This window comes from Gluconobacter sp. DsW_056 (assembly GCF_002153595.1).
GTDB classification, from domain to species: Bacteria; Pseudomonadota; Alphaproteobacteria; order Acetobacterales; family Acetobacteraceae; genus Gluconobacter; species Gluconobacter albidus.
Window position 1 is genome coordinate 1 of sequence record NZ_JOPF01000026.1, and the last position, 54,809, is coordinate 54,809.

Here is a 54,809-nt window from a genome sequence, read left to right on the forward strand (position 1 = left end):
ATCGCCAACGCCGTCCTCAAAACAGGCCTGCCATGGCGCATTAGCTCCGCCGCTTAAACACAGTTGCTTACGTGATGGCCATCGCCGCCTGTCCGGAAGCCGCAGCAGCACTGGCACACTGGAAAGCAGAATGTCTTGCCGGACGCCCTCTGACGACCCCCCAAATTTCCAGCCTTCTCGAGACCTTCTGCAGACCATGACTGATTCCGTAATTTTCGCTCTCATGCCCGATTTTATCCGCGCCCGCATTGCGGCTTACACGCTGCGGGACTGGGTGGCAGAGCACTATGCCGTGCCAGCCCTTCAGCTCGATCGGGCGATGACCCTGACGCTTGTTCAGCTCGACCATGTGGCGTCTTGCAAAACCTATTACGGGTATGACGTAAGCCGCGCGCCGTCTTCTCTTTTAGAGCCGATCTCGGGGTACATGGAGGCACTGCATCAGAAGCACGGTCCGCAAGAGCAAAGCGACAACTTCCCAAAGACTCTCGTAAGGACCCATCAACAGGTCATCCACGAATTCGAGACACTGAATCGTCTGGGAAACAAAGCACGGTGAGCATGTTCTGGCCGCATGACGGAGAAGCTTTGCGGGGCAATACGCTGGATCAGTTCCTGATCTGGTGTTCCGAAGCCGAGTGCTCCCGTGTCGAAATCCAGTCTGACATGCCCGTCATGGTGCGTCTGCATGGTGAAAACCATCAGGTAACGCGAGATGTCAGTCTGCCGGGTGAAGTCGAGGATGCGGTTAACTACATCTTTCGCTCGGCGACAGGTGTTACGAACCTCAAGAACGGTGATCCAATCGATGTCGGCCATACAATCTGGCCAGACCGCAAAAGGAGACGATACCCGTTCCGGCTGAATGCCGTCAGCTCGCAGGTTGGTGCCAACGCAGGCATTTCGATGACGTTTCGGCCACTCGTTGATATCCCCCGGCCGTTAGAGGACCAGCAGGTCGAGCCTCAACTGCTGGAGGCACTCCATGGAGAAAAGGGCATTTTCATGATCTGCGGCGCCACGGGCTCGGGGAAATCAACGCTGATTGGCGGCATCAACCGGGCCCGGCTTGAAGATCCGGATATTCACTGCAACCTGATCGAGGCGTCAGCCCCCCTTGAGATCCTTTACGATCGCGTAGACCGGAGCAACTCAGCAGTCACGCAACTTGAAATTCCCAGAAATCTCAAGAGTTTTGCCGAGTTTGTCCGGGCGTCGATGCGTCGAGAGCCAACCGACATCGTCGTAGGAGAGTGCCGCGATCCCGAAACCATGGAAGCGTCGATCCAGGCGGGCATCTCCGGCCATCGCCTCCTAAGCTCTCTGCATACGAACAGTTGCTCTTCAACGGTCCGACGTGTTCAGGCCCTCTGCCCCGCAGATCAGCGAGACAGCCTGACAATATCGTTCGTCGAAAACCTTCGTCTTCTGGTGAACCAGAGGCTTCTCAAGTCGACCGATGGCAAAAGGACGCCCGTTCGGGAGTTCCTGCCTGTGACCCGTGCCATCCGAACTCAACTGCTGGACGCGCCGCGTGATCGCTGGCCGAATATCACGCAGGCCGCCGTTGAAGAACACGGGCAGACTTTCGCTCAATCCATCGCGGCGGCTGTAAAACAAGGCAGAATTACAGAAGCCGTCGCGGCCGCTGCCATGAAGGAAGAGAACTGATGTGGCGCTTTACCGCGGACCCTGTCCGCCTTCTCATTATCGACGCCCGTGCGCTTGCACCATTCGCCCTGTGGATCGCCCACATGCGGGAATGGACATTCATCTTTGCCGTTATCGGAGTGCTTTTCTTCAGTGTGCTGGCATGGCTCGGCCTCACGCTTCCTGTAGCCGTGCGTATGTTCCGGGTCATTCTGTGTGGCCCCGTTCGCCCTCGTCTTCCCTCCTGGAAAAAGCGTGATTACGCATGAGCGATCTTGATGACCTGGTGCGATGCTGCACCGCTCTTATTGAAACACAGGGATACCGTTTCGAGACTGGCATTCCAGGCGTTGGCGCTCTACCGGCATGGCGTGTGAGCCAGACAAACGTGTTTCTTCCGGTACTGCTCAGGCTCGCAGAAGAGTTCTGGCGATCAGAGACAAAAGGGGCGGGCTTCGGGCTCAAGCTCGAGCCCGATACTCTGAGTGTGACGGGCTACACGCTGACAGGGCTTTACCATGTCCCGCTGTCGATCGCTCTGCTCGCGCTCAATGCGGTGCTCAGAAGAACCGCCGATCCTGAAGGCTGCATCACCATAGAAGCTCTGACGACCTACGCCCAGACGGCCACGACCTGATCTGCACTCACAAACGCCTGTCGGATACTGCACAGGCGTCTAATTGTTGAGGTCCGCAATGATCATATCTGTTCCACCTGACACACAGTCCGTTTCTATTCGTCGTGAAGGGGAACGGACCATTATCGTTCTTGACCAGGACATTCTCTCAGAGTTATCCGCCAGTGCCTGCCCTGTAGAGGCGGCCCCCATCACCAGCGCAAGACAACCGCGCAGAGCCAGACGCTTCCGCCTTCCTGTCCTCGTCGGCGTCTGTGTGATTGTCATAGGGGCAGCCGCAGGCCACCGGCTATGGGCTTCGGCCAAAAATAGCCAAGCGCATCCTGTCGCTGCACTGCAAGTCCCTCAACTGGTGGGCCCTGCTCCCGCGACCCGACGTTCCATTCCGGCCGCGTCGCAAGCCGCGCCCGTGCCAAACAACGCGTTCGGGTTGGAATAATCATGGCGATGATCAGACGCCGTATTGACGGGCCTCAGGACTTTCACGAGCAAAAGGGGGGGCTGGCATTCCGCGATACCCGCGGCGTGCCACATCAGGTCGCAGAAATCCTGCGAACCGGGTTCTCGTCCATCGGGCTCGTTGCAATGGCTGGCGTATCCGTCGCTGTCCCAGCACTGACAACCGCCATTGTACCGCTGGCCATTGCCTATGCAGGCTATGTTCTGACACGGCCAGTGACATTGCCTCTGCGCTTGCCGGCAAACGCGAAGGGGAAGGACTACGGTAATCCGCAGCCAGACCCAAAACGACCTGGCGTCGAAATCCCGGGCAAGCCTTCGGGAGACTGGCTGCTCGGCTGGGATGAAGTCACCGCCCAACAGGTGTGGCTATCGGGCAATGATATGACGATGCACGCCATCCTGCCTGGATCCACAGGATCCGGCAAAACGCAGTTTATCTACAGTCTTCTGTGCAATGCGCTGGCACAGGGGGGCGGGTTCACGATTGTCGACGGCAAAGCCTCGAACAACCTTGCCTTCTCCGTCGCGGCCATGGCGAGACGGTGGGGTCGGGAAGCCGATCTGCGCTTTATCAACATGATGGTCTCGGCTGGTGACAGAAAGACCAACACCTGGAATCCCTTTTCCTCCGTCAACGCTGAAGGCATGACGGAGCTTCTGCTCACGCTTTTTCTTCCGGAGGACAAGAAAGGCGGCGGCGGTAACTCCGCGCATTTCCGGGACAGGGCCGAGGCGCTTATTCGTGGCATGTCCTATGTCTTTGTCTGGGTCCGGGACAACCTTGGCATTCCTATCATGTCCGAGACGATCCGGACGATGTTCTCTGATATCGTCAAACTGCGCGATCTCTACCAGGATAAGATCTTCACCTACTATGATGCGGACTCAGGCGAGGCGCGCAAAGTCGAACTGCCTGCAGAGTTTGACGGTACTCTACTGAACCCTGTCCGCGACTACGTGACGGAAACAGGCGGCTTCTCGAACACCAAGAGCGTGGGAGACCAGGACAAAGTTCGCGAACAGCATTCCTATGTTGTGGGTGGTTTCGGCAAAACGTTCACCCAGATGAGCTCCACACTGGGACATATCTTCCGGTGCAACATCGGCGACGTGGACTTCCGGGACGTCATTTTCAATCGACGCATCCTCGTCGTGCTTCTCCCCTCGCTCGAAAATCATCCGGACACGAACGCCGCACTCGGCAAGGCGGTCATCACGGCGCTGCGTTACGCACTGGCGGCAGCACTCGGAACCTCCATCGAGGGTGACTATGAGGATCGCGTCGTAAATCGTGCGTCGTCCTCTGCTGTGCCCTATCCTTTAGTCTTGGACGAGGTCGGTCAATTCGCGACACGCGGGATCGACGCAATGATGGCGTTGGGGCGTGAACTGAATATTTCCCTGCTTCTGGCTTTTCAGGAAGTAGGCACCCTCGAAGCAACGCTCGGGAAAGACCTAACCGTTCCGCTTCTCGGCAACCCAAAGCTCAAAATCTTTGAAAATGTAGAGGACGCTGGTCCTACCCGGGAGTGGATCGAAAAATCAGGCGGAACGATGCCTGTCAGCGTCCTTCCCGGCTTCGACAGTTCCAACCCTCTCGGCGTCTATGCAGACCAGCAACGCGCAGACATTCGGGACGTCAAGCGGATCTCCTGGAGCGACGTACAGAACCTCCGCCCCGGGCAAGCCATCATTCTCTTCCGAGGCAAGCGAATTTACACACGATTATTCCACGCAGGAATCAAACCAGAAGGCGTGAACAGGGTGTTCCCCACAGTTTCAGCGGCTCCAGCCCTTCCGGCACCCGTATCACAGGAGCCGACTACAGAAGGTGTCGAGGTGGCTCACCGGCTTCAGGAAGGGCGCGACCGGATCGAAAAGGCTGATCTCCGGCCATTAACCGGAGTTCTGGGAGATCTGTATCAGCGCCTCGGCGTCGTTCTCAAGACGGAAGGTACGCCCTTGCAGGACGCACAGGAGCTCCTGACCCTGCTTTTCCCTGATGAGACCCCGGCAGACGACAAGCCTTTCGCAAAGCTGTTTGAGACCCTCGTCCCTCCGTCCGCTCAGTTGCCCCGAACAACGGAACCGCTTCATCCGCACCTGGACAAAGCATTGCTGGCAGAACTGGTTGCGTTCGAGACAACTCTCGGACAGGACGAGCGTGCGGCTGTTGAGACCGTCACGCACGCCCTGAATCTTTACGCGCGTGGTCAGGAACTCGCCTGATATCTGAGGCGGCATGTCCCCAGCCGCCTCTGTTTTCCAAACTACATACCGCGTCCTGCACCACGAACCCGCGTGCGATCGCGCTCCCGCTCTTGTTCCTGTGCAGCAGCGCGAGCCTGCCGCAGCCGGTCTTCGGCCTGCTGCGCTCTCCGACGCTCCTGCAGATCTTCAACCCGCCGCGCTGCATTCAGGGCGTCCTGCGCGGCATAGCCGGCCTTACGCAGCTTGCGACTGACATCATCCCATTGCGCGCGCGGCACATCCCGGATCGGGGCTTCCTCAACCTGACGACGCACCTGACCGCCCGGTGACTGCCCCTTCTGGCGCGCGCGCTCATTGACGTGGTTCTGTCGGATCCAGCGCGTATTGGCTTCCTCATGCACGAGACGGGCTTTCGCAAGATCGACGGCCAGGGATTTGTAGGGATGACGGCCCATGTCAGACGCCAAGCGGTCATACAGATCGGTGACCGTCACCGGCCGGATGTCGCCAAGAGCCCGCGAGAACGTCTCGGCCTCCCGGAGAGAGCCCTCCGATACGGCCGTCCAGCAGCGATGAACATGCCGGCTTTCGGCAACATAGGACGTAAAGCCTGTCATGGCCGAGGATCCACGCGGCATGGCGTTGATATGCTCGTCGGACGTCACACCCTGCGCCGCATCAACTGTCATAGCGTGACCAAAGCCCAGACGGATGCGTCCGGTCTTCGGGTCGGCCAGCCGGGTCCAGGGCACGAGCCCTTCCCGTCCCTTTGCGTTCTGTAGAACCAGTCCCTCATCAGACCAGCCCCTGACGGTCGTGAAGTCACCATTCGAGCCAAGATCACGCCAGCGGCGCCCATGGGGGGTGTCCACCCGGACGCTGGTTTTTGCAAACAGCCGAACCCTGTCACCGACTGCGAGAGGCAGCTCATAGGTGACGCCACGCTGATCGATGGCGGCCTTGACGATCTCCGCCTGACCGATCTCGCCACGCTTGCGCAGCCGGTCGCGGATGGCACGGCTAAGATCCATAACGTCTTCGTTCGTCGGCGCAGACATGGTGATGCCCCGTTGCGATCCGGCCTGGGCCAGCATGTCGCGGCGTCGAAGATACAGGTCAGCGATCTGCTCGACGACCTGATCATGATCGCCGCCCACAAGTCGGATGGTGCCGTCCTTGCGCTTCATGTCGATTGCTTCACGCGCCCGCGCAATATCGGCTTTCTTCTGCTCGTCCTCAGTCTGGCTCAGATCGCGGCCGGGACTACGGAACATGCTGGCGATCTGCCGACCGCGCGCGGACTTCTGGCGGATTGTGCTCAACAGCTCCGGACGCGCTTCTTTGGGCATGACACGCAAAAGCAGTTCAACAGCATCACCGGCCTCGATCGCCTGGGCCTGTTCGCGGTCGCCCACCACCCGGAGGGCAAAGCCCTTCTCCTGCTGAAGCTGGAGGATCTCGAGCAGCTGACGCGGGGAGACCTGACTGACTTCATCAAGAACCAGAACGGACTGCCGATCGAGGACGATCTTTCCCTGCGCAAGGCCGTCCAACAGAGGTGTCATCGCGTAGGTCTGGGAAATGCCCGCATCCTTCAGCGCATCGGCCTGACGCCAGGCAATGGCCGCGCCAATGACGGTGCGGCCATCCTCCTGCCAGGCATCGACCAGAGGCTTGAGAAGCGTCGTTTTGCCGGAGCCGGCGACACCAATCAGGAAGCCCAGTCCGCCCGCCTGACCAAGCGCATTGATGGCTGAAAGCTGCGCAGCGCCGTGTGCCGGTTCGCGTGTGAAGTCGAGACCCGACCGGGCAACGGCAGCGGAAATCTGCTCGTCACTGAGCGCGCCGTCCCGCGTCCGCGCAGACAGGCCGGCAAGACGGGCCATGTCCTTTTCAAGGGCGATCTGGGCACTTGTCGCGACCCGGAGGCGGCCATCCTGCTCGCGCTCAAGGAAGCGGACCTGTTGGCCGTCGATCTCAATGCCGCGCTCCTGGATCAGATCGGCAATCCGCTCGATGTCCCGCATGTCTTCAATGCCAGCCGCAATGAGACCCCGTGCGGCATGGGTCCGGAACGTGTCCCGGTCGAGAACAGCAGCTGTCCGAAACTCCTCAGCCAATTTCTTAGCCGCAATCGCATAGGCCTGCTCGTAGCGCTCAGCGCGCCCTAATGGCTGGACCTTCTCATTGGTCAGGACAGTATCGTGATACCACCCGATTTCGTGAGCCTGCTCAAGCCAGAACTCCCTGTCGTTGCTGCCATTGTACTTCTTTGAGCGGTAAGCGAGATTTGCGTTGTGAAGGATTGAAAACTTCCGCTCGGCCGACAAATCGTTCCAGTCCAGGCCCTGCCGTTTGGCATAGGCTTTTCCCATTTTCTCCGCCTGGGAATGCCGCTTTGAAAAAAGCTCACAGGCTTCTCGCGGCACACTATCAATCGCGATTGCGCGGCCACTCTCGTCGACGTGTACCGCGATACCGAGCTTGCGAAGTTCGCTTGCAAGTTCCGCCTGAAAATACGCCCCGAACATGAAAGACGTCGCACTGGTAATGCGAGCACTGTCCAGCGAACCCAAATGGCCGCTTTCGGTCGCTACGGCATTCAAAAGCAGATTGTGAATATGCGCCTGTGGGTCCCCCGGCACCGGAACTTCCACCGCCGCCGTGGGGCCTTTTGCGCCATCCTGAATCTTCATGACCGGTCGTGCCGTGTAGTGCCGGAACGATACCCACGCGACTTCCCCCCGTTCCAGCGTGGCTGTCTTTCCTGACCCTCTGCGCGCCACGCCAACCTCTTTGGCAATAAACGCCATAGCCTTGTCGTTGGCCTTGTGAATTGCGCTCCAGATGAGCGCCCGCTCGGCATCCGTCGACGCAAATTCAGCGGCAAGCGTCACTGATTTATCGGGTGACGCTGTGAAGTCGATGGCCGAGTGCTCACGCTTCCGGCCTGTGTTGGCCCATTTTTCACCTGTGTCAGCGCGCTTCGCTTCGAACAGATTGGCCAGCGCCTGGTCTGTCGGCACCTTCATGACGTCAATGCCTAGCGCATCAGCGATCCGGGGGGCCATATCTGGCGACCACATTCCCCGCCCATCACGTCCGGTATAGTAGGTTGTCAGCCGGTCACCGTTTTCACGGGTCGGATCACTCCGTTCCCGTTCAAAGCGGGCATCCTTCTCCGGCTCGGACTGATTCTCTCTCAGATAAGCGACGATCAGCTTACCGGCACCTGCCGCAGAAATCTTCCGGTAAGTGATCATCTTCCAGCCGGTGCAGAGAAGGTGGAAGCTTCAAGCCGGCCAAGCTGCGCCGAGATTGTCTCAAGGGCGGCACCCTGCTGTTCCATGGCCTGAGCCATGCGCGCGACGACCTCGACCAGGCCCTCGCCTTCTTCTGCTTTCTCTGGAGGGCTGACCATCTGATGGATTTGGGCGAGCGTCTCCCCGATCTGATCCAGCCGTTGCAAAACGAGGAGTTGAAACGGCGCTTCGCGATCTACCGGTTGCGGGAGGTCAAATACGTTTTCGTCTGGCATGCATCGTCTCCGTGGGCAAAGGAGACATTTTGCTCGAGGTGGTTGTGAGTGCTCGCCGACAAAAACTGTCGCTCCGAGCCCACATCGTCTCAGAGACTATCTGCCTAGCCGTCGCATCCCACCAGGAGCGCAATCTGACGTCTGATGGCAGCAAGCTGATCAGATCTCACTTTGCTGCCTGTCACGGTGACACGTTGCTTGGATGTGGTGGTGAGCAGAGCACTGACCGCCCAACAGGGTTTAGAACAACCGTTCTCGGATGTTGGGTCGATCCGTACTGCCAGATCCGGAATGACGAGGTTCTCATCGTCGGTCAGCGGCACAAGCATCACGTTCGGCCACTCAGGCGGAAAGAGGTCGTCTTCGACAACAACAGCCGGCCGACGCTTGTTGGGCTCCTTCGGCAGCGCATCTCCACGCCAGTCTGCCAGCACAATTTCTCCAGGCGAGAAGATCGCTGCCATGGCAACCGGCCGATCAGGAGCCATGGGTTCCGCCAGCCTCTTCAAAAAGCGCCTGGGCGGAAGGCGTCGCAGCGACGTAGCGGGCAACACGCGCACTGTCCCTGCGGATACGGTCTCGGCGCGCACTCTTTGCCCCTGTCTCCAGAAGATCACGGATGAGTTGGCTCAGAGGAATACCGCGTGCTGTTGCTTCCTGCTCCAGGTCGGTGCGCAACCGCTCGTCCAGACGGATCGAAAGGGGGGATGCCATGACACACTCCATACATTCAGAACGTCATTAATGTAGCGCACTGTCGTAGTGCAGAACAACATATTTGGCAGAGCAGAATGCGATGAGAGGTCTTCAGCCCGGGTCAAACCCTGCCCCGCCGGATGCAACACCCGCAGGGTGGCGCGAAGCGCAAACTGAAAGTTTGCATTTGTGTATGGAAAAAGAAAAACTCTGTAGCTTTCTTGTAGTCGTTAGTAGTCGACGCGTAGCTCTTACGTAGTCGATTGTAGTCGATTGGTAGTCGTGTTAGGGTGCCCCTTAGAGATGCGCAGCAGCCGCACAACGGCCACGGGAGGCACCACATGGCAGCGACAGGTATCGGGATCAGCGGGGCCATTGGCGCGCTTGAAAACGTGTCTGGAGCGATGTCGCTGCGCGTGTGGATGGAAGCGAACCGCGAAGAGCTACTGCGGGCATGGAACGGGCGTCGTTTGAACTGGCAGGCCTTGTGCGCATGGTTCAAAGACGTTGGATTAACCAATGCTGATGGGCAGGCACCGACTGTACGATGTGCCAAAATGACGTGGTATCGGGCAGGCAAGACATTGGCTGCCCGAAAGGACCGTGCAGTGGCAGAGGCGAACGGTCCTTCTCGTGATCAAGCGGCTCGCAGAACTGTCGCACCGACAGACAAAGCGCGGTCTGGCCCCTCTGATGAAGAGATCCTTGCCCTCATGGCTGAAGCCGATAATGAGGAGCGTCTCAACAGGGAGCGTCGTGAGCGGATCGCAGGCTATGAGGCACAGCGCAGAACCACGGCGGAGTCCAAAGGGAATGGCGTTCAGTCAGAGGTACCCGTCGAGGCCGCCCAGTCCGAACCTGCACCTCTAGAAACCGCCACCCGACCCCGGATCAAAATCGGGCAGATCGCCAACCATGTGACGATGCTCAAGCAGGCTCCCCGCTATGGTGCGGACAGGGACAAGCCACTCCCGCCGCCTTATGTCGGGCCTCGGCCTGATGGAATGCCGGAATATCTGCCGCTCGATGCCCTCATGCCTCTCGATGCGACGGGGCGTCAGCCCGATGGTCGCATCGATTATGAGGCGCTACCGGGACTGCCACGACGCTCGTTTTTTGAAAGTGAGCGCGAATGGGCCAAGGCGTGTATCCCGATGGTTGAGGCAGTCCCGCATGAAGATCGCTCTATCGTCCTGAAAGCCCTCCTTATGCGGTCCCGTGATCGCATGAAAAGCCTATACTGAGCGCTCTTGCTCGCACTCACATACGGTGTCCGCATACTGAAGGTCTCTCCTCACTGAGCTGGAGAAGGCATTGAAAGTAAGGACCTGTCATGAGTGAAAAGCCTATCCCCTCCAAGTCACCCCGTTCGCCTTCTGCTGCGGTCAAAGCGGGTCGCGGCAATCTCGGAGGATCTACGGCCGAGGCGGCGCTCGCGGAGCGCGCCATTATGCAGGGGCGCCCGCCTCTTCTTGCAGACGGTGACGCCCGCAATCCCGGGCTCTCGGCGTTTAAATCGGTCTATGAGCGCTTTGGTTTGAGCCGCCCCCTGAGCGAAGAAGCCTCCGTGCTGAAAGAGTGGTTTTCCGAGGCATTCGGAATGGCCGCCGAGCAGAAGAAATCGCTTCTGGTCGATGTCGGCGGTGGCGACCGCACTTTTGAACTCTGGGCAAAAGAAGAAGGCATCATTTCTCTTGCTGAGAGTATTGGCCTCGAAGTGACTGGGCTCTTCATGTGTGGCCCGCAAGTGGGCGATCTCGATTACATCAAGCGGCTCTGGGAGAGCGAGCTCTTCCGCCCGAAAAGAGCTCTTCTGGTGTTTAACGACTGGTCGGTTCCAGTCGGACATGACCCAGACCGCGCATTTGGGAATCTCACGGAGAATCCCTTTTTCGCCCAGATGTCTGACTGCAAGCTTGGCTTCCTTCGCATTCCTAAGTTGAGCATTCTCCCCGCTATCATCGAGAGTGGGCTCTCCTTCCAGCAGGTCATGGAGAGTGCGCCGCGCCCCTGCGGAACGCCATTCGACGTTCTGCGTCGTGCACAGGTCAAGCGCTGGTTTGACCTGATCGAAAGCAACATTGTCGCCGAAAAGGTTGAAAGCTGGCTCCCATGAGTGACACTGAGACGCCTCTTTCTACCCTGCACGCGTTAAAGGACGCGGGCCGTCTGATGGAGGAAGCGGCCCGACTGGAAGGGATGGACCAGTATTCTCCATTCGGGAAATGGGTTTCCGCAACCCGGGCCACCATGGATGCCTTTGCGCAACTTGCCCTGTCATGCGCCTCTGAAATGCAGGATTTCAGGGGAGAGGCCCGCGGCATTATCGAGATGGCCAAGCAGGAACAAAGCACTCTGCGGGACCAGTACATCGAAAGCCGTCGGCAGATTGAAAAGATGGGGGAAGTCGCGGAGCGGAATATCGAGAAACAGGAACTGTTTCGAGACCGCGAATTACAGGCCACTCTCGGGCGGATTGTCTCTGGTGTGACGTCGGAACTTCGCGACAAGGTTTTCGATCAGTTACGGACAGAGATTCCGACGCATGAGCGCCAGTTTTACAAGGAAGCGCGATGGCGCGCCTATGTACGGATGGCGCTGGCCGGTGCGGTCCTTATCGGTCTCGGCTTTGCCTCTGGTTACACGTATGACGGTTATGCAGCGCAGGTCGGACGTTATTGCGAGGAGCATCAGGCGTTCGACACGAAGGGCGCATCATGGTGTCAGATCGTCCCGCCGCCGATCCTGCCGAAGTCCTGAGCAGGCTCTTGCGTACCCGCTCCAGGGCGAAGCCCTGACGCAACATACGTCACAGCCGCGCCTGCGCGGTTGTGTCCATTTTGGCGCGGTCTGACCGGACAACAAAAAAGGCGGCTCCCCAGGGAGCCGCCTTTTGCGCGTGTGGATCTGGCCGAGGCCGATCAGGCGAGGCCGTTCGACGCGGCCCGGATCTCGTCAGGGGTGGCACCAGCGGCGCGCGCCTCTTCTGCGGCCTTCTCGATGCTGGAATCGAAGCGGGTATTTTCCAGAAACGTCATGAGGGCGTCCGCGATGGCGAAGCCCCGCGCAAGGTGCTCCAGCCGTCTCAGGGGGAGGCTCTTGGCGCTGGCGTCGGGAACATAGGGGGCGAGTGCGTGAGACATGGGACAGGCTCCACGACCGGGCAGGGCCGGTCGCTCTTCGATGTGCAAAAAAACAGGAAGAGGCCGCGCCCTTTGGGCGCGGCGGGCTTGCCTTAGAAGCCCATGGCGTCCGCCTGAACGGCGGCAACGTCACGGGAGAGGCTGCGGCCATTGTCGCGGGTGTAAGGCTTCCAAGCCTGACCCATGAGTTCTTCATAGGCAGCGCATGCGCCAGAAGCGACGCAGGCCAGCGCGTATGCCTTCGCGCCGTTCTCGGCGGCAATACGGCGCAGGCCGTCCACGCGGTTTTCTCCACCGTCCACGCCCAAGCGGTCTTCGTCGCGGTCGGCGTTCTTGAAACTGTCAGCCGCGTCAATGGCAATCATACGGCGGTTTTCGTAGAAGTTCGCGGCGCCATAGGCGGAACGGATGAGGCCATCCACCACGCGGTCAAGGTGCATCCGCAGACCGTTGAAATTCTGCTCGCCCCGAATGTGGGTCACGAGGATGGGAAACATCAGTTCGTATTGCTCGCGCACCATGTTGGACCCTGCCCCGGTCAGCTCGTCAACGTCACCCGCTTCGACACCGAACGCGGGCACGATTTTTGACATCTGGTCGTCAGAGGGAACAAGACGGAGAATGTCGGCCAGAGACGGCGCGGCAAGAGCCTTGGTGCGGCGTTGTGCTTCACTGAAGCGGCGAACAGCGGCGGGGGAATAGTTGCCCTGAGAAGCGTTCTGGGACATTGTGCGGGATGCGTCGGACATGAAAACAACCTTTCTAGTCTAGCGAAGTCCCGTTCGGTGGTGAGACACCGTTCGGGGCGCTTTGTCTTGAGGGCCAATCCCTCTCGACAAGTAAAAGATAGCCTTTCCGGCCGTTCATGACAAGAGAAAAAGCACAAAAAACCGCCATAAAACGCGCTTTATTTTTGCATGACAAGTAAAAAGATTACTTGATTACTTTATGACGACCTGTCGTTTTCCTAGACCCATCCTGCCCGTGCGGCGAGCACATTGACGGCGACGAGAGTGGAACGACAGTGGCGTTTTCCTGAGCCCATCCTGCCACCAGCCAAGACGGGCGACGGGACAGGCCGTCAAGCCAGGAGCGTCCTGAGCAAGGGTGGCTGGCCTGCGGCTGATGCGGGGTCGCGTGCGGCCCTGCAGCAGACGCGGGCCTGACACCTGAAGCCGAGGGTCGCGCAGAGGCTTTACGGACTGGCACGGCGACTGTCAGACTGAATGCTGGATGCGAGGACGCTGTCGTGGAACGGCCCTCCCGGGCGGTCCTTCAGGACCGTTCGGGAGGGACGAGGAGCCGTCTCACGGTCGAACGTGCCAGACCAGAACCGTCCGTTCATGGAAAAGGATGCGGGTGAACCGTTACCCGGACGGGCCGAGACGCGGGGTCCAGACGCCCGGTTGAGGGCGGCTGGACGCTGTGGCTCGGTCGAACTTGGCGACGCAGGAGCCTAGTGAGATAGGGTGAACGAACCCTTCAGGGCCGCCCCGACCCTTCCTTTGCTTTTTCTACCTACGGCCCTGATTTGCGCCGGAAGAGTCCCGCGTCAGGAAGAACACACCCCCACCCACGGCAAGTACCAGCAGGCCTCCCCGGATTGGATGCAGAAAGCCCTGCCAGATCAGGAGAAGAATGGCGACCTGAATGATCAGCGCACTGATGCGAATGACGGTTTGTCGAGACATGGAGCCAGTCTAGTCTTTTTTGCTGTCCTGGCGCAGCCCCCCTGTGGGGGGCGAGCACTGGGGGCATCAAAGCTCGCGCCGTCGAGGCGCGCCCGCCTGACTAAACCGGGCGAGCGGACAACAAAAAGCGGCCCGGAGGCCGCCTGTCGGTGTCACTGATGGGACGTTCGCAACTTTGCGAGCCGGGTGGCAATCGGTCCGATCGCAAGGCCCAGACCGATGGTGAAAACAGCGGCAGGAAGAAGAATAAACAGGATACTCTGGGTCACGTTATCCATTGGATTTCGCCTCCGTCTTGTCCTCAGGATAAGGGATATAGGCCAGAAAAGTCAAAGAAATTGCCTCAAGCGCGGCTCCCAGAAAAAAGCAGGTGACGGCACGCATGGGGGTCAACGGTCCTGTCCCGGAGATGAGTGGGGTCACGATGCCGAGCCCCCACGCGCTGAGGGCGAATGTCTGAAGGACGCTGGCAATCGCCTTGTAGCGGTCTTCCTTGTGTTTGGAGCGCTGCGGCGGGGGCAGCAGCGCCATGAGGCGGTCTTTGTTCATCTTACGCTATGCCCCTTCCCCCCGGCCCTCAAAATGGAATTTCGTCATCGAGGTCGTTCCCGCCCGGTGCGTCCCAGCCCGCATTGCGGTTTCCGTTGCCAGACGATCCCCCAGACCGGCCGCCACCGTTTCCACCACCAAAGCCGGCATCGCCCTCATCGCCATTGCCTCGGTTGCTGTCGATCAGCACCAGCTCACCCCGGAAACGGTCAATGACAACCTCTGTAGTGTAGTGCTCCTGACCGCCCTGATCTGTCCATTTACGGGTGCGGAGTTCGCCTTCGATATAGACCTTGCGGCCTTTGCGAAGGAACCGCTCCGCCACGTCACCAGACCGCTCATTGAAGATGACGACACGGTGCCATTCGGTGCGCTCACGGCGCTCGCCGCTCTGGCGATCGTTCCATGTGTCGGACGTAGCCAGAGGAAAACTCACGATCTTGGAACCGGACTGCGTATGACGGACTTCGGGGTCTTTACCAAGGTTGCCAACGAGAATGACTTTGTTAACGGAACCAGCCATAAGAGCCTCCAAGAAATAGGGAACGTATCAACTGGACTGTTTCGGCGTTATTGCCTCCGTCCATGAATAGATATTAGGTTTTTACTTGCTCACGGTCAACGAAAAACCGCAGGAAACCGCCGTTTTCGAGGAAATAAACTCTCCAAAATTGAGGGTTTACTTATTGAATACTTAATAGACATTTGATGTTTTCCTAGACCCATCCTGCCCGTGCGGCGAGCACGCCGACGACGACGAGAGTGAAAGGGAGGTGGCGTTTTCCTGAGCCCATCCTGCCACGGGCCAAGACGGGCGACGGGACAGGCCGTCAAGCCCGGAGCGTCCTGAGCAAGGGGGGCTGGTTTGCGTCTGATGCGGGACCGCGTGCGGCCCTGCAGCAGATGCGGGCCTGACACCTGAAGCCGAGGGTCGCGCAGTGGCTTTACGGACTGGCACGGCGACTGTCAGACTGAACGCTGGATGCGAGGCCACCTCCATGGAACATGCCTCCGCGGACGGTCCGAAGGACTGGCCGGGGAGGTTGAGGAGCCGTCTCACGAACAGATCCCTCAGACCAGGACCGCCCGTTCATGGAAAAGGATGCGGGTAAGCCGTACCCGAAAGGGCCAGACCCGAGGTTCAGACGCCCGACTGAGGGCGGCTGGACGTCGGGGCTACGCGGAGCTTGGCGACGAAGGAGCCTAGCGCAGTAGGGCGAACGAACCCGTCAGGGCCGCCCCGATCCTCTCTTCGCCTCCCCTCCCCTTCACATCACCCACGGGTCAGTCTCGAAGAAAGAAAACACTCTATCCCCTCTCTCCCGTAAGCGTCCGGAGATGACACGCTGCGATCCTGCGTGAGGTGTGCCTTAATCGTGCCTCCACTACGGGTATTGGAATGTCATGATTAATCGGAAAGAGGTTTGGCGAGACCGGCTTGTCCAGTTTGCTGAGAGCGGGCTGACGCAGACTGCTTTCTGCAGCCGCCATGGTCTCAGCGCCAAAGCTCTTCGGCTCTGGGCGCGTCGGCTCGGTTTTGTCTGGCCGCCACCGATCAAGGCGTCGATCCCGGACGGGACATCAGGAGAACGGGCTAAGGAATTCTCTGGCTCGTCCAGAACGGATCTTGCGATCCCCGTTGGGGATCTGAAAAGTCTTCTGGCCGTCCGGGTGCGTAAGACATGGACGCCCGAGGAGAGTTTGGCGCTTCTGGTCGACGCCCGGCAATCAGGCATGTCGCTGGATCGCTATGCCAAAATGAACGGTCTGACACCCAGTATGCTGTATCGTTGGCAGAAACAGTTTGCCGATCAACTTGCGGAATGTCCGGCTGATCCCCTGGCACGTCAGCCGAAATTTGCCGCAGTTAAAATCGACGACATGCCTTCCACGTCACAACAGATGGCCCAAACACAAGCCTCTCCACTTGCCTCCAAAGACAAACAAAACTTTGGAGCGTACATTGAAATCGTGCTGCGCAATGGGCGTATCCTGCGGATCACCACTCCGATCGACTTTGAAGCGATGACCCGACTGGCGGATGCGCTTGAGGCTGCGGCATGATCAGCCTCCCACCCCATATCCGGGTTCATGTGGCCCTGGGCTACACCGATTTGCGCAAGGGGATCGACGGGTTGTCGGTGCTGGTACAGGAGACGCTGCGGGCCGATCCGTTCAGCGGGCATGTATTTGTGTTTCGCGGCCGAAAGGCCGGACTGATCAAGCTGTTGTATCACGATGGTAACGGCATGTGCCTGTATGCCAAGCGCCTCGATCAGGGTATCTTTACATGGCCGGTTACGCAGGCCAGCCCCGGAGAACCGGCGACGGTTCTGCTCACCCCGGCCCGATTGTCGATGCTTCTGGAAGGATTGGACTGGCGGGCCCAGGCCCCCGCGCGACGTATGCTGATGGCAGGGTAAAACGCGCCGATTTTTCTTGTATCAACCCGCAGAAAACTGGCATTTTATAGACATGCGGATTGCCCTCGACAGCCTGCCGTTTGACCCGATCACCCTGCAAACCATGGTGCGGGATCTGGCCGGCGCTGTGGATGAGGGGCGGATCGAGATTGATCGCTTGCGGCAGATCATCCGGGAGTTCCAGCGCGCCCGGTTCGGTCGTCGCGCCGAGACACTCGAACCCGATCAGCTTCTGTTGACGCTGGAAGCCGACATACCCAAAACCCCTGTCATTGCACCTACCTCGACGCTTATTACGGAAATCAGCGGCGCTGCACCGATAGTTAAATCCCCGCATCGCAAAGCCTTGCCAGAGCATCTGCCGCGCACGGACGTGACGATCCTGCCCGACGTGACAGCCTGTCTGTCCTGCGGTGGCGCACTGCGCGACGCAGGCACGACCACCAGTGAAATGCTGGACTGGGTTCCGGCCTCGGTGCGGGTCGTGCGGATCAACCGGCCCAAATGCGCGTGCCGCGCCTGCGGGACGCTGCATCAGGCTCCGGCACCCGAGCGCATCGCCGAAGGGTGCCTCGCCACTCCGGGCCTGATCGCGCATGTGCTGACCAGCCGTTATTGCGATCACCTGCCGCTGTATCGCCAAAGCCAGATGTTGGCACGTCACGGTGTCGCTCCCGCGCGTTCCACGCTGACCGATTGGGTCAAGGCCGCCGCCTGGTGGCTGGCCCCGCTGCGTGACCAGCTGATGATCCATGTCTGTGCCGCAGAACGGGTTTTCGCGGATGACACCCCACTGCCCATCCTTGATCCGGGACGTGGCCGGACTAAAACCGGACGGCTCTGGGCCTACACGCGCGACGATCGCCCCTTTGGCGGTAAGGCCCCGCCAGCCGTGGTGTTTTATGCGACACCGGATCGCACGTCCGCTTGGCCGGCACGCCATCTGAAAAGCTATCGCGGCGTTCTGCAAGTCGACGGCTATGCCGGGTTTGAGCAGCTGAGACGGGACGGAAAAATCCATCTGGCGGCCTGCTGGGCGCACACGCGCCGCAAGTTTTATGAGCTGCACCAAACGGGATCACCGATTGCCACGGAGGCTTTGGTGCAGATCCGGGCACTCTACGATATTGAGGCCACACTCCAGGGTTTGCCGCCCGATCAGCGCAAGACCCTTCGGGAGAAGCGCAGTCGACCGCGCGTTGAGGCACTGGAACTCTGGCTCCGACAAAAGCTGGCTTTGCTCCCCTCCCGCGCAAGACTGGCAGAGGCGATCCGCTATGCGTTGAACCGCTGGGGCGATCTTGCGCGGTTTATTGAGGACGGACGCATAGATCTCGACACCAATCCGGTGGAACGGGCCATTCGACCTGTCACGCTCGGCCGTAAGAATGCTTTGTTCGCGGGTAGCGAGGGCGGCGCCAACCGGTGGGCCATCGTGGCGTCCCTGATTGAAACGGCCAAGCTCAATGGCATTGAGCCGTTCGTCTGGCTGCGTGACGTGTTGACGCGCATGATCGACGGATATCCAGCAGCCCGGATCAGCGAACTGCTTCCATTCCCCCAAAGCGCCAACGGCTGATTTGGGGGGAAGCAGAATGTCAGCTTCGGGTCTTTGGTAGGCAACAGCAGACGGAGTTTTTTTGCTGATCGTCAGGCGTCGCTCAATGATCATCCGTACAAAGCGTATGGTCTCCCAAAACTTCGATAACGCGACACGTACTGACTGTCTGGCAGGCGCACTGATCAAGCATTCGACGCATCTCAGTCTTTAGTGCCGTCAATCGGGTGATACGCTTTTCAATCTCGACGAGCTGCCGCTTGGCGATCTCGTCAACGGCTGCACAGCTTTGATCAGGTTCATCCGAAAGTGTCAGCAACTCTCTGATGTCATCAAGAGAGAAACCGAGTTCTCGGGCATGCCGGATGAAACTGAGTCTTTGACCAACGGCCATTTCATATATCCGCTGGCCGCCTTCGCTTCGCTCAGGACATGACAGGAGACCGATCTGTTCATAGTAGCGGATGGTCGGCACTTTCACGCCAGTAAGCCGCGATAATTTTCCGATGGTCAGCATAAAACCCTCTTGCACCTCTAGTGACTAGAGCAATTATATCTCCTGTTCCCTGCCGAGCGAACAGGAGAACCAGATGCCGGGCAAACATGAGTGGCGTATTACCGGGATGGACTGCCCGGCCTGCACCGCAAAAATCCAGAAAGTCCTGTCCCGCAAGACCGGTCTCGAGAACATCGAAATTTCTTTGGTCTCTGAGACATTGCGTCTCATCATAAACGAGAAACATGCGTCAAAAAGCGACGTCGAAGCCGCAGTCAGAGCTCTTGGCTACGGAATAGAGCCCATTGGTCCAGACCGGCCCGGTTCGACCACTGTCGTCACGTCATCAGTCTCACCGTTTCGCGAATGGTATCGGACAGCCAAGGGTCGTCTGGTGCTTATCACCGGTATCCTGCTCGTCCTTGCCTGGGGGGCAACATGGTTCCTTCCTGAAAATCTGCTATCATGGCCTTTCTTCGCCGCGTGTCTGACCGGATTGCTTCCGGTCGCCTATCGCGCTTTCAACGCGCTTAGGCTTGGTCAACCCTTCACGATCGAAGCGTTGATGACGCTCGCCGCAAGCGGGGCACTCTTCATTGGTGCAGCGCAGGAAGCGGCCCTCGTTGTATTTCTGTTCGCGGTCGGGGAGTTGCTGGAAGGTGTAGCGGTCAGCCATGCGCGAGATGGTATCAAGGCATTGGGCACGCTTGTCCCAAAAACGGCCTTAAAAGAAGAAGCGTCCGCTACGAGAGAAGTGCCGGCATCCGACCTGGTTCCCGGAGATATTGTTCAGGTGAGACCCGGGGACCGAATCCCCTCTGATGGAGATATTCTTTCAGGCACCAGCGGCATTGATGAAAGTCCCGTCACAGGGGAAAGCGTTCCCATCACCCGGGGGCCGGGCGAGGTAGTTTTTGCGGGATCAATCAATACCGAAGCCGCATTGCGTGTCCGTGTCACCAAAGCCGCATCTGACAACACCATCGCTAGAATCATCCGTCTTGTTGAAGAGGCAGAAGAAGCCCGTGCCCCAACTGAGCGTTTCATCGACCGTTTCAGTCAATGGTACATGCCTGCCATTGTCATACTGTCGGCGCTCGTTATCTGCCTCCCACCTCTAGCTTTTGGACAGATCTGGTCGATATGGATTTACCGCGGCCTTTCCCTGCTGCTGATTGGTTGCCCCTGCGCCCTGGTCATTTCGGTCCCTGCTGCCATAGCGTCTGCACTCTCGCTCGGTGCCCGTAACGGCCTGCTTCTTAAAGGCGGCGCGGTCATTGAGACCGCTGCCAAAGTGTCCATTGTTGCTCTGGACAAGACGGGCACGCTGACAAAGGGACAACCAGACGTCACAGATCTGATTGTCCTGAATGGGGAGTCCAAGGAGAAAGTCCTTGGTCTTGCTGCTGCCATCGAGGCAACGTCCAGCCACCCGCTGGCGCTCGCCATTCTGCGAAAGGCAGAAGGGTTAAACAGACCAGTTGTCCAAAGCAGCAAAGCTCTTGCTGGCAAGGGCGTGACCGCTGAGATTGATGGGCGCTCTTATACCCTTGCAAGCCCCCGGCACGCCGCACAGGCTGGCGCATTGTCGGAGAGCGCGCTGTCAGCAGCCACCTCATTGGAGGCCGCAGGCAAAACCGTCGCTGTCCTCTACGCAGCCCAGGCTCTGGCTTTGATTGGGTTGCGGGACGAGCCGCGCAACGACGCGTCAGAGGCGATGCGTCAGTTGCGCGCCCTTGGTATGACGCCCGTGATTCTGACCGGAGACAATGAGCGCACGGCGGCCGCTATCGCTGCAGATCTGGGAACTGATTTCAAGGCAGAACTGCTCCCCGAGCAGAAACTGATGGAAATTCAGGACCTCAATCAGCGGGGTAAGGTCATGATGGTTGGAGACGGCATCAACGACGCCCCGGCCCTGAAGCAGGCGGCTGTGGGTGTCGCGATCGGCTCTGGAACCGATGTCGCGCTGGAAACAGCAGATGCGGCGATCCTCCGAAATCGTGTCACGGATATTCCCGGCCTCATTCGTCTTTCCAGAATCACCATGCGGAATGTGCGGCAGAATGTCGCACTTGCCCTGGGGCTGAAAGGGGTCTTTCTGGTGACATCCATCGTCGGTGTGACAGGGCTCTGGGTCGCGATCATGGCAGATACAGGAGCAACCGTGCTGGTGACCCTGAACGCCGTGCGGCTCCTGCGGGTCAATGTTTTCCGAGATGCATCATGAGTTCGGGACAGCATTTCCCATTAACGCGGGTTCTGGCTGCATTGGGAGCCATGATCCTGCTGACGAACGCGGCTCCAGCGCTCGCCAGGACAGGATCGACTGACACCTTGCATGATATGATTGCCGACGCATGGGCCAATGATCCCGCTCAGAATGATCTGACCACACAGGAAAGCGGTGCGCAGAAGCGTCAGCGGGCCGCAAGGTCCTGGTTTGCGGGCGGACCATCGATCGACGTGCAATATTACGATGACCGTCCCAGTGGCCGGAATTATAATTACCGGACAGCACAGGGAGGTCTGTCGGTTCCTCTATGGCTTCCCGGGCAGGGGACGGCGACCGAGCATGTCGCTGCGGCCGACGCTCAGGCTGCACAGACACAGCGTGCTGTCGCACATATGGCCATGGCCATTCGCGTGGCGGACACGGTTGGCACATTGCTTTTGTCAGAGCGCCATAAAGCGACTGCTCAGTCGACATTGATCGCGCTCCGCCGGATCAATCAGGTTGTCAGTCTGTCAGTTCGGAAAAGTGAAAGTGTCTCAACCGAGGCGCAGGCGGTGAGTGCACAGATGGCGCTCGCGGAAAATGAACTCAACACGGTTGAGGAGGAAATCGAGGCAACGCATGCCTCTCTCGATATTCTGACGGGCCACCCCACACAACCAGATCTGACAGGGATCGATATGCGCTGGCCAGTGTTTCTTCAAGCCAGTGGACATCCGTGGACAGAGAGCAACGATCCTCGTGTGCAGGCCGCTCATCAGGCCGTTCGCGTGGCTTCCGAAAAAGATAATCTTGCAGCGCATAGCTATATGCCCAATCCCGAAATTGGGGTCGGCGTCATAAACCAGGGGCAGTATGGCTCGCCCTGGGATACCCAGGTTGGCGTCAGTCTGAAGATGCCGATACCAACTGACGTGACATCGGTTCCTATCCGGACACAGGCCCAGAGTGCGCTCTCAACAGCGATCAGAGAAGAAGCGGAAACCCGTCGAACCGTCAGAGCCGAAATGGCCCGTGTCCAAGCCCATCTGCGGAACACCTCTGCGTCAATCATCATGGCAGCACAGGCGGCGCATGCCACCGTTGGACGCGCTGATGCCATGGAGCATTCCTGGCGTGCTGGAGAAACTCCTCTCATCGAGGCGTTGCGGGCGCGGATGGATGCTTACAACAGCCTGACTGCATTCAATAAAGCCGAAATTGACCACCGTGTTGCGATCATTCGCACGGTTATTGCACTGGGATATATACCGTGAGATTTCCAATTGCGGCATGTACGATCATGCTGGCTCTTCCCACCCTTGCCTCGGCAGAAACTCCGACCTGGTTGCAACCGGTGACAATGGACGGCGATGCCGTTCAGGCTGAGGGCCTGCAAACTGCAATACTGCATCATGGCTCCGCAAAAGCAGAGGTCCAGGCCATGGCGACCGTGATGGAAGATGGTGCACATTCGGTGACCATTCGACCTGCCGGGGATGGAAAAGTCAGTGCTGTCTCAGTTCTACCGGGGCAGCATGTCAGGGCCGGCCAACCATTGGTCTCTTATATCGACCATACGTTGCATATCGTACAATTACAGCTCGCGCAGGCAAAAGCCGATCATGCCAGTGCGAAAGCGCGGCTGGCAGACGCTTCCCTCTCGTATCGGAGGGGTCAGGAACTGTCCGGAATGACAGTCTCGAGGGGAGAAGTGGCCCGACGTCTGGCTGCGTTACAGGAAAGCCAGAACGCTGTGCGTTATCAGGACGCTGCGATCGCAACCCTGACACATCGCCTGGAGGAAGAATTCACATCTCCGACGGAAAAGATCGTGGAAGACGAGAAATCCGTCCTGATTGCTCCATTTGATGGGGTCGTCACTCAGATCAATACGGCGGTCGACAATGATATCGGTCCAACTGACATCATTGCCCGACTGACCAGCCCGACATCAGTATGGATTGTTGCGCTCGTGCGTCCCGACGACGCTGCACGCGTAGAAGTCGGCGCCGACATACGCTTCTCACCCCTGGGATCAGCAGAAGCGAATGTCGCAAAAGTCCAAACCGTTGAAGGGACCGCCGATCCCGAAACTGGATTGATCCGCGTTGTCGCAACATTTTCGGACAGTCAAAAGACACTCCGACCGGGAACACAACTCACTGCATGGCTCCCCGTTGGCGAAACCGTCAAAGGTTTTGTCGTCCCCACGTCCGCACTTCAACGCGTGGACGGTCACATGGTCGTCTATCGTCGCATCGCATCTGACACATTTCAGCCCGTCCCGGTAAAACTGCTGCTGGAAGGCCCGGAACAAACCGTTGTTGCCGGGGAGATCAAAGAGGGTGACGATATTGTCACAAAAGGGAGTTTTACCCTGAAGGCTATGGCGCTGCTGTCTGGCCTTGGAGGAGACTGATCATGATTTTGTCTCTCATTCAGCGGCAGCGTTTCCTGATCTTTGGTCTGATTTTCGCCTTGCTGATAACCGGCCTTGCCTGTGTTGAAAAATTGCCTGTCGAACCCGTGCCTGACATTTCCCCCCGGCAGGTCATGGTTACAGTCACCGCCCCCGGTCTCGCAACCGAAGAGGTGGAAAAACTGATTACGTTTCCGGTCGAAACCGCACTAACCGCGATGCCAGGTCTTCAGGACCTGAGATCGGTTTCCCGAACGGGCGTCTGTGTTGTTTATCTGCAATTCGATGATGCGACAGATATTGATCTGGATCGCACGCGTGTGGCGGAGCGACTACAAGCTGCCCGTGAAAACGTCGCTGTACCCAATGTCAGTGTTCAGATGGGGCCACGGACGACGGGAATGGGGGAGATCATGCAGTTCCAGCTCAAGGGACCAGCATACTCTCTTATGGATCTGAACCGGATCATGCGATGGACGGTTGCACCGGCCATCAAACTTCTTCCGGGCATTGCTGAAGTCAACATCAATGGTGGCGCCGAACAGACATTCCAGGTCACTCTCGATCCTCTCCGTTTGAGAACTTATGGCGTTACGGTGGCCGACGTTGCTCAGGCCGTTGATCGCAACAACAGTTCCGCTGGTGGGGGCTGGATTGCTCATCAGGCCGAACAGCAGGTGATTGTCGGACGGGCGCTGGTTGGTACTCTGGATGATTTCGGTCTGATACCTGTCCGGATCGGTCAGAATGGACAGGTCATCCGGATCCGCGATGTCGGGAGCGTCGGTCTGGGACCGCGAACCCGCCTTGGCGCGGCAACACGGGATGGACAGGGAGAGATCGTTCTTGGGGCGGTCATGATGCAGGACGGCGCAAGTTCGAACGCCGTTCTGGGAGAGATTCACAACGCACTTCCCTCAATCCGCAAGGCTCTTCCGGCTGGTGTGGTCCTTGAACCTTACTACATGCGTTCAACCCTGACAGAAGAAACGATTTCTACCGTGAAGGAAAACCTCCTGATCGGCGCAGGTCTGGTACTCGTGGTCCTGATTGTCGTCCTGGGGGACTGGCGCGCCTCTCTGGTGATCGCCTCTGCCATTCCTGCTGCGCTGCTCTCTGCGTTTATCGGAATGCGGGTCTTCGGTGTCTCCGCCAACCTCCTGAGCCTGGGGGCTATTGATTTCGGCATGATTGTCGACAGCTCTCTTGTTGTTGTCGAACACTTCATGACATTGCGTGCAAATGGCAGTTCCGAGCGTTCAACCCGCGAGACTGCAATCGAGGCTGCCCGTGCCGTTATCAGGCCGGTGACGTTTTCCATCTTTGTTATCATCATGGTTTATCTGCCCATCCTCACGCTTGAGGATATTGAAGGCAAGATGTTCCGCCCTATGGCCCAAACGGTCGTGATGGCGTTGCTTGCATCGCTTGTCTATTGCTTCGTGTGTATTCCTGTCCTGGCCGCAATATTTCTGCGAACAGTTCCACTGGAGCAGGAAACATGGTTCGTGCGCCATGCGCGGCGTTATTACGAACCGATGCTGTCCTGGAGCGAGAGGCATTTTCGTCCGGTTCTCATCATAACCATCGGCATTTTTCTTTTTTCTGTCGGTCTTGCGACACGCCTGGGCGGAGAATTTGTTCCAACACTTGAGGAAGGATCTCTGACGACCACCGTCACGCGTTGGCCAAGCGCCTCCCTCCCGACCGTTATTGAGGAAATTGGCAAGCAGGAACGGATCATCAGGTCCTTCCCGGAAGTTCAGACCGTCGTCTCCAATATCGGAACACCCGCTGTTCCAACTGATCCGATGGGTCCTAATGAATCCGACAGTTTCATCATTCTCAAACCCCGTTCGCAATGGACAACGGGTCGAACACAGGCGGAATTGCTGCAGGCAATGTCTGATGAACTTCAGAAAAAATTGCCCAGTGCAAATTACGAATGGTCGCAGCCCATACAAATGAGAATGGATGAACTGCTGTCTGGAGTACGCACCCAGATTGCCATCTCGATTTATGGGAATGATCTCGAAGAACTCTCAAGGCTTGCCGACCACGTTACGCAGGTCGTCTCCAGTGTTCCTGGAGCGGCGGACGTCGCTCCTCAGGGCGACGGAACGGTTCCCTTCATGCACATTGATGTGGATCGGGACACAGCCGCACGGCGCGGTGTCCTTGTGTCAGATGTCCTTGACCAGATTACTGCAATAGGCGGCCTGATCGGGAAGCCCGTCGTTCTGGGAAATGCGATCATTCCGACTCAAATTCGTCTTGACCCTGCGTCAACGCTCTCTGTCGCCGCGATTGGTAATCTGCCCATACGGAGACTGGATGGTCGGGGATGGGTTCTTCTGTCGGATGTTGCTCGTCTTCAGGTTGTCGACGGCCCTTCGCGCATTGACCGGGATCGTCTGCAAAGACGCGTGATCATTCAGGCAAATGTGCGGGGACGCGATATCGGTTCTTTTGTCGCGGATGCCCAGAAGGCGGTCGCACGTGAGGTCAAACTACCGCCCGGATATGATCTGGCCTGGGCAGGTCAGTTCCAGAACATGAATTCAGCCATGAAGCGACTGGGGTTTGTTGTACCGGTTGCGCTCCTGATCATCCTGGCACTTCTGGTTGTCGCTCTGGGATCATTCAAGGCAGCGGCACTTGTTTTCGTGAATCTTCCCATCGCTGCGACCGGAGGCGTTATCGCACTGACCTTGAGAGGGTTGCCTTTCAGTATCGCAGCGAGCATCGGGTTCATTGCGCTTTTCGGTGTCGCCATCCTGAATGGCGTCGTACTGGTCAGTCAGATCAAGACCTTTGAGGAGGCTGGCCGCGATGCGGCTGCAGCAGCATTCGAAGCAGCCCGTTCGCGATTTCGGCCTGTTATTGCAACAGCGAGCGTTGCCAGTCTCGGTTTTTTCCCAATGGCGTTTTCAGGAAGTATGGGCGCTGAAGTCGAGCGACCGTTAGCTACTGTCGTCATTGGTGGGCTTGTAACATCGACGCTGTTGACCCTGCTGGTGCTGCCAACACTCTATGCTCGGCTGTTTCGGGCTTGAAAGTATGTTTGACCCGGAGGTTATAATGTCTGCTTTCGGGACGAAGAAATAGCGATCCACCGTCTGGAATGAGGCGTAAGCAGCCGTCAATCGTGCAATTCTCGGACGCTTACTCTCTCCCCCTCTGCTTTCTTCATCTTCCTTCTCAAAACTCTGCGCTCCTGGCGCGCTTTCCTCCTTTTCTTTTCGCTTGCCTTCCACCAGCCCCGCAGGACATCACGCAGTTCCGGGCACTGTGCGCTGATCTGCCCATAGGACTGACGCCGGAACCGGGCGACGCCACCGAAGCGGTCGATCCCGGTCAGCAGGGTGCTCCTGCCGATCTCCGGATAGAAGATCACGCCAACGCCATCCTGCGCATCTGGTGTTGAGGGCAATCGAAGGAAAAGGGTAGCGAAGGCGTCCGTTGTCTCAACCCATCGCGGCACCGGTCCTGCCAGTTGGCGCAAAGGCATCAGGTCAAAGTGGGGACAGTTCTCGGCTATGGCAGTCGCGAGAGGCGGAGACCTGTGCCAGAAGCTGGCGCTACATCCCGGCCAGTCTTTTGTGGCGTCAGTCGGAAAGAGGATTCCGAAGACTGTGATGAGATCCGCTTCATAGACAAGCTCGCCGCCCTGCCATTTGGCAAAGGCCGGATCATCGAAGCAGTCGAAATACTCCATTCCCCGGATGCTGACGTCTGGATATTCGTCAGACAACCCCAGCCCATGACCAAGAAATGAGGTCCCGATCCCGCTTTCGAGGGTCATCACGAGTGTTGTTTCATCCTCCCACGTCATGTGTTCGGGTGCGCAGGTCCGGTAGGCGCGCTCTCTGGCGATCTGGCGCAAACGGTCCTGTGGGCCGGTGAGCGTGAAGACTGTTATGACGGGAGTAGCCATGGAGAACATCCTTTTTCATTTTCTGGATGCTTTCCTGCCGGCGCAGACGGCTGGCCGGGACAATGGCGCGCCCTCCAGGGCGCGGGCCGCGTGCGGCCGGACCATTGTGGCGGCCAGACGGCCTGTGGCTGGCCCCGTTTCTCTTCTGACCCTCCCGGCCTCCCGCTGGCGGGGATCTCATTTTGCCTTGAGCACTGGCCCATGGGGCTCAGAGCGCCCCGACTGCCGTTCGACAACCATATTCCATCCCGGAGTGCCTCAGTTCAGAGACGAGGAGGCTCATGACTGTGAAGGCGTTGCCCGCTCAGGGCAGGAAACTCTAGAAATCATACAGTCATATGCCGGGGACATCAGTGCGATGTTTAAAGGGACACTTGCCAGATAGAAGGAGCTCCAGCACCAAATGACGACGTTGTCCAGAATTGTCCTCGACACCACGAACATGATGCTCAAGATCCATGCAGCCTACCGACATGATGACATCTGACTGACGCCCTCCAGAAGGACGTCAGTTATCCAACCTCGTATTTCAGACCGGTTGAGCGCCTCAAATCGGTCCTCGACCCTACGGCAGCTGGCGCCCGGACAATGCTACATCCGCCTGAACATAGAGTGCCTCAATCACGCACAGACCCTCCTCTTTCCGCTTTTCTGTAAAGAGGCGGTCTGCAACGTCAGCGAGAAGCTTCAGGCGCTCCGTGCAAGACGGGGCGGTGTGAGCTGCGGGCGGAAGAGTAAGAGGCATCATGGTGTCTCGTTTCGAATTTTGAGGCTACGAGATGTTACGGGGGACTGGCCGGGGACGGGCTGATACCCGTGAACGGGCTGCGCAACCCCACGACGGATGGTTAGCAAATCATCAAAGAAGGTAAGCGCATGCCCCACCAGATCGGGATCAAACGCGCCGCCCGCATGCTCCTGAAGAAAGGCCTTCACCTGACGCGGCGACCATCCTGCCTTGTAGGATCGGGTAGAAAGCAGGGAATCAATTACATCGGCGAGGCCGATGATGCGCGCAGCCAGAGGGATGGATTTTCCCTTCATTCCGAACGGATAGCCGTCACCGTCGTAACGCTCATGATGCAGGAGGACAGCCTCATGAACGACAGTCGGAATATCTTCGGACAGATGAAACAGCGCTCCGAGACCAAGGGATGGATGCTGTCGCATCACCAGCGTCTGACGGGCATTGAACACGCCCTGATGATGTAAAAGGCTGTCCGGCAGGAGCAGTTTGCCCGCATCGTGCAGTCGGCCTGCCAGTTCAAGGGAGCTGGACGAAAGTCCACTCCCTGCCAGATGGCCGAGCAGACCAGCGAGGCGCCCGACCCTCTGCCCATGTCCGTCGTCACCCTGAGCAATCTGTGCCAGGAGCGAAGTAAGAGGCGGACCCTGCCGCTGATAGGACGCAGGCAGTCTCACGACCTCTTTCAAAAGTGTCTGCAGTTCAGGCATTTTCCCTCTGCCGGTTGTGTAGGATCACTTTAGGAGCGGCCAATGTGAGTCCGATTATCCCGGATGGATCATGCTGCGGACGAGGCCGCCAAGTGCCATGGCAATGCACGCAACGAAGAGTTTGATCCGCGCCTTGGGGCCATAACCATGGCCGGACACCATCCCTGCGGTTCTTTCAGCGACTTTCGTAAGACCGACAGTGCCAAAGGCCAGAGCCATCCACTGCCAGAACGAAAGCGTCAGAACGGGCTGACCCAGCCCGGACATGCGCCAGGCCCCCTGCCCTGCAAACTGGTCCAGACCGAAAAATCCATCGGCCGCATTCACCAGAAGGAAGAGACTGACCCCTGCCAGGAACCTGACACCCGACGCGCGACGAAGAACTGTTTCAGCAGGGCGGGCCTGCCCCACCGTCGACCGGTATCGGACACGGGCAATCAGGGTCGGGGTCCAGTCCGCCGAAAAAAGGGGCATAGTCAGAACCCCACCGGCAAAAGACGAAACACAGAGAGCACCAGGCCAAGTCCGGCAAACATTATGCCGCGCCTGCGCTCAAACCCGTAGTCGCGGCCATTGTCCCCGATCTCGGGAGCTCCCGGCCCTATCATCGTTGCCAGGCAACCGGCGACGATGAAGACCGGCCCCATGACGGCACCAAACCGGGGGATGACGAAAGCGAAGAGGAGAAGTCCCACACTTGGCCAGCAAACAAGGATATCCCCGGCTGTCTCTGCGAGACGATGGCGCAGCGGCGTATCCTGCATCGTGTCAGAACCCCAGCGCACGGCGGTAAATGTCCAAAAGAGTTTCCTGTTCCTCGACCTCTGAAGGATCCTGCTTGCGCAACCGGATGATCATCCGAATAACCTTGACATCGAAGCCGGCTGATTTGGCTTCGGAGTAGATGTCCTTGATGTCACCACTCAGCGCCTTGCGCTCTTCTTCGAGGCGTTCGACCCGCTCGATGATGGATCGCAGTCGATCGGCTGCGATGCCGCCTGCGACAGCACCCTGATTGTCCTGAGAGCCATCGGGGAAGGATACGCGTTGCAACATGATTAACCTTTCAGAAATCGGGTGAGAAGCAGATGGGAGGCAAGGGGCGGAGCAACTCGCGATGACCATCCGCCAGGGCTTCGAGCCAGCGGGACTGCCGCTCCGGGAGATATCCCTGTTCCTCAAGGACGCGACGAAGGGCGGTTCGATGTTCACCGAGGCGCTCTGCAAGTGTGCGTTCAGACCAGCCAATGGTCAGAAGGGCGCTGGTCATCGCGTAACCATTCAGGGGAGGCCTGTTGCCTACGGGCGGAACGGCCCGTGCCAGCGGATGGCTCAGACGGCGATGCAGCATCCCAAGGGCCGCGAGCCACTTGAGAAACTCCGGGTCAGGAATACCCTGCCCCGATTGCCAGCGCAGGATCCGGTCCTTTGAGACGCCGGAGCGACGGGACGCCTGACGCACCCCCCATCCGATTGCCGAGAGCTCACCGGAGATCGACAGCGCTGCACGCCGGTGCCCCGGACGAACGGACCGTGAATCCACATGTCCTGCCCGTGGTTGCCCACAGCGCTGTCCACTGGTTTGGGGGATAACCCGCAAACGCAAGGCCTCGGTCATGCGTCAGCCATGCCGAGCGATGTCGGTGAACGTCCTGTCCTGCGCACCCTGCCGGATGTGTTTGGCCATATGTGGCGAAACGATCCGATAGCGGTTAGGTCGGCGCGGATCCAGTCGTTCTTCGATCAATCCCGCCTTTTCCAGGGCTGCAAGGGACTCCCGGACCTGACCAATGGCAAGGCCGAGCCATGTCGCAATTTCACCGGCTGTTTCGTGTTCGGTCAGAGAAGCAAAAACAAGATCCTCGATCGGCGACGTCTTGACGGTTCGTGTCGCCGGCATCCAGGGCACCCGGGCATAGACACTATGACCGAGGGCCGCGATTTCACCGGCCTGGGCCAGCGTCGTCAGCGCCATCGGCAATGCGCCAGCCTGTTCCGGAGTCAGGTTCGCGCGGAGTTCGAGCACATTATATGGCCCCCGGTTGAGGCAGGTCCGGACATGTTGAAGCACGGACTGATAGACTTCACGCTGCGTCTCCGCCTTGAGCTTGCGAAAGACCCGCGCCTTGGGTTGATGACCTCCAAATTTCACTGTGATGCCCCGTCGTCCATAGCCACGCGGTCACTATGCGTAAGGCTGTTGTGAGTGTGGTCAGGCGACGTCACCATTGGCCTGCCGCTCGCGTGCAGTCATAGGCTTTCTGGAGATTGACCAGTCCGATAGCGATCCAGAGCGGCACGAAGACAACGACATACCAGCGCGGCATGAAAGCCTTCGTCTTCCACAGGCGCATGATGTCGACGAACAGAACGGTAATGCCCAGGGAGAACAGGATCGCCTGCGCAAGCATGGTCCAGACCATCTGGATGTCGAAAGGAAAAACAAGCCAGCCAAAGCCGAGGAGCATGGTCGCGAGGACGCCAACGCCCCCGAGCAGCCAGGGGGACGATAGAGAGAGAGAAAGGGACGATTTGGGCAGATCTGACTGCCCAATGGAAAGTGTGTGCTCGGTCATACCGCGCAGTATGATGACAGCGTTTGTGAGTGCGGTTCAGGACATGGGCCGAGAGTGAATTGAGGCTACGAACGGGACCTGGCTCCCTGATGACGCTCACTCGATCTACCGGCTGACTGGGGAGGGCGACGTTGAGGCAAAAGAACTGAAAATCCGCATCTTGATCTGATCCAGGAGGTCTAGAAGACACACAAGCCTGTAACATCCTAACCGCGTGGACGAGCTGAACCATCGCCCAGGACATCTCCACGTATATTGGCGATTACGTTGCCACCATGATCAGCGGGCACTGTCTTGCCAGCGCAGACATCAAACAACCACAATGAGCCGTGATGCTACTTAAACGAGAATGAAGCGTGATCGAAATCGGCCGTCTGATCCTAACAAGAATCTTTCTTTAATGATTATCTTTATTTAAGAATCTAAAGGATAAGTTTCCAGTCCTCACTTCTTGAGAACATAATCGCAAGCATTCTAGTTGATGTGGTATCTCACGATATGGTCAATAAAAAACCTTCCGACACTTCTACGCGAATGGGTTCCGAATTTATTTTTGAAAATCTTGGCTGGCCGGGCACCCAGCACGAATTAAGTTTCTGCCTGCAGACTCCAGACTGCACCAAAACAGATGCAGAGCGGCTGCAGGACAACACGGAAAGGCCATTTGAAGTCACCGCTCTCTTGTCTAAATCCCCGTTCTCCGCAGGAAGTCTAAAAACAAAATACGACGCGACGGACGGCAACTCCTATTTTACGTTTTTGTCACCTCGAATGACTGTCGATACCCCATGGGGCGCCGTCAACGTCTACAAAAACGAGTCTGACGAAGCGTCAATGATATCAATGAAGGTGCAGGCCCATACGGCTAGGAATGCGCTCGATAGTATGCAGTTAGCAGCCTCGGCTGTACTTGATTATTGGTCGTTTGAATCCGCAGTTCCGGCTTACATCATGCATTTTCGTGCACACGACATTACAAACGAAGTCGAAGTATTCCGAGTGTCAGCACCGTTCCGAGTCAAGCCGATCGGCGCAGACGATACGGAAATGCCAACCCCTTTAAGGCCAGTTCTTGCGCTGTATCGGGAGGGACTAGGCTCAGGGAGCCCTGTGTATAAGTTTTTTTGCTTCTACAAAATATTGGAAGGCTATTTTAAGCGGTTAAAACCTGAACTAGCCACGTTATTCAGAGAATCTGATATTGCCTATCCTGGTCTCAAGGAGGTTGTACCGACCTTCGATGATCTTGACCCAATATTTAGCCATTATATAGGGAAAAATATTAAGCAGTTTTTTGATAAAGTATTAACTAAGCAATTTCGTGACGCCGTCGCTCACTTCGAGAAAGACGGATGCAGTCCACTTCTTATGAATACGCCTGATAATACCATCGGATTTCACCAGGTCTCTACCGCCGCAGAAATTTGCGCACGTACTGTTATTCAATCCTACCATGAGGTATTTTTTATTGGCAGGGACGCTGGATTAGATATTAATTCTCTTATTCCACTACAAAAACAGTAAAAGTGATAATCGGAATTATTTCCCGTCCGTGACGGACAGAGTGATTTGAAAATCAAAACCCCATCGCCTCTCTCTGAGCCTGCCGATTGAAACCCGTTCCCCGTTGGAACGCGGGACGGCGCTTGAGATCCCGTCCCCAGCCGTCCCGCCGCGCCTGAAGCGGGATCTCGTCAATAAAACAGCTCGGATTGGCCTGCTCTCCTCGACGAAACTCGCACCAGGACACACTGACGCGCTGGCGGCCGCGCGTCAGTGCGACATAGGCCAGTCGGCGTTCCTCTGCCGGGTCAATGTTCGTGCGCGACGGAAACAGCGTATCTTCCCAACCGATCAGAAAGACATGCCCGAACTCCAAGCCTTTTGAGCCATGAATGGTCATCAGCTTGACCCGGCCGACACTGTCATCATCCCGGCTCTCCGAACCGAGGGCCGCATGGTCGAACAGCTCCTCCACCGAGCTGAACTCGTTGGCGAGCGACAGAAGCTCATGCAGGTTTTCCAGTGCCGTGCGCCCGTCCTCCCCGGCCGCCTGATGCATCGCGAGATATCCGCTCTCTTCGACCAGAGCCCTCAGACGTTCACCCAGACTTGGTTCGTCGCTGCGTGCCCCTTTCAGAATGACGTCCAGGAAGCCGCGCAGCTTGTCGGCAGCCTTTCCAGTGCGTCCCTGCACCGTGCGCTCGGCTGCATCATAAAGCGAGATCGCCTCCTCGTCCGCGACCTGCTCGAATTTCGCCATAGCCTTTGCTCCGATCCCCCGGGTCGGCTGATTGACGATCCGCCGAAAGGCTTCGTCTGACTGCCGCTCATACGGAAAACATGTCAGACGCAGGAAGGCGAGCGCGTCCTTCACGACCGCGCGCTGCCAGAAAGCGGTATCATTGACCAGCTCATACGGGATCTTCGCACGCAGCAGAGACTCTTCCAGCAACCGGGAGAGATGGTTGAACCGATACAGCACCGCCATGTCCTCATAAGGCACGCCTTCCAGGGCACGACGTCCGATCTCGGCCGCAATCCCGGAGGCCTCATCCTGACTGCCGGTATGCCGCAGAATATCCACTGGCTCGCCATCTCCAGACGCGGTATAAAGCGTCTTCTCCAGACGGCTCGTGTCATGAGAGATGACCGCATTGGCTGCGGACAGGATATGACCGGTCGAGCGGAAGTTCTGCTCCAGGGCAATCAGACGTCCGGTCGGAAATTCCTTGAGAAAGCTTCGGATAATCCGGACATTGGCCCCACGCCAGCCGTAAATTGACTGCGCATCGTCACCCACAACGAAGAGCTCGTTGTGGTCTTTGGACAGGCATTTCAGCCAGAGAAACTGGAGCCGGTTCACGTCCTGGAACTCATCGGCCAGCACGCAGTCAAACCGGCCCGCCCAGTCGCGCCTGTAGCGTTCATCGCGCAGCATGGTCACGGTAGGCCATAGCAGTAGGTCTGCAAAATCCGCGCGATTGCTTTCGCGCAGCATCGCCTGATACGCAGGATAGAGCACGGCCGCATCCCGCCAGACCATGATGTCATCACCCTCAGTAATGGCATCCGTCGCAATCCGTCCCTCGACCCAGGTGACGGCGTCCGGGGGAAGCACCATGTTTTCCTTGAGCATGGCAATGCGCGAGCTGACGGACTTCACACGCTTGCGGAATGTCTCTCCATCGTCAGCATTCATGACGCCTGCTTCAATCGCCTTTTCCAGAAGGCGGCGCACGATCTTGGTACTGTCTTCGCTGTCACAGACGTCGAAGCCCGGACGCAGCCCGGCAATATCCGGATCGGTGCGCAGCTGGCGGCGCCCGTGCGCATGGAAGGTCCCCACCCAGTACGGCGCCTGCGCGATGTTCAGCGCCGCCGCGATCCGCGTCTTCATCTCCCCGGCCGCCTTGTTGGTGAACGTCACGGCCAGAATGCGATCCGGGGCCATGCGACGCTTGACGACACGATCGACGATCCCAGCCACCAGCGTCTTGGTCTTGCCAGTCCCGGCACCTGCAAGAACAACAACGGGCCCCGTCTGACGTGCGGCCTCTGCCTGGGAGAAAGTCAGTCCGGAGAGATGATTATCCACGACCACGTCCCTGCTCCCGGGTGCCATGAAGAACTTCGCACCGGCTCGCACGGCGGCCATCGAGGCTCAGGACCATGTCCGGCTCCACCATCAGATCAAACTCACGCCCGAAGTCCCACGTGCCGTCTGCCAGAACCGTTCCCCCGACGATGAGGCCGCGCAACACGTCGCCACCGAATGCGACCTCGGCGTAGGTCTGCGGAAAGGGCGGCTGATTGTGCAGCAGGGCCCAGGTATGCCAGACGCGGGTCGTCTCGGCGTCGGCATGCCAGGCGGCGGTCAGTTCTGCGACATGTCCCAAGAGTGTTACGGCATCCGGACGGTCAGGATGACGCGTGCTTCCGGGAACGGTGCCGATCAGAACAAGCTGCTGCTCTCCCGCCTGACAGGTCAGGAACCTGCTGCTTCCGGTCGGAGACTGAACGAACAGGACGACGCGTCCGGGGAGATCCCAGCCTGCTGCACTCCAGCGTCCGCCAACAACGAGACCCTGGCTCCGTTCCCCCTCAGGACCGTATTCCACCAGAGCCCAGGGAATGCGACATCCGAGGTCTGGCATCAGGCGCAGATAATGGTCCGCGTCCGGGTGCGCCAGAAAGGCCGCTCTCAGGGCGTCATTTTTTTCGTGGCCGGGAAACAGAGCCTCCATTTCCCGTCGTGCCTTGTCATTTGTCATCAGTCTCTCCTCAGGCAGCGCGGGCGGCGGCCACAACAGTCTTCAGGGCGTCGTTGAAATCTTTGCAGCCCCCGTGGGGAATACGGCGGATCACACGGACACCGGCTTCACGGCCCAGCTCTGCCAGGCGCGCGGCATAGCGGTTGCCGGCGTCATCATTATCGGTTGCGGCCACCAGAACGGCTGCCGGATCTTTTGCCATCTCAGTCAGTTCGGCTGTGAGGGCTTCGACCGTCTCCGGTCCCATGCCACCTGCGGTCGAGCAGTACAGGGTTTCGCGCGTGCGCTCACTATCGAGAGCAGCATAGGACAGGGCATCAATGGCGGATTCACTCACCACCAGACGGCGGACCGTGCGCGCGAGGCCGGGCTGAAACCGGAACAGCGTTTTGACCGTACCCGACAGACACATGCCCTTGGTGTCCGGACCACGTAGTTCCGCACCACAAATGGTCCCCCTGGCATCGCGGTGGCAGAACCAGGCGGCGTGATAGCCGTCCCGGATGCAGCCGGTCATGATGGCCCGACGCAGAACCCACTCCGGAAGGCCGCGCTCCTCTGTAAGGTACGCCCACACCTTTGTGCCGGATGTCAGTTCCTTCTTGCCATGCCAGCGCTCGGCCGGGGCAACGTCTGGCGTTTTGGCCTGACGCTCACGGACATATTCTGCCCCCTTCGGCGCAATGCCCACCAGCTGTCCCAGCGCAGTGCAGGCCTCATGAAACTTCAGACCGGGTGTCAGGCGCTGGATCAGGGAGAACACATCCCCTTTTTCGTCCGATCCCGTGTCCCACCAGCCGCGGCCTTCATGGTTGACAATGATCGTCTCACCCTTGCCCGCCCGGTACTTCAGAGCGTTGCGCGTGCTTTCGGGCTTGTCGAGAAGATAGCCATGGCGCTCAAGCAGCAGAGCACAGGAGACACCTTTGACGATGTCGGTCCGGTCACTATCAGACAGTCTGAACGGCTCAAAGCGTGCCATGATCGTCATCCTTTTCGTTTCGGGACGGCGCAACGGTCAGAACCGGCCTCAACGCCCCTGTCATCTGGGTTTAATTTAGGAAAAATCCGCAAATATTGCAAGTAAAAACGGCTGTTTTCTGCGGTTTTATAGGGTTTTATTTGCCGTAACCTTGCACCACACAAACATCATCTCCACAAACTTAACGAATACTTAAACAAGCCTTTCGTTCGACCCGTGCCGGAGGCAAAAGGGGCGAAAGCAAGCGCAGCGACGCCTTTCGTCCCGACGCTTTCAGGTCCGTCACAAACGCAGCGCAGGACAGGATGCCTTCTCAGGGGACCCGGCTGCACGGAGCAACCGAAGGGCGCGGAGGAAGCTGGGGTGGAAGGTCGTCTTGTCCGGAGTGAGGCTTGTGGCACTCCAGACCTTTCCCGTCAGAAGCTCCCAAGCCGTCAGGCACAGTTCCGATCCGTGAAGGGACTGGGCATCACGCTCATCTGCTGTGCGCTCCGCACCCGCTCGGGAAGATGGGCCGATCCCTCGAGCTCGCAGGCAATGGCATCAACCTGAGCCTTCAACGCCTGAATATCCTGCAGGCCGATGCGGTCCCTGCGGATTTCAAGGCGCCCGTACACGGCTATGCGTTCCTCCCCGTTCTCGATCGTCAGATCATCAATCTGAACGCTTTCGCCGGCGTCCAGAAAAGGAATGAAGCTCATGGCATGATCTCCAGCACAGGACTGCCAACGGCAGGTCGGATGCGAACAGTATAAGGACTTTTCAGAGGATGAGGCAGCGTCATGGCAGTCTGACGGATCTCATCGGGAAGAGAGGGGAACGGATCCACACCCGTTGCCTGGGTCAACGCGCCGATGCTGATGATCGTACAGGTCGGCTGGCTGCTGTTTTGGCAGTAATACGCGCCCGCTCCGTCTTCGGCGGGGTCGTAAACAGCCTTCCACGTCGCCACCGGCACAAAGACCTGATGTGCACCAATGGTATTTACCGAAGCTCCGAAAGCCGGTCCCGTGACGACATAAAGTTCTCCATCTCGTCGTGCGAGACGACGCACAGCCATTTCCACGCCTGTCCAGATGCCTTCGTTCAACTCAGGCGTCTGGGGGACAACATTGGCGAGCGAAAAACTCTGCTCCTGCGCCTGCAGAGTGGGCTCGTCAGCAGAGCACACCATATGGCCCCGGTCGTAGTCCGATCTACGGTAATCACTCAGCTCGGCCCGGTCTTCAAAAGACAGACGCGGATCGGCATGAAAAAACCGGACGACCCGCCCAATCTGCATGCTGCGCTCCAGATCTTCCTCGGTCAGGTGCTCGGCCGTCCATAACGGGCCATGACTGATGCCCGAATGCAGCACAGCAAAAGCGTCATTGCACAACAGCACGGTCTTCTGCCCAAGCGCTGCGTTAGTCAGAACCGGGAGCTGATTATCTCCTCCAAAAGCGGAGCACTCTGCAGCCGCCGCGTGGGTTATGCCTGCCCATAGCAGGCTCGCCAGGGTCAGCCCTGTCATCGGCAGTCGCATGGCCCATCCTTTTCTTCCCGAAGGCTTCTGTCTCACGGCGCAGGATGGCACGGCCTGTTGTGAGTGCAGGATCGCGCCCGTCAATGGGAGACACTCATAAGTGTGCGCTGCGCTGAACGATGGGCAGCGCTGGCATCACGACGCAATGCGGCGCGTAACGCCGCTCCAAGACGATCATCATTCGCGTCGTCAGCGAGATGATCTGCTTCCGCGTAAAAGCGCCGTGCGCGGCCAATGGTCTGGCCTGTTGAAACCGCCCTGTGAAAGACAGGCGCTTCAAGTACGGGAAGAAAACTGGACGCGGGCGTATCGCTCTGGACCTGCATGGTGCGGTTCCTTTCTATTTGTTTGCCGGATGCGGGCCGCACTGCGGCCCAGATATTCGTGGAGGAAGGAGGAGATCGGGAGGCCTGGTCTCAGTCCCCGGTCCGAGGCAGGGGAGCGCGCTTCACGGCCATCCCATCACTTGCAAAACAGAGCATTCCGTTGTGCCGGTAATGATTGCGTCGCACCTTGCGGTACACGCCTGACAACTCCGCACCGCCTATGCAAAACGTCTCGTCAATCTGGAGGTCTGCGAACAGAACCGTGTCCGGTCCGAAGACTTCTGCCTTTTTTCGGGCTGCTGTCAGATCCGTTTTCCTGCGCTTGGACATACTCTGCCTCTCTCGGATTATTTCGTTCCCGATCGGCAGCCTCGTGGGGCGGACGGCGTGGCAAGGGCGGCGCTATGCGCCGGGAGCGGAGCGACGCACCCTTGCTGCGACGCCTGCCCCATGAGAGCCCCTTCCCTCCCTCCTCTTTCTCCTTCCCGCGCGTCTCCTTTCAGCCCCCAAGAGGTTTTCGCGAGGGCCTAATAAGGCCAGTATCTCATTGTTTTTGTTGACTTTTATTTATGGTGCGCTTTACGCTTGCACCACAACAAAAGGAGGACGCCGATGAGTGCACAGACAGATCAGACCGCCACGGTGATCCGCTTTCCACAGGAGCGGCGTCGCGCGCCAACCCTGGACGCGCTGACCGACGCAATCCTGCCCGAGACGCAGTTGCGGTCGCTTGCAGAAATCCGCGGCGTGACACCGCCCCGACAGGTTGAGCGCCTCCACGCGTTCGGACGTGAGAGAGCGCGACAGATTTTTGGAGCCACGGCGTTGCCCGAAACCCGCGAGGCCCGTCAGCACATGGCGTCTGACTGGCTGACCCTTCTGGTCAGTCGGGCCCTGGCCCGGGTTGCCGACGCACGATCTCTCACGGAACAGGCGGAGCGCCGCGAGATCGAAGATCCGCAACGCGACGGCATCTATGACGATCTTGCGCAGTCACTGCGCGCCGAGATCGTCGCCTGGGAGACGGCCCAGAATATTCTCGGCGGATGGGAGGTCGTCCAGGCACTGATTGACGATCCGGACTCCTGCGCCGTCACAGACAGCGCAGCGTGTCAGAGCAGACCCATCTGAACAGGCTGCTGCCGGGACAGAGGTGCAGATAGCGCCGGAGCCAGTGAAATGCGGCCTGCATGATCGGCCGGCACGCCGTGACGGTCGAGCAATCTGCGCAACAGCGCCTGTTCGCCCCGGAGCGTTTCCTGCCGCAGTTCAGCGCGATACAGGTCAAGCACCTGATGCTCGACCAGAAGTGCCGCGATCCGGCTTTCCACGTCTGACCAGGTCCAGGCGGGATCGCCGATCCCGCCGCGCGCGACGATCTGATCGAGGAAGGCGAGACGCCCCTGCGTCGAGCAGAAATACCGTCCCGCAAAGCCGTCCCGGTTAAAGCAGGCGATAAACCCCCACATCTGGCTGACGCGCTGGTACAGCGCCTTGCTGAACCCCTCCTCCGGCAATCCTTTCGCAACAAAGGCGAGGATTGCATTGGCCAGTTTGGCTTTCTCCTGCGGTGAACTCCACTGAGTGGCCGTCAGGCCCTCGGCCTCAATGCGGACGCGCCGCAGGTGTGGCAACAGCAGGCTCATACGTGAGCCTCCTGTGCGAGCGCGGAGAGCGCCTCCGCGACCGCGCCTGCCAGTTCGGGTCGGCGCGCGATCAGCCAGCCCGTCAGGGCGGTACGATCCGCCGCGTCGACAAGGGAGACGACGCGATCGACATCGCAGCGCCGCAGCTGCTCCACGCTGTCAGCAGCCACGGCAACGGCCGAGGCCCAGATCTGATCGCGGGACCACGGACCCGCAGACACCGTTTCAGGCGTAGCATCGGACATTCTTCTTCTCCTGAAAGATTTCGAGGACCCTTGGTCAGGCCAGGAATTCGAGTGTTTCCGGAGTGATGTTCATGCGCAGTGTGTCGCCTGACGCCTGCTTGAGAGCCTGCCGCACAAGCGCTGCGTCCAGGAACTCGCATCCGTCATCCCCGCCAAAAGCCTGGCGTTTCACGTCATGAGCCCTGCCCGCGTTCTGTTCCGGGTCCGCTTCGCGCGCATACGCGCACAGATTGGGCTTCTGACCGTCATCGGACGGCAGAAGGGGAAGCCCGTTCGACATCATGTAGATCCCGTGATCGCCAACCAGCCACAGACCCGCAGAGATCTTTGTGGGATCGACGTCTTCCTGAAGGCCCCATTCACGCGCGCCATGCCCGGGCTTGCGCAGGCTTTTGTCAAAGAGCTGGGTCAGCGTGGCGCGGCGCTCGGACGCGGTCTCGGCATGGGCAAGAAGGCGCTCGATCAGCGCGCGGTCGAAAGTCACGATCATGGGTCATTTTCCTTTGATCAGAAATGAAAAAACCCCGCTCGATGGCGGGGCTCTGGGACGTTCGGAGGTGAAAAAGCTCAGCCCTGACTGTGGCTGCGATGGGCGGCGGAGGCGAGGTAATGATGGGGCACCGGGCCAGCCAGAAAGCTCGGCAGGCACGTAAAGGCGAAGACCAGGGCGAGAAAACCGAAGAACCCACCGGCCAGTCCGGCAACGTCCTTGATGTCCTGAAGGGTCTGTTGGGAAATCTGCATGAAAGGTCACTCCTGTTGCCGTCATCTCTTTTCTCTGATGACCTCTCCGGCACAGGCACAGGATGGCTGTGATGGCACAGGCGCCGCGCAGCGGCGGGATCTCCACGACCCGGAGCCCGTCAGGGCGAGGACGCGTGGAGACCCACCCTTTGCCAGCGCAGACAGCCTGTGCTGCCCCTCTCTCCTTCTGCTTCTTTTCCTCTTTCTTCTTCCTGCTCTCCCTCCACCCGGCTCACGCGGGTGACGATACGCGGTTCAGATGTGTCCATTTTGGCGCGCGGATTTCTCCTGCCCGGCCTCATCCACCAGCTGATAGGCCGTCAGGGTCATGTGGCCTGTCCAGCGATGCCTCAGGACGATCATGGGAACACCCTCGACCGTGCCATGCTCCCCGCGGCGACTGGCCTCGACGATCTGGGCGCGCGTGACGCGCGGCGGCTGCGTCCGGGTTCGGAAATCCGTCTCGGCCGCCTGTCGATCCGAATAGGGGCCGTGCCAGAGCTGGGCGGCTTCTTTCGGCCAGAACGACGTCACGCGCAGATAGACGCGCCCATCCGGTGCCACGCCAAGATGGACCCTGCGACGATCCAGAAGACAGGTCTCGATCTGGAGAAGGTTTTCATCGACCATGGAAAACTCGCTCGTCTTTTGAACTGTTGGATCTGGCAGGGGAGACATCATTCGCTCCCCTGCATTGGCCTCAGGCGGCCAGCTGATCCGCGAGCGAAGCTGCGATCAGGACGGCGGCGGCCAGGGCAGGATGCTGGTGGGCGCGATAGCGCGACACCAGAGTGTCCCGGGTCTCGTTGCCCAAAGCAGCCGCAGGCGCGCCAATGGTCTCGAGACTGGCGGCGACTTCCGCGGCCCACCCCTTGAAGCCGAGATGGCCGTCCTCAGACAGGCGTTCGGCCTCGGTGAGCGAGACCTCGCGCGGCTCTGCAGCGTCCATGCGGAATGGCGTGTAGCGTGCTCCCCATGAGGCCACACCTGGCGTGCCCTCGTGAGGTACCGGATCTGCAATCGTGGTCTCGAGCCATTCGGAGGTGCCAAGCTCCTCTGAATCATAAGCCGCGTCGAAGCCGCGCGGCTTGCGGCTGCCACGATTGACCGTGATCATGATCTTGAAGGACTTGCCGGGATGCTGAAGCGCTGTGTCGCGGCCGAAGCTCAGAATGAGTGGCTTGAGGCCATCCACCGACTTCGCCTCGACGGTGCGGCGTTCACCCAGATGGGACATGAGCGCCATCGTGGTGCTGGTGAAATAGCCCTCACGCTTTGCGGTGGCGGGCGTAGCACTGAGCGTAAAGAAAGCCATGTCGATCTCCTGATATGACAAAGGCCGCCTCGCGGCGGCCTGAAGAACTGTGAAGGGGTGAGGTAGGGTCAGAAGACGTATTCGGCGCTGCCAAAGACGTCCTGCCAGGGGCTCCGGCTTTTCGAGTGGCAATCCGACGCCGCATCATAGAACCCCGATCTGAACCGCTTTCTGATGTCGTCAACAGTCTTCTGCGCCGCATCGTCCAGCGGGGCATCGCAGCCGATCAAGACGGACCCGTAGGAGGATTTGCGCACCCGGAATTTGTGTTTTGGCAGGGCGGCTTTCAGCAGACGGCGGATGTTCTTTCCTGCCAGCACGCCGCTCTGGTCCGATCCCTGCTCCAGATGGGCGTATTCAGGAGCGGTGCGCAGACGCTCGATTTCGGCCGCATGCGCCGCCTCAGCCTGATCTTTCTGTGCCTGCTTTTCAGCGCGGCACGCTTCGGCATGAGCGTGCAGCTGCGCAATTTCCTCAGGGCTGGCCTTGGGCTCGTCGTGGAAGATCGTCCACTGCACACCATGCAGAATGCTCTCGGGCAGCTTCTTGCTGATACTCCCGCAGGCAAAGACGATATCAAAGCTGGCATTGCCTCCCGCGGCGATGAAGCCGCCAGCAAGGCGTCTGATTGTCTCGGGACGAGGCGTGCCATGGACCGCAGACACGACGCCCCGGCCTCTGTTGTACAGGATGGTGCTGACGCGGGTGCCTACGGTGACAGTCGGGTGTTCGGACATGCTGATCTCCTTCTCTTCATGTCTCTTCAACTGTCCTCTCCGGGGTCAGGGCCTGACTGGCGGGGCAAGGGCGACGCGTCAGCGGCGGTCCCGCAGGCGTTAGCCGAGGACACCACCCCTTGCGGCGACAGACAGGCTCTGGCACCCCGCCCTTCTCTCCTCCTGTCGTCTCTTTTCTCGTCTTGTTTCCTTGCGCGGGCTGTCCTGCCCTGTGGAACAAGGCTGCGTCTCACCGCATGAAAAAGGGCGGAGCCATGCTGACTCCGCCCTTGAAAATCGCAACCGGTTCGTCCAAGTTCAGAGGTGAGCCGTGAGGGGCTTCGCAAAAAACACCTCACGGCCCGGTTTACCTTAAGTGATTTACTCGGAGAGGCTCTTCAGTGCGGTGGCAACCGCCTGAAGGGTCTTCTTCGTTTTACGAAGGATCTTCGTAAACCACTTACGGTCCACCACGATCACGAAGATCATGGCTTCCCCTTTCACTCTGACGACTGTGGGCAAGCGACCCCCGACCCACATCCGGTTACGATTTTCGGGGGCCGCGACGTCTGAACCGTAACCTGAACAGACGTTTCGTCGCGCGGACTCATCAGGCGACCCCAATCTCCTGTTGTGCCAGATCAGGCGTTACGCGCAAGTCTGGCCCGGAACGTGGCCGCAATCGCGTTGCCTCAGACCCGAAGGATCTCCAGCCGCCCTCCCATGGCAGCCTGCATGGCCACCAGTTCCTGCGGCACCACGAGGTCCGGGGCTTCTGTGGGCTCATCCTCCGTGACGTGCGGATCGCCAGCGTCTTCTCCGCCCTCGTCCATCACGTTTTCCAGATCCTCCGGATCAGCGCACTCCAGACCGTCTTCATCCTCGTCTTCCAGATTGTCTTTCAGGGCGGCCCATTTCGCGCGGCGGGCCTGCCTGTTTCGAACCTCCTCGGTCCAGACGCCAGTCGCCTGCGCAAAACCTGCGGCCTCCGGGACCCAGTGTCCGTCTCCCACGGCATTCAGTAGGGCAGCGCGCATCTCCTTGCCCGTGTTGAGTGGCGCGAGCCCATGCGCCTGAACCGCCTTGGTGATGCCGGGCTTGCTGTAGGTCTTCAAGAACGCCTCATCAGCCATGGTCGGCATGTGGGCGTCCGCGTTGAACAGACAGCCCAGCAGTTCGGCTGCCATGCCGGAGCCGGAGTGCATACTGACCTCGCAGTTCATGAAGCCCGCGAGGCTATCCAGCGCGTGCCGACGGATCAGCGCTTCATCACGCACCAGCTCGCCTTCTGGAAACAGCACTTCCATGGCAGTCTTCACCGCGTTCTCATAAGGCGACCGGCCTGAAGAGCCGTAAATATGGACGTTGTTCGCATTCAGAGCGAGCAACAGTCCGGCCACCAGATCCCACGGATCCGCGTCTTCGCTTTTCGCCGTCAGCGCCTTCTTCAGCGCGAGGGTCCGCACAGAGCCAATCATCTTCAGACCCGTACCCGAGATGTCAGCGCGCTCCTTCTTTGGGGGTGGCGTCTGCTCCACCACCCGCGGCTCGGAGCGGAGTGTTTCTTCACCTGTGTAGCGGAACGTCTGCTCTTCGATCTTCAACGTGTTCGGATTGAGCCAGTAGCCGGCGACATCGGTGTCCTGCTCGCCCATCCATCGCGTGACGAAGTTGTAGCCTTCTGGTCGAAGCGGAGACCCATACTCGCCTGTCTCGAGCGCGAGCGTTCCTTCGGGGCGATGCTCGGCGATCCAGTCTTCCTGCGCCGCCCGAAACGCCGAGGCATCCGTGACGTAGCGATTGTCCTCATCGCCCTGCCCGAACAGATCTTCGATCCAGACGATGCCATGCTTTTGCGCCAGCGCATCGTCAAACCGGGCATCACGCGCATACCATTCGTCCTGCTGCAGGTGCCAGGTAAAGTCGCGCCAGTTCACGGTATCATCCGGATCGTCGGCATTGAGACGATATCCGGCCGGGTCCTCTCCCTCCTCGACGCTCTCGGCGAACATTTCAGCCCAGGCGGCGGCCTGATCCTCCAGCGACGAAAGGGCCAGAGTCCGACGCTCTTTCAGGTCCGGGCCACGGCCAATCTCGATGGCGTGCAGGATCGGCGGATGCAGTCTGGCCAGAAGAGAGAGGCCCTTGAGATAGGCAGGCGTGATCATCAGCGCCATGCACAGCTGCTGATCCGTATAGCCAAGCTCTTCGCGCATCCGGGTCACGGCACGCCACTGGTCCGGCTCGGTCATGCCCTCGCGGATCATGTTCTCACTGGCCGCCGCCAGATCCTCCAGACCATTGTCGATCTTTGTGACATGGACCTGAATTTCCGTCAGACCGGCATAAATTGCTGCTTCCGTGCGTCGGTGGCCCGCGATGATCATCAGGCTGCCGTCCCCGCGCTCACGCACGCGTGGCGGATGAACAAGCCCGACTGCGCGGATATTCAGCGCCAGCTGACGAATGCTCGCCTGACCGGGCTTCGTCTGACGGGGATTGTTCGGGTTCGCGATCAGGGTGTTGGGATCGACAAGGCGCAGTTCGTCCATGATGGGCTCCAGTGATGTCGTAAGGGTGTCGTGGTGGGAAATCAGGCGATCAGGCTGTGCGCGAGGTGGGAGACCACACGCTCGATGTGCTCGACCTCCAGCTGTCGCGTTGCCAGCGTCAGCGTGGCCGTGCCGTAAGACCCGTCTTCGTCGGTGTCGTAATCGGCCTGCACGCGCCGGATAACAGTTTCGACGCAGTGCCAGACCACAAGGTCAAAGCTGTTCGGAAACAGAGGGGCAATCGTCTGGTCAGGTCCAAGCGCTGCAACGGCCTTCTCCAGGGACAGGTCTTCGAACAGATCCGGGCTGTCGTCCGCCGTCACATGAAGTGTTGTCCACCAGCCTTCTTTGGCTTCGTACTCAACTTTGACCGTCTTCACGCCATGCGTCCGCATCGCCTCAAAGATCAGCGCCAGATTTGCTCTTAGAGCCACTTCGGCCGCGGGTTGTCCTGCCGGGTCTGACACGCCGCTCTCCTTTTTTCTGTTGTGATGTTCTCGGCGCGGGCACAGGGCGTGGCTTCGCGCAAGGCCGCGCGTCAGCGCGCCCGGCCTGAGCCTTGCGCGGAGCCGCGACCTGTGGCGGCTCCCTCTCTCATTTTTCGTTTCTTTTCCCGTCGCCTTCTCTCTGTCCTGAGACAGGCACGGCGGTGGCGGTTCAGTCGTAAAACGTCAGCATCTCGTCGATCGGCCCGTCTCGATCGAAGTGGATGTAGTGGCAATCCTGCCCCCGGGCCTGAGCCATCAGGGCGGCCAGTTCCGGAGACACGTCCTGCGGCACGTCCTCCGCCTCGGTGGGAACATAAATCATCCAGCCATAAGGGCCGCCGAGGCAGCTTCGTCCTGCTGTGCCCTCGCTGCTGAGATAAAGCTCGCACGCATCACGCTCTGCGACCGGAAGATGCCCGGTACTGAGATCCAGGTGCCGGCAGACGACGCCTGCGGTTGACGGTTTGGCCTTGCTCATGCCTGCCCCTCGGGTCTGACAATGAACGACGTCAGACAACTGCCCCCGGTCCAGCGATCCATGGTCAGCATCATCTCGACGCCCTCAAGAGTCTGGGCAATAGTCCCATTCAGGCGGCCCCGTTGCAGATCCTTCGGCGTAATTACGGGCGGCGCGTTGCGGTCCACGAAATCGGCTTCTGCGCAGGTCGCATCTTTATATGGCCCGTGCCAGTCATTCCCGTTGACGGGATAGCTGTCCACGGTGCGCAGAAGGGCCTCACCATTCGGATAGGTGAAAATCTCCACGTTCACACCGCACAGAACCTTGGAAATGATGGCCTTGTCCTTTCGGCTCATGCCGCGCGCTCCACGAATGGGGTCAGACCTTTCATGATGGAGTGGCGCTCATGACACGGTCCATGGACTGTTGCCCGGTTATAGACAGGCGCGTCGTCCAGATTGGAGTATGCCAGAAAGATGGCCGCATCCTTCGGGTCACGCAGCAGGTTCAGCCAGGACCACACCGGGGTTTCGCCTGTCATCTCCGGAGCCTTGATGGTGGACAGCTCGTCCACACGCTTCTGGAGCCACGCTGAAACCGGCCCCTTGCGGAGCGCGAATTTTCCCGTGCAGGTCATGCCTCGATCAAGAAGCGCCTGCGCGGCTACGGCATCCCGCAAAACAGTCCGGCACTTGCGAATATAGGTTTCTGCCTGCGTCTCACTGGCACCGGAGAAGCGCATTCCGCCGCCCTCACAGGAGGCAGCGTACTGCACCACCTGACGCATGATCTCCCAGCTCTGTCCCGCGCCAATCAGGGACCAGCTTCTCGCGCGGAGCGACCCACGGCCCTCGTAGACATTATTATCGCCACCCAACTCCATCAGCAGATACTGATCGGCATAAAAGCTGCTATCGGCAACATGAGGGCGCAGGGTTTCTGCGGGAAGTCGCACGGCGGCGAGGTCATAGACGATACGATAGGACATGCTCTCTTCCTCTGATGTCTCTTTCAACCTCTTCGCGGATGCAGGGGCTGCCCGGTGCGGCAAGGCCGCGCGTCAGCGCGCCCGGCCTGAGCCTTGCCGCACCGGGCGGGCCATGCCCGCCCCTTCCCCCTCTCCTTATGCTGCCGCTTCTTCTTCCTCTCCTTCTCCCCCATCGTCGTTGACGCTCAGGCTTTCCATCGCGGCCAGCGCTTCGGCGGCCTCCGCCTCCCGACGCGCTGTATCCTCGGCCAGATCCGCCTCCAGAGACGCCATTTCTTCTTCCTTCTCCTCCAGAAGTGCAGCCTCGCGGAACGGCATCCCGTCGCGGGCACGGTAGCCGGGCAGCTTGCGCTCCGTCTCGGCAAGCAGCCGCTGCGCATCCGCAAGCTCGCTGTCGAAGCGCAGCAGCGTGTTCTCGATACGGGCGATAAAGCCAAGCGGGGCCGTGTCGTGATCAAAGTCGATCCCGATCATCCGGTCCTCGGCCACGATTGCGATGGTCGCCTCCCATTCGGTCTGGTCCATGAAGGTCGAACTCCAGGTCTCGCACACCAGCTCGAAGCCGCCGATCTCGCCGAGTGTCCACCGGCCCTTCGTTTCTGCGCGTTTGGCCGTGCGCGCCTGACCCATCAGCCACTTGCCGGCATCCTGACGTTCGGTCATCACATCCGACTTGCGCACAAGCTGGAACGCTTCGCCTCGTGTCGACTGGCGTTTCGCGATATCTGCCCGGATCTTCGGGATAAACGTCTCCGCAGTCCTCTGATCGCGCTCGGCCCGCTCGATCGCACGACGCACGTTGAACTGGTCGTCGTAATGGGCGGCCTTGAGACGACGCAGTCGGGCCAGCTCTGCTTCCAGTCCTGCCTTCTTCATCAGGCGCTCGTCGCCCGAAGCGAGTGCCTTCGCCATGGCAAACTGGTTCGCACTCTCGCCGATATCCTCCAGACGGCGGATTGACCGGTCTCCGGACATGGCCAGACACAGGAAACGCTGCTTGCGCTCCAGAAGCTGCCAGTTTGTGGCATCCACTGAGCCTTTCAGGGCATAGGCGTAAATCTGGATCACAGGGTTCTGGTTGCCCTGGCGTTCGATCCGTCCCTCACGCTGGATGATATCGGCCACCAGCCAGGGCACATCGAGATGGTGCAGGGCAATCAGACGCTGCTGTGCGTTGACGCCCGTGCCCATTGTCGCACTCGAGCCGATCAGGATGCGTTTGCGCCCGGAATTGAGATCCCGAAACAGTCCCTGCTTGGCCGCACTCTTTTTGTAGTGCTGCATGAACGCGATCTCGTCGCGCGGCACGCCCATCCGCATCAGCTCGTCGCGGATCCACAGATAGGCCGAAAAGCCCCGTTTCTCCAGCGCGGCTTCCGTGCCCAGATCCGAGAAGATCATCTGCACGGCCCCGGGCAGGTCATACGGCTTGCCGGTATCGGGATCGGTGTAACGATTGTCGCGCGTCGCCTTCCAGATGTCGAAGACCTTCGCGATCATGACGTTCAGCTTGTTGCTGGTGTCGTTGTCTTCCCAGGATCGGACAAAGCGCAGATCAATCGCCGCGTGACGCGCATCGTTGATCACGGACAGGATGATATCCTCACCCTTCTGCGGCTTGCCCTTACGCTCCTCGATCACCTTGATCCGCGCTTCCAGGTCCTTCTGGTAATCGCGGAAGGCCGGTCCGCTATCAGCGACGATGATCTGGCGACTGCCCGTAGCGATCTCGGGAAGTTTCACGTACTGACGCAGATCGTCCTGCTGCACCACGTCCGCGAAATGCCGGTACATGGCCATCAGGTCGGCCACGTTCACGAACTCCGCAAACCGCGTCACAGGCTTGTACAGCCCGCTCGGCTGAAGCTCGAGTTCGGTGCGGGTCTCCCCGAAATTGGCGGCCCACGCGTCGAACTCGTGCAGACCGCGCTCGATCAGGGCGTCGATCTGCTGGAAGCGCTGCACATTATACATCTCGCCCAGAGTGTTCGTAATCGGCGAACCCGAGGCCATAACAAGCTCGCGACCGGGATTGATGCGACTGAGATAGCGGGCCTTGACGTACAGGTCCCAGGCCCGCCCGCTGCCGTTCGGATCGACGCCCTTGAGGCTGGACTGGTTCGTGCCGAAGCTCAGTTTCCGGAACTGCTGCGCCTCATCCACAAGGATCTGGTCGATCCCGATCTCGCCAAGATGCACCAGATCGTCCTTGCGGCTGGCCAGCCCGTCCAGCTTCGCTTTCATCCCCTCCTTCATGCGCTCGATGCGTTTGCGCGAGATGCGGTCGTCGGCGTCGATCTCGCACAGCAGGCTCTCGTAAGACGCGATCTGCGCCTCGATCATCGCCTGCTCAAACGCGGTTTCGACCGGGATGAACTTGAAGGCGTCATGCGTGATGATGATCGCATCCCACTGTCCCGTGGCCGCACGTGCGAGGAAGCGCTGGCGTTTGGCCTTCACGAAGTTCGTCTCATCCGCGACCAGGATTTTCGCGGTCGGGTAGAGCATCAGGAACTCGCGGGCCATCTGCGCCAGACAATGTCCCGGCACCACAACCATAGCCTTCGAGATCAGGCCAAGACGGCGCTGCTCCATGATCGCCGCGCACATCGAGAAGGTTTTTCCCGATCCCACGGCGTGGGCCATGTAAGTGTTTCCCGTGGCGATGATGCGCCAGACCACCCGTTTCTGGTGGGCGCGCAGCTGGATCGTGGTGCTGGCCCCGGGCAACTGCAGATGCGCGCCGTCGAATGCGCGGGGGACGAGGTTGTTGTAGGTGTCGTTATACAGCCGCACCAGACGCTCGGCGCGCTCCGGCTCCTGCCACACCCAGGTCTGGAAGGCTGTCTTGATGGCGGCGAGCTTTTCCTTGGCGGCCTCGGTCTCCTGCGCATTCAGGGTCCGGTGCTCGCCGTTCTCGTCGCGCCAGGTGTCCCAGATCTGCGGGATGGCCTGATTGAGCGCATCCTCGATCAGTTCCCCTGCGGGACGCCGTTCGGTGCCCCAGACGGACGTCGCCTCCGCCTTGCCCCGGAATGGTCCCTTGTCCAGGGTCCAGGACGCCACCTCCTTTGTGTGCCACACGCCAGCGTCGACCCCGATGACTTCGGCGATGAAGCCCTCGATGTCGGCGGTCGGGATCCACGGTGCCCCCAAACGGGCTGTAATGTCGCTCGGCCGCAGATCCTCGGGCTGGGCCTCTTCCAGCGCAGCCACGGACCGGGCAAAGCGGGGGTCAGTCTCGGCCGCCTTGCGGGCCTCCGCCAGTTTTGTGCGCACCGCGCCTGACAGCGCCTCGTCGGCTGGCACCCAGACATCGCGCCCGGGCTGGCTGCGTCCGGCATCGAGATAGATGGCACTGCCCAGCTCGGCGATGACCTCGTCCTCGGACCGTCCCAGCAGTTCGGCAATGCGCGGGATCTCCACCACACCCGTCTCGTGCAGGCAGACCGCGAGCGCGTCATGGGCGCTGTGCACCTCCGGCTCCAGCGTCGCCTGGATCACACGCTCGGAGAACAGCGGCCCCTGTGTGCCGACCCGCCGGTCCTCGTCATACTCCTCGATCGAGCTGACCAGCCAGACGTCCGGATCGTCGTAGAAGGGCTGGAGGTTTGGACGCCGCTGCGTCGTGCTCTCGTCCCCGGTTTTGGGATCAACACGCGTGCTGGTGATCGTCAGGTTGATCGGGCCGAACTGGCGCACGAACGTCTGGTAGGCGCGCCTGAGGTCCGCCTGGAGTGCACTGTAAGGCAGGTTCTCCACCTGGGCGCGCAGGACCGCACGGGCGGCATCGCGGACGGGGATCAGGCCTTCGATGATGCGCGCGTGCTTCTGGAAGATGCCGTCCTTCTGCTCGCCTTTCTTGACCTTCACCGGCACCGACTGGCCGTCGATGATCTGGTGCAGCGCGCCCTTCTCGATCAGGTAGCTGCCTTCCTTGAGGCTCGCCCCCTCCCCTGCCGTGCCGACATCCGCACGGCGGCTTTCGCGCAGCGCCTCGACGTCGAGCGTCTGCGGCACCGGGAACCGGGCCAGCCTGGCCAAGCGGAAAAGCGCGCTCGGCAGGGCATCGTCGAGCATCAGCATCGGGTTCGGCGCGCAGGTGTATTCCGGCCCGAACTGTCCGCTCGTCCAGCCGTGCCGACCCAGCACCTGCTGACCGTTCTCTACGAAATAGCGGTTGATGCTGAGCGGTCCCTCCCCCTCATCCGTGTCGGGTAGATCCGCAACCTCCAGCCAGACGGTCCCGCCCGGGCTGTCTCCAATCTCGCGACGGCGCAGGACCAGCACGTCGACCACCACATCGGTCCCGGCATCATCGCGCATCGCGCCAGCCGGCAAGCGGACCGCCCCGACCAGATCCGCCGTTTCGAACAGGTACCGGCGTGCTGTGGCGTCGCGCTTGTCCATCGTCCAGCGTGACGTCACAAACAGACCCATCGCTCCAGGACGCAGGCGGGAGACGGAGCGTGCGATGAAGTAGTCATGCAGGGACAGGCCAAGGCGTCCCAGCGCGTCCGTGCCGCGCACCGTGCGGTTGCTGAACGGCGGGTTGCCGATCGTGAGGTCGAACTGCTCGGCAATCTTCGCCGTCGTGAAGTCCTCAGACCGCACCCACTGGTTCGGAAACAGCTTGCGGGCGATGCGGGCCGTCAGAGGGTCGTTCTCGATCGCCGTCCAGGCTGTCTTGGGGGCCAGTTTCTCCGGGATCGCGCCCATGAACAGACCCGTGCCACAGCCCGGCTCCAACGCGCGTCCGCCGCGGAAGCCCATCTGCGCGACCAGATCCCAAAGCGCATGTACGATCAGTTCCGGCGTGTAATGGGCGTACTGCGTGGCCCGTGCTAGTCCGGCCCGCTCCTGCTGACTGGTCAGCGTTTCAAGCTGCACGCCGATTTCCTCCCAGCCCTGACGGAAGGCTTCGCCAGGACGAGGGAATAGGCTGTTGGCCAGCTCCCCGGCTCCAAATCCCGTAAACTTCGCCAGCAAAGCCTGTTCGGAGGGCGTTGCATTGCGGCCGTCCGTTTCCAGTTCGGTCAGGAGACGGATGGCAGCGAGATTGTCCCGCGCCCGCGCTTTCCAGCCCTGGGCCAGATCGCGTGTGCCGCACAGGCGAAAGTCGATCTTCGGGGCCACCACAGGAGCGGCAGCGGCTTCTTTTGCGAGGGACGCAGCCTCGTCGAGCGCACGGTCTCCGGGCAGGTCGCCCCAGAACAGGGTATTGCTGCCGCCTCCAAGGGCTGAGGTATCGAAAAAGCTGAGCTGGGTCTTGCTCATGGGCGGAACTCCGGACAAGCGGCAGCGCCCGGTGCTGCACGAGGCAGACCGGGGGGCCGGAAAACAAACAGGATGGGTTTGGGCGAAAGGCGCTCAGGCCTTGCGGATCAGGTCACAGCGGGCCGAAGCGCAGGGAGATCTGCTCACGCTCACTGGACGACAGACGCGACAGGGCCTCTCGGTGATACGACGATCCCTGTCGGGCCTGACGTGCGACCTGCCACCAGGCATTCTGGTCCGAGCAGGTCACGCCGCGCAGCTGGGTGTCGGCGTGCTCGGGGCCGCAGCCTTCGAGAATGGTCCAGCCCTCGCGGTGGGCCTGAACCAGGCTGAAACTCTGTGTGGGGGTTGGGCGTGTGAGGGCCATGACGGGCATCGTCTTCTGTCTCCTTTCTGACCCTTTCCGGCGAGCGCGGCGTCGTTCTGGGCGGCAAGGGCGACGCGTCAGCGTCGGGACCGCCCGGCCCGCAGCGCCAGCGAGGACACGGACGGACCCACCCCTTGCGGCACAGGGCGATCCCGTGGTGCCTCCCCTCCTTCCTTTTTTCTTTTCTCTTTTTCCGTTCTCGCCTTCGTCTGTTGTGACCTGTGCTGGAGCGGTCAAGACAACACGATTTCGTTTTCAGAGCGGGTCAGGAAACTATCAGCGTCGGGTGCAGTAATAGACATATCGACTTGAAGTCATAACCTGTGCAGGCCATGTACAGGGCTCGTCCAGAACCTTGAGGGAATTTTATGACCGACCTGATCGAAACCCCGACACACCCTCATGCCGATCTTCTGCCTCTGACGGTTGATATCGTGGCCGCTTATCTGTCACAGAACGACCTGTCGGCAGAGCACCTGCCCGCGCTGATCCGCAGTGTGCATGACGCCCTCGCGACCCCGACCACGCCGGAGCCTGTCGCGGAAGACGCCCCGACCCCCGCCGTGAGCCCGAAGCGCTCCGTGTTTCCGGACTACATCATCTGCCTGGAAGACGGGAAAAAGCTGAAGATGCTCCGCCGTCATCTCAAGACGGCCTACAATATGACGCCGGAAGAGTACCGGGCCCGGTGGGGCCTGCCGCGCGAGTATCCGATGGTCGCACCCAGCTACTCTGAGAAGCGCTCGTCCCTCGCCCGCGAGATTGGCCTGGGCTCCACGACCCGTGCCTCTGCGCCGCAGGAGCCCTCCCCGGAGGAAGACACCCTTCCTCCGGTAAAGAAGCTTCCCGAGAAACGTCGCGGCCGTCCGGCCCGCGCCTGAAACTAGACCGGCCCTCCCCCGGTGCCGAAGGCTCCGGCCGGGAGGATCCAGTTCTCCGTCAGAACCGACGGGATCGATTGGGCTGACAGGCAGGCTGCCACGAGATCAGGGCGTGACCTGGCCGCGTGATAGAGCGCGCCCTCGGACGCAAGTTGATCAAGCCCTCGGTCACGTTTGATCGTGCAGCCGAAGTCCTTTTCATAGTTCACCAGCCTCGCAAACCGGTTCGCATCCATCCATTTCAGGGTGGCGAACTGGTCTGCATTGCCAAAGATACAGAACGCGCAGGACAGGCGCGAAAACCCGACCTGATAGGGATAGGCGGGCATGACGCGCCAACGCCTGAGAATGTCCCAGACTTTGG

60 protein-coding genes (1 of these 60 running past the window's edge) are annotated in these 54,809 nt (G+C 59.6%); 18 read left to right on the top strand and 42 right to left on the bottom strand.

What is annotated here, in order from left to right; genetic code table 11:
• The first annotated feature begins 196 nt into the window (after positions 1 to 196).
• From HK22_RS13915 to HK22_RS13935, 5 genes are all read left to right on the top strand, one after another.
• A complete protein-coding gene (locus HK22_RS13915) occupies positions 197 to 559 on the top strand; it encodes a hypothetical protein (RefSeq protein WP_086649709.1) in 363 nt (120 codons plus the stop codon).
• Positions 560 to 561: 2 nt separating this feature from the next.
• Positions 562 to 1,671 (top strand): type IV pilus twitching motility protein PilT, encoded by a 1,110-nt coding sequence (locus HK22_RS13920; RefSeq protein ID WP_233142699.1) that lies wholly within the window; start codon positions 562 to 564, stop codon positions 1,669 to 1,671.
• Positions 1,671 to 1,919 (top strand): IcmT/TraK family protein, encoded by a 249-nt coding sequence (icmT, locus tag HK22_RS13925; RefSeq protein WP_086649711.1) that lies wholly within the window; start codon positions 1,671 to 1,673, stop codon positions 1,917 to 1,919. Before HK22_RS13920 ends, icmT begins: the two co-directional genes overlap by 1 nt.
• A complete protein-coding gene (locus tag HK22_RS13930; RefSeq protein ID WP_086649712.1) occupies positions 1,916 to 2,287 on the top strand; it encodes a hypothetical protein in 372 nt (123 codons plus the stop codon). Before icmT ends, HK22_RS13930 begins: the two co-directional genes overlap by 4 nt.
• 441 nt (positions 2,288 to 2,728) lie before the next feature.
• A complete protein-coding gene (locus tag HK22_RS13935) occupies positions 2,729 to 4,978 on the top strand; it encodes a type IV secretory system conjugative DNA transfer family protein (protein WP_086649713.1) in 2,250 nt (749 codons plus the stop codon).
• Between the two features lie 41 nt (positions 4,979 to 5,019).
• Here HK22_RS13935 and mobF read toward each other — a convergent pair whose 3' ends face one another.
• The 4 genes from mobF to HK22_RS13955 form a co-directional block, all read right to left on the bottom strand.
• Positions 5,020 to 8,223: a MobF family relaxase gene (gene mobF / locus HK22_RS13940; protein ID WP_086649714.1), complete on the bottom strand. Its 3,204-nt coding sequence runs from the start codon at positions 8,221 to 8,223 to the stop codon at positions 5,020 to 5,022.
• Positions 8,220 to 8,498 (bottom strand): hypothetical protein, encoded by a 279-nt coding sequence (locus HK22_RS13945; protein WP_061928996.1) that lies wholly within the window; start codon positions 8,496 to 8,498, stop codon positions 8,220 to 8,222. The genes mobF and HK22_RS13945 overlap by 4 nt, the downstream gene beginning before the upstream one ends.
• Before the next feature lie 104 nt (positions 8,499 to 8,602).
• Complete coding sequence (locus HK22_RS13950) at positions 8,603 to 8,962, bottom strand: type II toxin-antitoxin system PemK/MazF family toxin (protein WP_167383470.1); 360 nt, start codon at positions 8,960 to 8,962, stop codon at positions 8,603 to 8,605.
• Between the two features lie 13 nt (positions 8,963 to 8,975).
• Positions 8,976 to 9,212, bottom strand: a complete 237-nt coding sequence (locus HK22_RS13955) for a BrnA antitoxin family protein (protein WP_231100982.1) — start codon at positions 9,210 to 9,212, stop codon at positions 8,976 to 8,978.
• 323 nt (positions 9,213 to 9,535) lie between these two features.
• Between HK22_RS13955 and HK22_RS13960 the strand changes: the two genes are divergently transcribed.
• The 3 genes from HK22_RS13960 to HK22_RS13970 all read left to right on the top strand — a co-directional run bounded on the left by HK22_RS13960 (position 9,536) and on the right by HK22_RS13970 (position 11,954).
• Entirely contained in the window at positions 9,536 to 10,438 is a 903-nt protein-coding gene (locus HK22_RS13960; protein WP_086649717.1) for a hypothetical protein, read from the top strand.
• Between the two features lie 89 nt (positions 10,439 to 10,527).
• The gene (locus HK22_RS13965; protein ID WP_086649718.1) at positions 10,528 to 11,310 is read left to right on the top strand and encodes a hypothetical protein; all 783 of its coding nucleotides are present in this window, start codon (positions 10,528 to 10,530) and stop codon (positions 11,308 to 11,310) included.
• Positions 11,307 to 11,954 (top strand): hypothetical protein, encoded by a 648-nt coding sequence (locus HK22_RS13970; RefSeq protein WP_233142686.1) that lies wholly within the window; start codon positions 11,307 to 11,309, stop codon positions 11,952 to 11,954. Before HK22_RS13965 ends, HK22_RS13970 begins: the two co-directional genes overlap by 4 nt.
• Positions 11,955 to 12,115: 161 nt before the next feature.
• Here HK22_RS13970 and HK22_RS13975 read toward each other — a convergent pair whose 3' ends face one another.
• From HK22_RS13975 to ssb, 6 genes are all read right to left on the bottom strand, one after another.
• Complete coding sequence (locus HK22_RS13975; RefSeq protein ID WP_086649720.1) at positions 12,116 to 12,337, bottom strand: hypothetical protein; 222 nt, start codon at positions 12,335 to 12,337, stop codon at positions 12,116 to 12,118.
• 92 nt (positions 12,338 to 12,429) lie between these two features.
• A complete protein-coding gene (locus HK22_RS13980) occupies positions 12,430 to 13,086 on the bottom strand; it encodes a hypothetical protein (protein WP_086649721.1) in 657 nt (218 codons plus the stop codon).
• A 765-nt stretch (positions 13,087 to 13,851) separates the two neighbouring features.
• Positions 13,852 to 14,028 (bottom strand): hypothetical protein, encoded by a 177-nt coding sequence (locus HK22_RS15135; protein WP_158093569.1) that lies wholly within the window; start codon positions 14,026 to 14,028, stop codon positions 13,852 to 13,854.
• Positions 14,029 to 14,180: 152 nt separating this feature from the next.
• Complete coding sequence (locus tag HK22_RS15470) at positions 14,181 to 14,306, bottom strand: hypothetical protein (protein ID WP_255376059.1); 126 nt, start codon at positions 14,304 to 14,306, stop codon at positions 14,181 to 14,183.
• A complete protein-coding gene (locus tag HK22_RS13985; RefSeq protein ID WP_086649722.1) occupies positions 14,299 to 14,577 on the bottom strand; it encodes a hypothetical protein in 279 nt (92 codons plus the stop codon). The genes HK22_RS15470 and HK22_RS13985 overlap by 8 nt, the downstream gene beginning before the upstream one ends.
• A 28-nt stretch (positions 14,578 to 14,605) precedes the next feature.
• Positions 14,606 to 15,100 (bottom strand): single-stranded DNA-binding protein, encoded by a 495-nt coding sequence (ssb, locus tag HK22_RS13990; RefSeq protein WP_086649723.1) that lies wholly within the window; start codon positions 15,098 to 15,100, stop codon positions 14,606 to 14,608.
• Between the two features lie 881 nt (positions 15,101 to 15,981).
• Between ssb and tnpA the strand changes: the two genes are divergently transcribed.
• From tnpA to tnpC, 3 genes are read left to right on the top strand one after another with little or no spacing between them, the layout of a single operon-like run.
• Positions 15,982 to 16,641, top strand: coding sequence for an IS66 family insertion sequence element accessory protein TnpA (gene tnpA / locus HK22_RS15475; RefSeq protein WP_062493659.1), 660 nt, complete (start codon positions 15,982 to 15,984; stop codon positions 16,639 to 16,641).
• The gene (gene tnpB / locus HK22_RS14000) at positions 16,638 to 17,000 is read left to right on the top strand and encodes an IS66 family insertion sequence element accessory protein TnpB (RefSeq protein ID WP_062493657.1); all 363 of its coding nucleotides are present in this window, start codon (positions 16,638 to 16,640) and stop codon (positions 16,998 to 17,000) included. Before tnpA ends, tnpB begins: the two co-directional genes overlap by 4 nt.
• A gap of 52 nt (positions 17,001 to 17,052) precedes the next feature.
• A complete protein-coding gene (tnpC, locus tag HK22_RS14005; RefSeq protein WP_086649724.1) occupies positions 17,053 to 18,579 on the top strand; it encodes an IS66 family transposase in 1,527 nt (508 codons plus the stop codon).
• An 82-nt stretch (positions 18,580 to 18,661) separates the two neighbouring features.
• On the opposite strand, the gene HK22_RS14010 is transcribed toward tnpC, so the two are convergent.
• A complete protein-coding gene (locus tag HK22_RS14010) occupies positions 18,662 to 19,075 on the bottom strand; it encodes a helix-turn-helix domain-containing protein (RefSeq protein WP_086649725.1) in 414 nt (137 codons plus the stop codon).
• Positions 19,076 to 19,148: 73 nt separating this feature from the next.
• On the opposite strand from HK22_RS14010, the gene HK22_RS14015 reads away from it, so the two are divergent.
• From HK22_RS14015 to HK22_RS14030, 4 genes are read left to right on the top strand one after another with little or no spacing between them, the layout of a single operon-like run.
• Positions 19,149 to 21,284 (top strand): heavy metal translocating P-type ATPase, encoded by a 2,136-nt coding sequence (locus HK22_RS14015; protein ID WP_062493653.1) that lies wholly within the window; start codon positions 19,149 to 19,151, stop codon positions 21,282 to 21,284.
• A complete protein-coding gene (locus tag HK22_RS14020) occupies positions 21,281 to 22,546 on the top strand; it encodes a TolC family protein (RefSeq protein ID WP_233142691.1) in 1,266 nt (421 codons plus the stop codon). The genes HK22_RS14015 and HK22_RS14020 overlap by 4 nt, the downstream gene beginning before the upstream one ends.
• Complete coding sequence (locus HK22_RS14025; RefSeq protein WP_233142694.1) at positions 22,543 to 23,691, top strand: efflux RND transporter periplasmic adaptor subunit; 1,149 nt, start codon at positions 22,543 to 22,545, stop codon at positions 23,689 to 23,691. Before HK22_RS14020 ends, HK22_RS14025 begins: the two co-directional genes overlap by 4 nt.
• A 2-nt stretch (positions 23,692 to 23,693) precedes the next feature.
• Entirely contained in the window at positions 23,694 to 26,747 is a 3,054-nt protein-coding gene (locus tag HK22_RS14030; protein ID WP_062493647.1) for an efflux RND transporter permease subunit, read from the top strand.
• 86 nt (positions 26,748 to 26,833) lie between these two features.
• Here HK22_RS14030 and HK22_RS14035 read toward each other — a convergent pair whose 3' ends face one another.
• The 8 genes from HK22_RS14035 to HK22_RS14080 form a co-directional block, all read right to left on the bottom strand.
• Positions 26,834 to 27,628: a hypothetical protein gene (locus HK22_RS14035; RefSeq protein ID WP_233142696.1), complete on the bottom strand. Its 795-nt coding sequence runs from the start codon at positions 27,626 to 27,628 to the stop codon at positions 26,834 to 26,836.
• 744 nt (positions 27,629 to 28,372) lie between these two features.
• Entirely contained in the window at positions 28,373 to 29,083 is a 711-nt protein-coding gene (locus HK22_RS14050) for an HD-GYP domain-containing protein (RefSeq protein ID WP_086649731.1), read from the bottom strand.
• A gap of 54 nt (positions 29,084 to 29,137) precedes the next feature.
• Positions 29,138 to 29,557: a hypothetical protein gene (locus HK22_RS14055; protein ID WP_086649732.1), complete on the bottom strand. Its 420-nt coding sequence runs from the start codon at positions 29,555 to 29,557 to the stop codon at positions 29,138 to 29,140.
• Positions 29,558 to 29,559: 2 nt separating this feature from the next.
• Positions 29,560 to 29,868 carry a hypothetical protein gene (locus HK22_RS14060; RefSeq protein WP_086649733.1) on the bottom strand — a complete coding sequence of 103 codons (309 nt, stop codon included), beginning with the start codon at positions 29,866 to 29,868 and terminating at the stop codon, positions 29,560 to 29,562.
• The gene (locus HK22_RS14065; RefSeq protein ID WP_086649734.1) at positions 29,852 to 30,139 is read right to left on the bottom strand and encodes a DUF2312 domain-containing protein; all 288 of its coding nucleotides are present in this window, start codon (positions 30,137 to 30,139) and stop codon (positions 29,852 to 29,854) included. The genes HK22_RS14060 and HK22_RS14065 overlap by 17 nt, the downstream gene beginning before the upstream one ends.
• A gap of 10 nt (positions 30,140 to 30,149) precedes the next feature.
• The gene (locus HK22_RS14070; protein ID WP_086649735.1) at positions 30,150 to 30,626 is read right to left on the bottom strand and encodes a transcriptional regulator; all 477 of its coding nucleotides are present in this window, start codon (positions 30,624 to 30,626) and stop codon (positions 30,150 to 30,152) included.
• A 78-nt stretch (positions 30,627 to 30,704) separates the two neighbouring features.
• Positions 30,705 to 31,235, bottom strand: coding sequence for a hypothetical protein (locus HK22_RS14075; protein ID WP_086649736.1), 531 nt, complete (start codon positions 31,233 to 31,235; stop codon positions 30,705 to 30,707).
• Between the two features lie 70 nt (positions 31,236 to 31,305).
• The gene (locus HK22_RS14080; protein WP_086649737.1) at positions 31,306 to 31,659 is read right to left on the bottom strand and encodes a hypothetical protein; all 354 of its coding nucleotides are present in this window, start codon (positions 31,657 to 31,659) and stop codon (positions 31,306 to 31,308) included.
• Between the two features lie 498 nt (positions 31,660 to 32,157).
• Between HK22_RS14080 and mauJ the strand changes: the two genes are divergently transcribed.
• Positions 32,158 to 33,183 (top strand): methylamine utilization protein MauJ, encoded by a 1,026-nt coding sequence (mauJ, locus tag HK22_RS14085; protein ID WP_143412434.1) that lies wholly within the window; start codon positions 32,158 to 32,160, stop codon positions 33,181 to 33,183.
• Positions 33,184 to 33,235: 52 nt separating this feature from the next.
• Here the strand turns inward: mauJ and HK22_RS14090 are convergent, their stop codons facing one another.
• The 7 genes from HK22_RS14090 to HK22_RS14120 form a co-directional block, all read right to left on the bottom strand.
• Entirely contained in the window at positions 33,236 to 35,317 is a 2,082-nt protein-coding gene (locus tag HK22_RS14090) for an ATP-dependent helicase (protein WP_233142698.1), read from the bottom strand.
• Positions 35,250 to 35,933 carry a hypothetical protein gene (locus HK22_RS14095; protein ID WP_086649760.1) on the bottom strand — a complete coding sequence of 228 codons (684 nt, stop codon included), beginning with the start codon at positions 35,931 to 35,933 and terminating at the stop codon, positions 35,250 to 35,252. The genes HK22_RS14090 and HK22_RS14095 overlap by 68 nt, the downstream gene beginning before the upstream one ends.
• 10 nt (positions 35,934 to 35,943) lie before the next feature.
• Positions 35,944 to 36,915 (bottom strand): DUF3991 and toprim domain-containing protein, encoded by a 972-nt coding sequence (locus HK22_RS14100; RefSeq protein WP_167383469.1) that lies wholly within the window; start codon positions 36,913 to 36,915, stop codon positions 35,944 to 35,946.
• A 434-nt stretch (positions 36,916 to 37,349) separates the two neighbouring features.
• The gene (locus HK22_RS14105; protein ID WP_086649740.1) at positions 37,350 to 37,616 is read right to left on the bottom strand and encodes a hypothetical protein; all 267 of its coding nucleotides are present in this window, start codon (positions 37,614 to 37,616) and stop codon (positions 37,350 to 37,352) included.
• Positions 37,613 to 38,440: a DNA/RNA non-specific endonuclease gene (locus HK22_RS14110; RefSeq protein WP_086649741.1), complete on the bottom strand. Its 828-nt coding sequence runs from the start codon at positions 38,438 to 38,440 to the stop codon at positions 37,613 to 37,615. The genes HK22_RS14105 and HK22_RS14110 overlap by 4 nt, the downstream gene beginning before the upstream one ends.
• Before the next feature lie 80 nt (positions 38,441 to 38,520).
• The gene (locus HK22_RS14115; RefSeq protein ID WP_086649742.1) at positions 38,521 to 38,766 is read right to left on the bottom strand and encodes a hypothetical protein; all 246 of its coding nucleotides are present in this window, start codon (positions 38,764 to 38,766) and stop codon (positions 38,521 to 38,523) included.
• 90 nt (positions 38,767 to 38,856) lie between these two features.
• The gene (locus HK22_RS14120) at positions 38,857 to 39,096 is read right to left on the bottom strand and encodes a hypothetical protein (RefSeq protein ID WP_086649743.1); all 240 of its coding nucleotides are present in this window, start codon (positions 39,094 to 39,096) and stop codon (positions 38,857 to 38,859) included.
• A 282-nt stretch (positions 39,097 to 39,378) separates the two neighbouring features.
• Here HK22_RS14120 and HK22_RS14125 point away from each other — a divergent pair, with 282 nt between their 5' ends.
• On the top strand, positions 39,379 to 39,897 hold the full coding sequence (locus HK22_RS14125) for a hypothetical protein (RefSeq protein WP_086649744.1): 519 nt from the start codon (positions 39,379 to 39,381) through the stop codon (positions 39,895 to 39,897).
• On the opposite strand, the gene HK22_RS14130 is transcribed toward HK22_RS14125, so the two are convergent.
• The 15 genes from HK22_RS14130 to HK22_RS14190 all read right to left on the bottom strand — a co-directional run bounded on the left by HK22_RS14130 (position 39,879) and on the right by HK22_RS14190 (position 53,564).
• Complete coding sequence (locus tag HK22_RS14130) at positions 39,879 to 40,412, bottom strand: hypothetical protein (RefSeq protein ID WP_086649745.1); 534 nt, start codon at positions 40,410 to 40,412, stop codon at positions 39,879 to 39,881. The two genes, HK22_RS14125 and HK22_RS14130, sit on opposite strands and share 19 nt — an antisense overlap.
• Positions 40,409 to 40,657 (bottom strand): hypothetical protein, encoded by a 249-nt coding sequence (locus tag HK22_RS14135; RefSeq protein ID WP_086649746.1) that lies wholly within the window; start codon positions 40,655 to 40,657, stop codon positions 40,409 to 40,411. The genes HK22_RS14130 and HK22_RS14135 overlap by 4 nt, the downstream gene beginning before the upstream one ends.
• A gap of 34 nt (positions 40,658 to 40,691) precedes the next feature.
• On the bottom strand, positions 40,692 to 41,147 hold the full coding sequence (locus HK22_RS14140) for a DUF3085 domain-containing protein (RefSeq protein ID WP_086649747.1): 456 nt from the start codon (positions 41,145 to 41,147) through the stop codon (positions 40,692 to 40,694).
• A 77-nt stretch (positions 41,148 to 41,224) separates the two neighbouring features.
• Positions 41,225 to 41,401 (bottom strand): hypothetical protein, encoded by a 177-nt coding sequence (locus tag HK22_RS15140; RefSeq protein ID WP_158093570.1) that lies wholly within the window; start codon positions 41,399 to 41,401, stop codon positions 41,225 to 41,227.
• 255 nt (positions 41,402 to 41,656) lie between these two features.
• Positions 41,657 to 42,031 carry a hypothetical protein gene (locus HK22_RS14145; protein WP_143412435.1) on the bottom strand — a complete coding sequence of 125 codons (375 nt, stop codon included), beginning with the start codon at positions 42,029 to 42,031 and terminating at the stop codon, positions 41,657 to 41,659.
• Between the two features lie 70 nt (positions 42,032 to 42,101).
• On the bottom strand, positions 42,102 to 42,716 hold the full coding sequence (locus tag HK22_RS14150; RefSeq protein ID WP_086649749.1) for a hypothetical protein: 615 nt from the start codon (positions 42,714 to 42,716) through the stop codon (positions 42,102 to 42,104).
• 68 nt (positions 42,717 to 42,784) lie between these two features.
• The gene (locus HK22_RS15145; RefSeq protein WP_158093571.1) at positions 42,785 to 43,453 is read right to left on the bottom strand and encodes an LPD29 domain-containing protein; all 669 of its coding nucleotides are present in this window, start codon (positions 43,451 to 43,453) and stop codon (positions 42,785 to 42,787) included.
• A 360-nt stretch (positions 43,454 to 43,813) separates the two neighbouring features.
• Positions 43,814 to 43,954 (bottom strand): hypothetical protein, encoded by a 141-nt coding sequence (locus HK22_RS15150; protein WP_158093572.1) that lies wholly within the window; start codon positions 43,952 to 43,954, stop codon positions 43,814 to 43,816.
• Between the two features lie 170 nt (positions 43,955 to 44,124).
• The gene (locus HK22_RS14160; protein WP_086649751.1) at positions 44,125 to 45,984 is read right to left on the bottom strand and encodes a ParB N-terminal domain-containing protein; all 1,860 of its coding nucleotides are present in this window, start codon (positions 45,982 to 45,984) and stop codon (positions 44,125 to 44,127) included.
• A 41-nt stretch (positions 45,985 to 46,025) separates the two neighbouring features.
• On the bottom strand, positions 46,026 to 46,451 hold the full coding sequence (locus HK22_RS14165; RefSeq protein WP_086649752.1) for a hypothetical protein: 426 nt from the start codon (positions 46,449 to 46,451) through the stop codon (positions 46,026 to 46,028).
• Positions 46,452 to 46,641: 190 nt separating this feature from the next.
• Entirely contained in the window at positions 46,642 to 46,950 is a 309-nt protein-coding gene (locus tag HK22_RS14170; protein ID WP_086649753.1) for a hypothetical protein, read from the bottom strand.
• Positions 46,947 to 47,288 carry a hypothetical protein gene (locus tag HK22_RS14175; protein WP_062016338.1) on the bottom strand — a complete coding sequence of 114 codons (342 nt, stop codon included), beginning with the start codon at positions 47,286 to 47,288 and terminating at the stop codon, positions 46,947 to 46,949. The genes HK22_RS14170 and HK22_RS14175 overlap by 4 nt, the downstream gene beginning before the upstream one ends.
• A complete protein-coding gene (locus tag HK22_RS14180) occupies positions 47,285 to 47,920 on the bottom strand; it encodes a hypothetical protein (protein WP_086649754.1) in 636 nt (211 codons plus the stop codon). Before HK22_RS14180 ends, HK22_RS14175 begins: the two co-directional genes overlap by 4 nt.
• 135 nt (positions 47,921 to 48,055) lie before the next feature.
• The gene (locus HK22_RS14185; RefSeq protein WP_086649755.1) at positions 48,056 to 53,197 is read right to left on the bottom strand and encodes a DEAD/DEAH box helicase family protein; all 5,142 of its coding nucleotides are present in this window, start codon (positions 53,195 to 53,197) and stop codon (positions 48,056 to 48,058) included.
• A 112-nt stretch (positions 53,198 to 53,309) separates the two neighbouring features.
• Positions 53,310 to 53,564: a hypothetical protein gene (locus HK22_RS14190; protein WP_228119057.1), complete on the bottom strand. Its 255-nt coding sequence runs from the start codon at positions 53,562 to 53,564 to the stop codon at positions 53,310 to 53,312.
• Between the two features lie 368 nt (positions 53,565 to 53,932).
• Between HK22_RS14190 and HK22_RS14195 the strand changes: the two genes are divergently transcribed.
• Positions 53,933 to 54,445, top strand: coding sequence for a MucR family transcriptional regulator (locus HK22_RS14195; RefSeq protein ID WP_086649757.1), 513 nt, complete (start codon positions 53,933 to 53,935; stop codon positions 54,443 to 54,445).
• A gap of 2 nt (positions 54,446 to 54,447) precedes the next feature.
• Here the strand turns inward: HK22_RS14195 and HK22_RS14200 are convergent, their stop codons facing one another.
• Positions 54,448 to 54,809: the final stretch of a phosphoadenosine phosphosulfate reductase family protein gene (locus HK22_RS14200; RefSeq protein WP_198945560.1), read on the bottom strand. The gene runs 610 nt beyond the window's last position; 362 of the gene's 972 nt are visible here — the last part of the coding sequence; its start codon lies off the right edge, out of view — the gene reads right to left on this strand; its stop codon occupies positions 54,448 to 54,450.

What these genes read in the sequence shown, in the direction of transcription:
- HK22_RS13915 (WP_086649709.1), top strand. Translation starts at nt 197, where the DNA reads ATGACTGATTCCGTAATTTTCGCTCTCATGCCCGATTTTATCCGCGCC.
- HK22_RS13920 (WP_233142699.1), top strand. Translation starts at nt 562, where the DNA reads ATGTTCTGGCCGCATGACGGAGAAGCTTTGCGGGGCAATACGCTGGAT.
- icmT (WP_086649711.1), top strand. Translation starts at nt 1,671, where the DNA reads ATGTGGCGCTTTACCGCGGACCCTGTCCGCCTTCTCATTATCGACGCC.
- HK22_RS13930 (WP_086649712.1), top strand. Translation starts at nt 1,916, where the DNA reads ATGAGCGATCTTGATGACCTGGTGCGATGCTGCACCGCTCTTATTGAA.
- HK22_RS13935 (WP_086649713.1), top strand. Translation starts at nt 2,729, where the DNA reads ATGGCGATGATCAGACGCCGTATTGACGGGCCTCAGGACTTTCACGAG.
- mobF (WP_086649714.1), bottom strand. Translation starts at nt 8,223, where the DNA reads ATGATCACTTACCGGAAGATTTCTGCGGCAGGTGCCGGTAAGCTGATC.
- HK22_RS13945 (WP_061928996.1), bottom strand. Translation starts at nt 8,498, where the DNA reads ATGCCAGACGAAAACGTATTTGACCTCCCGCAACCGGTAGATCGCGAA.
- HK22_RS13950 (WP_167383470.1), bottom strand. Translation starts at nt 8,962, where the DNA reads ATGGCAGCGATCTTCTCGCCTGGAGAAATTGTGCTGGCAGACTGGCGT.
- HK22_RS13955 (WP_231100982.1), bottom strand. Translation starts at nt 9,212, where the DNA reads ATGGCATCCCCCCTTTCGATCCGTCTGGACGAGCGGTTGCGCACCGAC.
- HK22_RS13960 (WP_086649717.1), top strand. Translation starts at nt 9,536, where the DNA reads ATGGCAGCGACAGGTATCGGGATCAGCGGGGCCATTGGCGCGCTTGAA.
- HK22_RS13965 (WP_086649718.1), top strand. Translation starts at nt 10,528, where the DNA reads ATGAGTGAAAAGCCTATCCCCTCCAAGTCACCCCGTTCGCCTTCTGCT.
- HK22_RS13970 (WP_233142686.1), top strand. Translation starts at nt 11,307, where the DNA reads ATGAGTGACACTGAGACGCCTCTTTCTACCCTGCACGCGTTAAAGGAC.
- HK22_RS13975 (WP_086649720.1), bottom strand. Translation starts at nt 12,337, where the DNA reads ATGTCTCACGCACTCGCCCCCTATGTTCCCGACGCCAGCGCCAAGAGC.
- HK22_RS13980 (WP_086649721.1), bottom strand. Translation starts at nt 13,086, where the DNA reads ATGTCCGACGCATCCCGCACAATGTCCCAGAACGCTTCTCAGGGCAAC.
- HK22_RS15135 (WP_158093569.1), bottom strand. Translation starts at nt 14,028, where the DNA reads ATGTCTCGACAAACCGTCATTCGCATCAGTGCGCTGATCATTCAGGTC.
- HK22_RS15470 (WP_255376059.1), bottom strand. Translation starts at nt 14,306, where the DNA reads ATGGATAACGTGACCCAGAGTATCCTGTTTATTCTTCTTCCTGCCGCT.
- HK22_RS13985 (WP_086649722.1), bottom strand. Translation starts at nt 14,577, where the DNA reads ATGAACAAAGACCGCCTCATGGCGCTGCTGCCCCCGCCGCAGCGCTCC.
- ssb (WP_086649723.1), bottom strand. Translation starts at nt 15,100, where the DNA reads ATGGCTGGTTCCGTTAACAAAGTCATTCTCGTTGGCAACCTTGGTAAA.
- tnpA (WP_062493659.1), top strand. Translation starts at nt 15,982, where the DNA reads ATGATTAATCGGAAAGAGGTTTGGCGAGACCGGCTTGTCCAGTTTGCT.
- tnpB (WP_062493657.1), top strand. Translation starts at nt 16,638, where the DNA reads ATGATCAGCCTCCCACCCCATATCCGGGTTCATGTGGCCCTGGGCTAC.
- tnpC (WP_086649724.1), top strand. Translation starts at nt 17,053, where the DNA reads ATGCGGATTGCCCTCGACAGCCTGCCGTTTGACCCGATCACCCTGCAA.
- HK22_RS14010 (WP_086649725.1), bottom strand. Translation starts at nt 19,075, where the DNA reads ATGCTGACCATCGGAAAATTATCGCGGCTTACTGGCGTGAAAGTGCCG.
- HK22_RS14015 (WP_062493653.1), top strand. Translation starts at nt 19,149, where the DNA reads ATGCCGGGCAAACATGAGTGGCGTATTACCGGGATGGACTGCCCGGCC.
- HK22_RS14020 (WP_233142691.1), top strand. Translation starts at nt 21,281, where the DNA reads ATGAGTTCGGGACAGCATTTCCCATTAACGCGGGTTCTGGCTGCATTG.
- HK22_RS14030 (WP_062493647.1), top strand. Translation starts at nt 23,694, where the DNA reads ATGATTTTGTCTCTCATTCAGCGGCAGCGTTTCCTGATCTTTGGTCTG.
- HK22_RS14035 (WP_233142696.1), bottom strand. Translation starts at nt 27,628, where the DNA reads ATGGCTACTCCCGTCATAACAGTCTTCACGCTCACCGGCCCACAGGAC.
- HK22_RS14050 (WP_086649731.1), bottom strand. Translation starts at nt 29,083, where the DNA reads ATGCCTGAACTGCAGACACTTTTGAAAGAGGTCGTGAGACTGCCTGCG.
- HK22_RS14055 (WP_086649732.1), bottom strand. Translation starts at nt 29,557, where the DNA reads ATGCCCCTTTTTTCGGCGGACTGGACCCCGACCCTGATTGCCCGTGTC.
- HK22_RS14065 (WP_086649734.1), bottom strand. Translation starts at nt 30,139, where the DNA reads ATGTTGCAACGCGTATCCTTCCCCGATGGCTCTCAGGACAATCAGGGT.
- HK22_RS14080 (WP_086649737.1), bottom strand. Translation starts at nt 31,659, where the DNA reads ATGACCGAGCACACACTTTCCATTGGGCAGTCAGATCTGCCCAAATCG.
- mauJ (WP_143412434.1), top strand. Translation starts at nt 32,158, where the DNA reads ATGGTCAATAAAAAACCTTCCGACACTTCTACGCGAATGGGTTCCGAA.
- HK22_RS14090 (WP_233142698.1), bottom strand. Translation starts at nt 35,317, where the DNA reads ATGGCCGCCGTGCGAGCCGGTGCGAAGTTCTTCATGGCACCCGGGAGC.
- HK22_RS14095 (WP_086649760.1), bottom strand. Translation starts at nt 35,933, where the DNA reads ATGACAAATGACAAGGCACGACGGGAAATGGAGGCTCTGTTTCCCGGC.
- HK22_RS14100 (WP_167383469.1), bottom strand. Translation starts at nt 36,915, where the DNA reads ATGGCACGCTTTGAGCCGTTCAGACTGTCTGATAGTGACCGGACCGAC.
- HK22_RS14105 (WP_086649740.1), bottom strand. Translation starts at nt 37,616, where the DNA reads ATGAGCTTCATTCCTTTTCTGGACGCCGGCGAAAGCGTTCAGATTGAT.
- HK22_RS14110 (WP_086649741.1), bottom strand. Translation starts at nt 38,440, where the DNA reads ATGCGACTGCCGATGACAGGGCTGACCCTGGCGAGCCTGCTATGGGCA.
- HK22_RS14115 (WP_086649742.1), bottom strand. Translation starts at nt 38,766, where the DNA reads ATGCAGGTCCAGAGCGATACGCCCGCGTCCAGTTTTCTTCCCGTACTT.
- HK22_RS14120 (WP_086649743.1), bottom strand. Translation starts at nt 39,096, where the DNA reads ATGTCCAAGCGCAGGAAAACGGATCTGACAGCAGCCCGAAAAAAGGCA.
- HK22_RS14125 (WP_086649744.1), top strand. Translation starts at nt 39,379, where the DNA reads ATGAGTGCACAGACAGATCAGACCGCCACGGTGATCCGCTTTCCACAG.
- HK22_RS14130 (WP_086649745.1), bottom strand. Translation starts at nt 40,412, where the DNA reads ATGAGCCTGCTGTTGCCACACCTGCGGCGCGTCCGCATTGAGGCCGAG.
- HK22_RS14135 (WP_086649746.1), bottom strand. Translation starts at nt 40,657, where the DNA reads ATGTCCGATGCTACGCCTGAAACGGTGTCTGCGGGTCCGTGGTCCCGC.
- HK22_RS14140 (WP_086649747.1), bottom strand. Translation starts at nt 41,147, where the DNA reads ATGATCGTGACTTTCGACCGCGCGCTGATCGAGCGCCTTCTTGCCCAT.
- HK22_RS15140 (WP_158093570.1), bottom strand. Translation starts at nt 41,401, where the DNA reads ATGCAGATTTCCCAACAGACCCTTCAGGACATCAAGGACGTTGCCGGA.
- HK22_RS14145 (WP_143412435.1), bottom strand. Translation starts at nt 42,031, where the DNA reads ATGGTCGATGAAAACCTTCTCCAGATCGAGACCTGTCTTCTGGATCGT.
- HK22_RS14150 (WP_086649749.1), bottom strand. Translation starts at nt 42,716, where the DNA reads ATGGCTTTCTTTACGCTCAGTGCTACGCCCGCCACCGCAAAGCGTGAG.
- HK22_RS15145 (WP_158093571.1), bottom strand. Translation starts at nt 43,453, where the DNA reads ATGTCCGAACACCCGACTGTCACCGTAGGCACCCGCGTCAGCACCATC.
- HK22_RS14160 (WP_086649751.1), bottom strand. Translation starts at nt 45,984, where the DNA reads ATGGACGAACTGCGCCTTGTCGATCCCAACACCCTGATCGCGAACCCG.
- HK22_RS14170 (WP_086649753.1), bottom strand. Translation starts at nt 46,950, where the DNA reads ATGAGCAAGGCCAAACCGTCAACCGCAGGCGTCGTCTGCCGGCACCTG.
- HK22_RS14175 (WP_062016338.1), bottom strand. Translation starts at nt 47,288, where the DNA reads ATGAGCCGAAAGGACAAGGCCATCATTTCCAAGGTTCTGTGCGGTGTG.
- HK22_RS14180 (WP_086649754.1), bottom strand. Translation starts at nt 47,920, where the DNA reads ATGTCCTATCGTATCGTCTATGACCTCGCCGCCGTGCGACTTCCCGCA.
- HK22_RS14185 (WP_086649755.1), bottom strand. Translation starts at nt 53,197, where the DNA reads ATGAGCAAGACCCAGCTCAGCTTTTTCGATACCTCAGCCCTTGGAGGC.
- HK22_RS14190 (WP_228119057.1), bottom strand. Translation starts at nt 53,564, where the DNA reads ATGGCCCTCACACGCCCAACCCCCACACAGAGTTTCAGCCTGGTTCAG.
- HK22_RS14195 (WP_086649757.1), top strand. Translation starts at nt 53,933, where the DNA reads ATGACCGACCTGATCGAAACCCCGACACACCCTCATGCCGATCTTCTG.